This is a genomic window from Corynebacterium atrinae (assembly GCF_030408455.1).
Lineage (GTDB): Bacteria > Actinomycetota > Actinomycetes > Mycobacteriales > Mycobacteriaceae > Corynebacterium > Corynebacterium atrinae.
This window is the reverse complement of sequence record NZ_CP046977.1, coordinates 791,984-848,506: the sequence shown is the minus strand read 5'-3', so window position 1 is coordinate 848,506 and position 56,523 is coordinate 791,984. Positions and strand designations below refer to the sequence as shown.

Genomic DNA, 56,523 nt, shown 5'->3' with positions numbered 1-56,523 from the left:
TCTGGCCAGCCAGGTCCAAGCGATGACGCGCACTTCCGCCCGCCTGACGGACCGGACTGACAAGCTGGTCACCGCGTTGCGGGCCCCGCAGGTGCGCGGTCGATGGGGCGAAATCCAGCTTGAGCGCGTCGTGGAGTTGGGCGGGATGACCCGCCACTGCGACTTTGATACCCAGGTCTCCGCCCGCCTCGGCGGGCGACTCGTCCGGCCCGACCTCGTGGTCAATCTCGCCGGCGGCCGCCACATTGTCGTCGATGCCAAAGTCCCCTTCACGGCCTACCTCGATGCTTTGGAGACCGAGGACCCGGAGGAGCACGCCGCTTACCTGCGCCGCCATGCTCACCTCCTACGGACCCATGTCAACCAGTTGTCGGCCAAGGACTACATAGCTGCCTTCGATCCCACCCCCGAGTTCGTCGTGCTCTTCGTCCCCGCCGACCCTTTCCTCGACGCTGCCCTCTCCGTCGATTCGGAGCTGCTCGAGTACGCCTTTTCTCGCAATATCGTCCTCGCCACCCCAACATCCTTGTTCGCCCTGCTGCGCACCGTCGCTTTGGGCTGGCGCCAGGAGGACGTCTCTGAGAAGGCTCGCGTCATCCATCAGCTCGGACGCGACTTGTACAACCGCCTGAACACCATGGGTGAACACGTCAACCGCATAGGCCGCCAGCTGGAAAAGACCGTCGAGGCCTATAACTCCACCCTGGGTTCGTTGGATTCCCGCGTGATGGTCACCGCACGCCGCTTGTCCGACATGGACGTCCCCTCCCGCACCGACCGACATCCTGTCGAACTAGAGCAAGTTACCCTCCGCCCCCGGGCCCCGTCTGTTCCATCCGAGGATGAGCCCCGGCTAGGATAGTTCCTTGTGTCGACTTCGTCCCCCAGGAGAATAAGAACGCAGGCCCCGGAACCCGCCGGTCTGCCTACCTGGTCGGGCATCGCCATAGTCCTCGCCGCCCTGATCACCGGCTTGCTGCTCAGCCTCAACGCCCAAGCGATGGGGTGGCCCTACCTGGCGTGCTTCGCCGTCGCCGGCCTCGTCGTCGCGGCCTTTACCGAGGTCCGAGGGCTCTTCCTCACCGTCGCTTCCCTGCCGCTGTTGTTTGGCATCATGACGATTGTCACCGCGTGGGTCGTCGGCCGTTCCCTCGCCCCCGATGGAACCGCAGCATTCTCCACCACGACCATCGTCACGGCGATTTACCCGCTGACCCAGTTCTTTCCCGTGCTTTTTGGCACCACTCTCGCCGCCACGGTCATCGCGGTCGCACGAATCTGGTGGTCCAAGCGCAACGAGAAGGTCAACGACACTCGCGCCATCGACCGGCGACGCCGCACCGCTGAGGCCGATCGCCGCAACCGGGCGACTGCCTCCCGCGCGCGCACCCAGACGAACAAGGTCACGGTGGAAGAGCTCGTCGCCCGTAACCGCCAGCGCAGCCAGCGGACCGCGGAGGGCCGGTACGCCCGACCCGAGCGGACAGCCAGGCCACCACGCCAGGAGCCGCCGCGCGAGGTCCGCCGCCCCCAGCCGGAGGAACCGCCGCGCCGGCGTCATCGCCGCTTCGACGATGACCTCTATTCCTAACTAGGTGCGAGCCGGGCGCAGCGCGCGCGGCAAGGAGAACACGATCTTCTCCGACGCCGTGGTCACTTCCTCAACATTGTGGAAGCCGTGGGCAGCGAGGAAGTCGAGCACCTCCCGCACGAGGATTTCCGGCACCGAGGCCCCTGATGTCACGCCGACGGTGCTCACCCCTTCCAGCCAGCTCTCATCGATCTGGTTGGCGTAATCAACGAGGTGAGAGTCATTCGCCCCCGCCTCCAGGGCCACCTCGACGAGGCGCTTAGAATTCGAGGAGTTCTGGGAGCCGACGACGATCATGAGATCGCAACGCTCCGAGATGGCCTTCACTGCCACTTGGCGGTTCTGGGTGGCATAACAGATATCGTCTGACGGCGGGTTCTCCAAATGCGGGAAACGCTCCTTGAGCAAGGCGACGATCTGCATCGTCTCATCCACCGACAGCGTTGTCTGGGACAGCCACACCAGCGGCTCGTTCTCCAGGAAGTCGGGCAGCTTTGCCACCCCTTCAACGCCGTCAACGAGGTGGGTAACCTCGGGGGCCTCACCGGCGGTTCCCTCTACTTCTTCGTGGCCCTCGTGGCCGACCAAGAGAATCTGGAATCCGTCGCGGGCGAAGCGCTTGACCTCGTTGTGCACTTTGGTCACCAACGGGCAGGTGGCGTCAAGGGTTTGCAGGTTGAGCGAGCGAGCCTCCGAATGCACGGCCGGGGAGACTCCGTGAGCAGAAAACACGAGGTGCGAGCCCTCGGGGACCTCATCTGTTTCGTCGACGAAGATCGCTCCCCGATCCGCCAGGGTGTCCACCACGTAACGGTTGTGGACGATTTCCTTCCGAACATACACCGGCGCCCCATACTTATCGAGGGCCTTTTCCACCGTCTCCACCGCCCGATCCACTCCAGCGCAATAGCCACGCGGGGCCGCCAGGAGGACCAACTTTTCATCATCGCTCATGGCCCCCACCCTAACGAAGAGTGCTGACAATGCCTAGAATTGGTGCGGCACACAGCCCTTGGTGGAACACGACAGCAGCGATAGCGGAGGCATTCATGGCGACGACCCCTTCCACCGCGGAAGCACCGTGGCCGGTCCGCACCCTCAATGCCCAGGTGAAAGCTTGGATCCAGCGCCTCGGGACGGTCTGGGTCGAGGGGCAACTCACCCAGGTAAACATGAAACCGACGTGGAAGTTGTCCTACCTGACGCTGCGGGATACGGAGTCGGAAACTTCCGTCCAACTGACGGCCTCCACGAGCCTGCTGCGAGGTCTAGCAGCTCCACTCAAAGACGGAGACCGAGTCATCGTCTCTGGTCGCCCCGCTTTCTACGAGGGCCGCGGCACCTTCTCCCTGTGGGTCACGGAGATCCGCCCGGTGGGCATCGGCGAACTTCTCGCCCGCATTGAGGCCCTGCGTTCCCAGCTGGCTAGTGAAGGGCTTTTCGACGCCGCCCGCAAGCGGCGCTTGCCCTATCTTCCGCACTGCGTCGGCCTCATCACCGGCCGCGGCTCGGCCGCCGAGCGCGACGTCCTCTCCGTGGCTAAGGACCGCTGGCCAGCAGTGAACTTCCGGGTCATCAACACGCCCGTACAGGGCGCGACCGCCGTCCCCGAGATCATCAAGGCTCTCAAGCTTCTCGACGCCGACGAGGCCGTCGATGTCATCATCATCGCCCGCGGCGGCGGCAGCGTCGAAGACCTCCTGCCTTTTTCGGAGGAGGCGTTGCAACGCGCCGTCGCCGCCGCCCACACCCCGGTCGTGTCCGCGATCGGTCACGAGCCCGACAACCCGGTCTTGGACAATGTCGCCGATTTGCGGGCAGCCACCCCCACTGACGCCGCCAAGCGCGTCGTGCCTGATGTCGCCGAGGAACGTGCCCTCATCGGCGAGGCCCGCTCCCGCATGGCCGCGGCCCTGCGTGGGTGGGTGCATCGGGAACGGCAGGGCCTGGGGGCCCTGCGTAGCCGGCCCGCCTTGGCGGACCCGATGACGCCGATCCGGCGGCGTCGAGAGGAAATGGAACGCGCTGTGGCGCTGATCCGCAAGGACGTGCAGTACCTAGTGGAGCGCGAAACCTCGCGGGTGCAGTCACTGCGCGCACAGGTCTCGGCCCTCGGACCGGCGAATACCCTGGCCCGCGGCTACGCGGTCGTGCAGGTCGTGCCACGGGACGGCTCCGAGCCTGAGGTCGTTATGTCGATCGCGCAGGCCCCACCGGGCAGCCAATTACGCATCCGAGTCGCCGACGGCTCAATCACCGCCGCCGGCATGTCCACCACCCCAGCCAATTAACAATTCCCAGGAGCAACCCGATGAACGACAACACTGTAGGAACTGGTCAGGCCGGGGACGATGCCTTCCCGGGCGTCGAAACGCTGTCTTATGAGCAGGCCCGAGATGAGCTCATCGAAACCGTAAAAATCCTCGAACTGGGCCAAATGGGCCTGGATGAATCCCTCAAATACTGGGAACGCGGCGAGGCATTAGCCAAACGCTGCGAGGAGCACCTCGACGGTGCCTCCCGGCGAGTCGAGGATGCACTGGCCAAATCGGCCGAGTAACTAGGCGGCCGGCAGCGGCGCGGAATTGATCGTCGCCGCGATGATGGTGCGGAATTCTTCCTCGGAACCTGCACCCGTGAACAGAAGGCGGACATCGCCCAAGTCGACGGCCCACAGATCGCGCACGCCGGACTCATCGGAATGATAAACCTGCACCTCTTGCCCAGCGATCTCTTCGGTGCGAGCTAGCTCGCGGACATCGCTATCAATGTTTTTTACTGCGCTATCCAGGGGCAAGATCGTCTGCGTGAGAGAGATGTATCCGCGATCGGCGGTGACCCAGCCCACAACCGGGGCCTGCGTGCCATCGATCATTGATCGGCGCGCCGAATTAGTCATCCATCCTTCGGGACTGTCCGGCAGGCGCAGGGGAAAATTCGTCGCGCGGGCCTCCATGCTCATGAACGACTCTGCATCAACCTCGCGGACAGGCCCACTTTCCGGGGCACCGGGCTCATATGAACACAAGCCGGTGGTACCGACCACGACAATCATCGCGATGATGATGATGCCGAGGGACAACATCATGTCCCATCCGCCTTGATAGATCCGAGGTTTTTCCGCTGCAGCCACGGCACCAAGTATGTCAGACCTGAGATCGTTCCCGGAAAATGGCCCAAAATTGACGGAGATGCCACGTTATTGCCCTCTTTCGGGTGGAGAAACGGCGCCTGAGACAGGCGGAAGATGCAAGAATGTATGGGTGGCGGGTGAACGCCCGTGATCTCATCCCCAAACGCCTGCAGGAGGCCGATGATATGAATGCACGACACCCAGAGACCCCGGATCGTAACCTCGCTATGGAGCTGGTCCGAGTCACCGAGGCAGCCGCGCTCGCCTCCGGTCGCTGGGTCGGCCGTGGCATGAAGGAAGAGGGCGACGGCGCCGCCGTGGACGCCATGCGCCAGCTGATCAATTCGGTGAACATGAACGGTGTCGTCGTCATCGGTGAAGGCGAAAAGGACGAAGCCCCGATGCTGTTTAACGGCGAGCGGGTAGGCAATGGTGAAGGCGCCGAGGTGGACATCGCTGTCGACCCGGTTGATGGCACGACCCTCATGGCTGAGGGACGCCCGAACGCTATCTCCATCATCGCCGCCGCCGAGCGCGGCTCCATGTACGACCCCTCCGCCGTGTTCTACATGGACAAAATCGCCGTGGGCCCGGAAGCCGCCGGCACCATCGACATTGAGGCCCCCGTCGCCCACAACATCAACGCCGTAGCTAAGGCCAAGGGCATCCTGCCTGCCGACGTCACCATCGTCGTCCTCGATCGCCCCCGCCACATCGATCTGATCACCGATATCCGCCGCGCCGGCGCCAAGGTTCGTCTCATCTCCGACGGTGACGTCGCCGGTGCCATCGCCGCTGCCCAAGACTCGAACTCCATCGATATGGCCATGGGCATCGGTGGCACCCCCGAGGGCATCATCACCGCGTGCGCGCTCAAGTGCATGGGCGGAGAAATCCAGGGCAAGCTCTGGCCGACCGACGATGCCGAAGCAGGCCGCGCCCGCGACGCGGGCCTTGACGTCAACCAGGCCCTCGGCATCAATGACCTCGTCTCCTCCGACAACTGCTACTTCGCCGCCACCGGTGTGACCAACGGCGATATGCTCCGCGGAGTGTCCTACCGAGCAGGAGGCGCCACCACTCGTTCCTTGGTCATGCGCTCCAAGTCGGGCACCGTGCGCTTCGTCGAGTCCCGCCACCAGCTGGCAAAGCTGCAGGAATACTCTGTGGTGGACTACTCGAAAGAGCCCCGCCTCTAAAGAGTGACAGGTAGAGGCGATTTCCCGGCGTCACCTCTACCGCTTGAGCGTCTTTTGTCTATGCCGGGCCCCTGTCATTAAAAACACTCACAAACATAAGGTGGTTATTCATGACCGAGCAGGAATTCCGCATCGAACACGACACGATGGGTGAAGTCAAGGTCCCCGTCAACGCTCTGTGGCAGGCACAGACCCAGCGCGCCGTTGAGAACTTCCCGATCTCCGGCCGCGGCCTAGAGTCCGCTCAGATTCGCGCCATGGGTCTGCTCAAGGCAGCGTGTGCCATTGTGAATAAGGACCGCGGTCTCCTCCCCGCTGAGCAGGCCGACGCCATCGTCGCCGCCGCCCAGGAAATCGCCGACGGCAAGCACGACGCCGAATTCCCCATCGACGTGTTCCAGACCGGCTCCGGCACCTCGTCCAACATGAACACCAACGAGGTCATCGCCTCCATCGCCAAGCGCAACGGCGTCGAGGTTCACCCCAACGACCACGTCAATATGGGCCAGTCCTCCAATGACACCTTCCCCACCGCCACTCACGTCGCCGCCACCGAGGCCGCCGTCAATGACCTCGTCCCCGCGTTGAAGGTCCTGCACGCCTCCCTGGCGAAGAAGGCCGCGGAGTGGAAGGACGTGGTGAAGTCCGGCCGCACCCACCTCATGGACGCCGTTCCGGTCACCCTCGGCCAGGAGTTCAGCGGTTACGCCCGCCAGATCGAGCTCGGCATTGAGCGCATTGAGGCCACCGTCGTGCGCCTCGGCGAGCTGCCCATCGGCGGCACCGCCGTCGGCACCGGCCTCAACACCCCGGCTGACTTCGGCGGGAAGGTCACCGACGAGCTGATCAAGCTCACCGGCGTTTCCGAGCTGTCGGAGGCCAAGAACCACTTCGAGGCACAGGCCAACCGCGACGCCCTCGTCGAGTTCTCCGGCGCCATGCGCGTAGTCGCCGTCTCCCTGTACAAGATCGCCAATGACATCCGCCTCATGGGCTCCGGCCCCCTGACCGGCTTTGCTGAGATCCACCTGCCCGATCTGCAGCCGGGCTCCTCCATCATGCCGGGCAAGGTCAACCCGGTCCTGTGTGAAACCGCCACCCAGGTTGCCGCCCAGGTCATCGGCAACGACGCCGCCGTGGCATTCGCCGGCACCCAGGGTCAGTTCGAGCTCAACGTGTTCATCCCGGTCATGGCCCGCAACGTGCTCGAGTCCTCGCGCCTGCTGGCCAACACTGCCCGCGTCTTCGCCGAGCGCCTCGTCGACGGCATCGAGCCGAACGTCGAGCGTATGAAGACTCTGGCTGAGTCCTCCCCGTCCATCGTCACCCCGCTGAACTCGGCGATTGGCTACGAGAACGCCGCCAAGGTGGCCAAGACTGCCCTCAAGGAGGGTAAGACCATTCGCCAGACTGTCATCGACATGGGCTTCGTCGACGGCGAGAAGCTCACCGAGGAAGAGTTGGACAAGCGCCTCGACGTGCTGGCCATGGCCAACACCGATCGCGACTAACCTTTCCGCGTTTGAAAGACGCCCCCGCTAGCTTCGGCTGGCGGGGGCGTTTTCGGCGACTTCCCTACATAAATTCTCTAGAATGCAAAAGCCGATCGCCCGCGACCTGCAAAAACGATTGATCATATGATTCATTTTAGAGAATTTTTGTAGGCCGGCCACCAATTTGGCACCCGGTGCAACTTTGCACTTGATAGCAAAGTTGCACCGGGTGTAGGCTTCTCGCTCGTGAACAATGACAGATCCCTGCGGGAGCGGAAACGCGCACGCACCCGGCGCAGGATTGAAGACGCGGCAACCGCGCTCGTCGTCAAGCATGGGTTTGAGAACATCACCATCGACGATATTTGCCGCGAAGCTGACATCAGCCGCCGCAGTTTCTTTAATTACATGGAATCCAAAGATGAAGCCGTGCTCGGTCTCCCCCGGCTCGTGATGTCCGATGACCGTCGCCGGGACTTCGTCAGCGAGCCTTCAGCCAACGTCGTCGCCACAGCCCTGGACTACGTCGCGGCAACCATCGATGACCTCGAGGCGGCCGATCTGGAGGATGGGGCGGACGAGGAGTTCCTCGCCACGCTCAAGGAGCGCCGACACCAGATCATGACCTCTGAACCTTCCGTGGCTTTGCTGTCGCTCAATCGCTTCCGGGAGCAGTCCGCCAAAATGCACCAGCTCGTGGTGGAACACCTCGAAGCCCACCCCGGCGACCGGATTCTGGGCGATGAACCCATCGAGGTTGAAGCCTCCATCATCAACGGGCTCATCCGGGAGGCCGTCTGGCTCCAGGTCTGCCGCCCATGCCAAACCACCGATCGCGCCCAACGCCTGCGGGCGGCCGGAGCCACCATCACCGCATTTACTCAGGAGTTGACATGGTAGCCAGCACAACAACCCGTGCTCCGCGCATTGGCCTCGTCCTCGGCGCCCTCGTGACCACAATGCTCATGAGCTCCCTGGGCCAAGTGATTTTCTCGACCGCCCTACCCACCATCGTCGGCGAGCTCGGCGGCGTTGACCACATGAGCTGGGTCATCTCCGCCTTCCTGGTCACCATGACCATCGCGATGCCGATCTTCGGCAAGATCGGCGATCGCGTCGGCCGGAAGTGGCTCTACTTGTTCGGTATCACCGTGTTCGTTATCGGCTCGGTCATGGGCGGCTCCGCGCAGTCGATGGAATTACTCATCGTGGCCCGCGCCATCCAGGGCTTTGGTGCCGGCGGAATGATGGTGACGTCGCAGGCAATCATCGCGGAGGTGGTTTCCGCCCGCGAGCGCGGCAAATACATGGGCATCATGGGTGCGGTCTTCGGGCTGAGCTCGGTGCTCGGGCCAGTCCTTGGCGGATGGTTTACCGATGGCCCCGGCTGGCGCTGGGGGCTGTGGATGAACTTGCCGCTGGGTATTCTGGCGCTCTTGGTTTCACTGATCGTGCTGGACCTGCGAAGCGCGAAGCCCAACCCACGTACCTTTGACTGGCTGGGCACCGTGCTCATCGCGGTGGCGACGTTCTCGCTCATCCTCTTGACTACCTGGGGTGGAACTCAGTATGCGTGGACCTCTCCCACGATCCTCGGCCTCGGCGCCCTTACCGTCGGCGCAGCCATCGCTTTTGTCATCACTGAGCTCAAGGTGGGCGATCCGCTCATCCCCATGTCGCTTTTTGCCAACCGAAACATGGCGCTGACTACCGCCGCCGGCACCGTTTTGGGGCTGTCCATGGTGGGCGCGCTGGGCTACCTGCCCACGTACCTGCAGATGGTGCACACGTTGTCCCCGACCGACGCGGGTCTCATGATGATCCCGATGATGCTCGGCATGGTGGGCACGTCGACGGTGGTCGGCTTCATCATCACGAAGACGGGTCACTACAAGTACTACCCGCTGGTTGGCATGTCCATCGTGGCATTTGCCCTCTACCTGATGTCGCGCCTGACGGTGGACACAACCCTGGTTCAGCTCGGGTGGCTGTTCTTCCTCTTTGGGTTCGGACTGGGCTTGGTCATGCAGGTGTTGGTGCTTATCGTGCAGAACTCTTTTCCCGTCACGCTGGTGGGCACGGCGACGGCGACGAATAACTTCTTCCGCCAGATCGGCTCCTCGTTGGGTGCTTCGCTGGTGGGCTCGATGTTCATCCACAACTTGCACGCCAACCTGGCTGAGAATTTGCCCGGCGCATTCGCGGAGATGGGTCCGGCTGGGGCGCAGATGGCGGAGAAGTTCAGCGCCGACGGCGGGGCGGCGAACTCGCTGACCCCCGCCTCGGTCAATGAACTGCCCTCGGCCGTCCGCGAGGCCGTGCTCGTCTCCTACAATGACGGCCTCGCGCCGGTGTTCTTGCTCATGGTGCCGCTGGCGATCTTCGCGTTCTTGCTGCTCCTACCGGTGCGGGAGGAAAAGCTCAAGGACACCATCGACTAACGGACGGCCTTATTCGCCCGGCTTGGGCAATAGGAGCTCGTAGACGTCGGTGTCGCGCCACTGACCTGCGAGCTCGCCGTAGGTCATCTTCGCCATGTGGTGGAAGGTGCCCACTTTTTGGAATCCGCGAGACTTGTGCAGTCCCGCGGATCCTTCGTTTTCCGGGAAGACCCAAGCATGAATACCCCACTTGTGCAGTTGCTGGCAGGTCTCGATGAGCTTGTCCAGCAGTGCGCCGGCCACGCCCCGGCCAGCGGCATCGGGGTGGATGTAAATGGAGTTTTCCACCACGCCGTGGAAGACCGAGCGGGAAGAGACCGGGGCCGCGGCGACCCAGCCGAGGAGTTTGTCCGGGTCATCGATGTCCACGGCCACGAAGACGGTTTCCATCATCTTGATGCGGCTGAATTCCTCCCAGGTGGGAGCCTTAGTTTCGTAAGTTGCGTGCCCTGATTCAAGGCCCATTTCATAGATCGCACGGACTTGGAGGTAATCCTCCGGACGAATAGGACGCAGAGTGAAGGTCGCTTCAGCCATGCCCGCGATTGTCTCCTAGGGTCCACGTGGCCCGCAAACGGGGCCGTGATTAGTGGTTGTCTTCGAGGAGGTCGGTGACCAACTCGGCGATGGCTGAGCGTTCGGATCGCTGCAGCGTGATGTGGGCGAAGAGTTCGTGATCCTTGAGCTTCTCGATGACCGCCTGTACCCCATCATGACGTCCGACACGCAGGTTGTCGCGCTGCGCCACGTCGTGGGTGAGCACGACGCGCGAGCCACGGCCCAGGCGCGACAGTACTGTCAGCAGCACGTTGCGTTCCAGCGATTGGGCCTCGTCCACGATGACGAAGGAGTCGTGCAGGCTGCGGCCGCGAATGTGGGTAAGCGGGAGGACTTCGATGAGATCGCGGGCCTGGATTTCTTCCATCACGTTGTCCGAGACCAGCCCGTCGAGGGTGTCGAACACCGCCTGCGCCCAGGGGTTCATCTTCTCTGTTTCCGAACCTGGCAGGTAGCCGAGGTTCTGCCCGCCGACGGCGTAGAGCGGGCGGAAGACGACGATCCGGCGATGCTCGTTGCGCTCGAGGACAGCTTCCAACCCGGCGCACAGGGCGAGCGCCGACTTGCCGGTTCCAGCCCGGCCGCCGATGGACACAATGCCCACTGAATTGTCCAGCACAAGGTCAAGGGCGACGCGTTGCTCAGCCGAACGCCCCTGGAGGCCGAAGGCCTGAATGTCACCCCGCACGAGCCGCACGGAGCCATCGGCGCAGACCCGTCCAAGGGCGGACTGGGTGTTGCTAATCAGCGTCACGCCGCAGTGCACCGGCAGTTCTTCCGCCCCGTCGACGTAGACAGAGCCATCCCGGTAGAGCGCGTCAATGGTCTCGGCGGTGGTGTGAATGGTCTCCATGCCGGTGTAGCCGGTGAACACGACGTCCTGCGCGTGGTATTCATCCGCCGCCAGCCCCACCGCACCGGCCTTGACGCGCAGCGGCACATCCTTGGTCACCAGCGTCGTGTCATGCCCCTCGAGCTGCAGGTTAAGGGCGCAAGCGAGGATGCGATGATCGCCTTCGGTACCGCGGAAGGCGGCCGGAAGGCCGGATTGATCTTGGTGGTTGAGCTCGACGCGCAGCGTGCCGCCATCGACGTTGATGGGAACGGGCTGGTCCAGGCGCTCGTAGGTAGAACGCAGGTCCTCCAACATGCGCAGCGCCTGACGGGCGAACCATCCGAGTTCGGGGTGGTGGCGCTTGGCTTCCAGCTCGGTGATGACAACGACGGGGAGCACGACCTGGTGCTCCGCGAACTTGCGCAGCGCCCACGGGTCAGACAACAACACGGAGGTGTCGATGACGTAGGTGCGGGTGGCCGTTGACGTGTGGCGGTCGAGCTGATCGTCGTTCAGGTAGTCGGTTGTGGTGGTCGAATCAAACATCGTTGTCGTTCTCCCCATCGCCTGGCTAATGGCACTTTCCGCCGAGCTCTCAGCTGCCCGGTTGACCCCAGATTAGCCGCCCCAAGTGGAAATTACATGGGTGGAAGATGAAGTTTTGGTGACGTTACTTATCACCGCTTATCGACGCCCGCGTCGCCCACCGCGGGTGGGCGCCTTCTTCTTGGCGGGCTGCTGCCCACGCCGTTGTTGCTTGGCTAAGGTCTTCTCCCGAGCACTGCGCTTCGGTGTGGCCTGACGGGAGGAATTGGCGGTGCGACCTTTGGCGATGCCGACAAAATCCTGGATCGCCTCGTTGTCGTCGTCTTTGCGCCATACCAGGGCAATCGAGGTCGGGGACACGCCCGGGCCACGGTAGTCGCGGTGTTCGATCTGCTTGCGCGAGAGGACTTTGATCAGTGGGCGCGGGGCGATGAGCACGCCGACGTTGGCGGCCACCACTTGCAGACCTTCGCGCACCTTCGCTACCTCCGCACCGGAGTAGTTGAGGATCTCCCCGGAGATATCCTCCTGGGTCAGAGAATCCAGCAAAGTCAGTTCGCTGTCCTTGGGCAGGGCGATGCCGGGGGCCTCGTCGTAGAGCGTGACCATGTGGAAGGCTTCGCCTTCCGCCTCCAGGCGGACGTCCGGGAGGCGGACGAGGGCGAGGGAGACGCGGGCGTCGATAAGCTCGGTGAGGGGATCATCCGAATCGAGGGTGCGAAGTTCGCCGTGGCTGGTGCGCTCGCGGAAGCGCGCAAACCACTTTCCGGGCTCGGTGCCGGTGACGAAGCTTAAGGTCAGCATGGGGGTAATGCTACCGTGGGGCGTGTGAATGAAGATTCTGCACGTCAGCCGTCCGGTATTGCGATGAAGCCGCAGACCGCTGCCAAGAAGCTGGGCATCTATCTGCCCGCCACTCCAGAGGAATTCCAGAACAACGCGGTCACCCACGTCGAACTGAAGCAGCTCCTGGAAAACCCGCCGGAGTGGCTCGCCGACCTGCGCCGCACCGGCCCGCACCCGCGCCCGATGGTGGCTCAGAAGCTCGGCATCACCATCGCCGCGCTCAAGCGCAATGACCTGGACAAGCCGTTGACTACCGCCGAGATTAAGGCCCTGCTTGCAGACCAGCCTGAGTGGTTGCGGGTTGCGCGCACCCAGCTCGCCGAAGGGCGCGCGGAAGGCGCTGAGTCCGCCGAGGACTGACGCACCTGACCCCCTGAACGTTCTATAGGGATTCCCCTAGTTTCATGTGACGGATAACACTCTTGAATGTGATTATCCGTTAAATCACTTGAAGCTGTGAAGGGCTAATCACTATGAACACCACCACTTGGGCGTCACCCGCCCACCGCCGCACGGTGTACCTCGTGCTCGCGGTCGTCGGAATCTCGATTCTCTTCGACGGCTACGACCTCGTCATCTACGGCGCCGTCCTCTCCACCCTCCTCGAAGACCCGAGCCACATCGGCGCGCTCAGCCCGGCCGTGGCCGGAACCCTCGGCTCTTACGCCATGGTCGGCGTCATGATCGGTGCCCTCTCAGCCGGCGCCGTCGGCGACCGCTTGGGACGCCGCAAAGTGATGCTCACGGCCATCGTGTGGTTCTCCGTGGGCATGGGCCTGACCGCCTTGGCCAACTCCATCGCGATGTTCGGCTTCCTGCGCTTTATCACCGGCCTCGGCGTCGGCATGATCGTCGCCACCGGCGGAGCCATCATCGCCGAGTTCGCTCCCGCCAACCGCAAAAACCTTTTCAACGCGATCGTCTACTCCGGCGTCCCCGCGGGCGGTGTGATGGCCTCGATCCTGGCCCTGCTCCTCGAAGACACCATCGGCTGGCGTGGACTATTCATGATCGGCGCCACCCCCATCCTCTTCCTCCTGCCCCTGGCCTACGTCGCCCTTCCGGAATCCCCGCGCTGGCTCGTCTCCCGTGGCCGCCGCGCCGACGCTCACGCCGTCTGCGCCCGCCACGGCCTCCCCGAGGAGCAGTTCATCGTCGCCGACACCGCAGCTGCCGACGCCTCCGTCGAGCGCACCACCGCCGAGCGTGATCTGGAAAAGACCGGCTTTGCTGGCATCTTCTCCCGCTCCTACCTGCCGGGCACCATCCTCATCGGCGCGATGTCCTTCATCGGCTTGCTCTCCACCTACGGGCTGAACACGTGGCTGCCGAAGATCATGCAGGCGAATGGCGCCTCCCAGCACGACTCGCTCTATTCGCTGCTCGCCCTCAACGGCGGCGCCGTCGTCGGTGGACTCATTGCCGCCCGCTTCGCCGATCGCATCGGGGCCAAGACGGTCATTACCTCCACCTTTGCCTTGGCCGCGATTTCCCTAGCGATCCTGCCGGTGTTTGATACCGTCGCCCCGATGTACCCGCTCATCGCCCTCGCCGGCGTCGGCGTGCTGGGCACGCAGGTACTTACCTACGGCCTGACCTCGAACTACTTCGGCACCGCTGCCCGTGCAGCGGGCGTGGCCTGGTGTGCTGGTTTCGGACGCCTCGGCGGCATCTTCGGCCCCGCCATCGGCGGCCTCATCATCGGGGCTGGCTTCGGCGCCACGACGTCGTTCTGGCTCTTTGCCGGCGCCGCCCTCGTCGGCGCGGTGTGCACGGCACTCATCCCCCGCTCCCCGGCTGACGTCAAGATCGTCGCCGAGCCGACCCCGCTGGAGCCTGCTTCTACCCGCTAAAGCTCGAGGTTTACCAGCTCAGATCAGCCGACTCCCCATCGTCAAAGCGTACTGTCGCTGTGGCGGTGGGTTCGAGCGTGAGGGAGACCTCGCAGCTGTGTCCGCCCTTGCTCACCCGGTAGGACAACGCCTCGTTGCTCTTGTCCACCACCTCCACTGTGGCGGTGGTCAGCCACGGGTGGCGGCGGCGCATCCCGATGAGCTGGCGGTAGAGATCGAACATCCAGCGGCCTTGCGGCGCCAGGTCATCTGGGGAAGCGGGCAGCGGGGGTCGCAGGGCGTCGTCGGTGGAAAACCCGGTGCCCTTTTCGCCACGGAAGGCTTGTTCGTCGCCGTAGTAGATGCTCGGCACGCCGGGCAGGGTAAACAGGAGGGTGGCGGCCACGGCTGCTCCAGCATCGCCGACGACGCTGGCGATGCGATCGACGTCATGGTTGCCCACGAAGGTCTGCATGAATCCGCCGCGGACGAACTCGGCGTGGCGGCCTAAGGCATGATTCAACTCCCAGAAGTTCACCTCCTTGATGGAGGACCAGGTGGCCTTCCACAGTTCGTATTGGGTGACGGTGTCCAAGTGGCCGTTGTGGATGAGGTCGAGGTAGTCGCCGTGGATGATCTCACCAAGGAAGACGGCATCCGGGTAGTTCTTCCGCACGCGGTCGGTCACCTCAGCCCAGAATGACGTCGGCACGGCATAGGCGACGTCGAGGCGCCAACCGGCGATTCCGCGCCCGAGCCAATACTCCATGACGTCGACGACGAGGTCCACCGCCCGGGGATCGGAATGGTCGAGTTCGACGAGGTCGCCGTGCCCCTCCCAGCCGACCGGCTGGCCGTGTTCATCACGCTTGACGGGACCGCCACCACTGACCAGCGGATGGGTGGCGGCGACGTGGTTGAACACGCCGTCGAGAAGCAGGCTGACGCCGCGTTCGCGGCAGGCAGCCATGAAGTGGTCAAAGTCGGCGTCATCGCCCAGGCGAGGATCGATCTGGAAGTGGTCGAGGGTGTCATACCCATGCGAGACGGATTTAAAGATGGGCGCAAACAACAAAGTGTCGCATCCCAGTTCAACGGCGTAATCCAGCCAGCCGGTCAGCTGCGGGAGCCGGTGGGTGGTCTCGTTTGGGTCGAAGTCCCGGAAGGGTGCCCCGGTGGCGCCGAGGGGGTAAAGATGCCAGATGACGGCGTGGTCGAGCAGGGACATGAACGGACTCCTATTGAGTGTGGATCAATAACTAGTTACTGACTCTAACTCAATAGCGTATATGCTGACAAGCGTGAGCACCCGAAAACGCCTGAGCACGTCCGAGCGACGCCTCGTCATCCTCGACGCCGCCCGCAAGGCGTTCCGCGACCACGACTACCCCGACGCCTCCGTGCCCGACATCGCGGCGGCATCGGGAAGCTCCCAGGCCCTGGTCTTTCACTACTTCTCCTCCAAGGCCGGGTTGCACGCCGCCCTGGTCCAGGACGCGACCACGCGCCTGGCCGCAGCACACCGCCAGGCCATCGAATCTCTCCCCGACGGATCGAGCACCCGCGACCGGATTCAGGCACTCCTGCTCGCACACCTTGACGCCATCGCCGCCAATCCCTCCCTCGTCGCCGGACCCGGCGAACCGCCCATCACCCGCGAAGTACGCGACGAGGCCCGCGCGGAGTTCGTGGCGCTGTTACGGGCCATGCTCGGTATCGGGGACTTCGCCCGCCACGAATGGGCACTATGGGGGTGGGTCGGATTCCTTGATCGGGTCGCCCGACGCTGGCAGGAATCCGGCTGCCCGGAGGACCAGCGCTGGCCGCTCATCGACGCCACCCTCGGGGCACTGGAAGGCGCCTTGGGCGACTGGCAGGTCAACGGCCAATAAGTCGATTCAGCCGCCGGGTCGTGGCCTGCGCGGGAGTGGCCGTCGCTTCCCGTTGCTCTCCCCCGGCCGTCACCCAACCCATCACCGGCGTCCACCCATGCAGAGCATTCCCGGCCCAGACTGGGAGGTCCACTAACTCCCCCACTGTCACCTCTCGCGCACCCCAGCCGGGCACCAGCGCGCGAGTGGCCGCGGCCGTCACCGAGGGCAGTTGCCGTGGGTGCCGGGCAAACATCATTCGGCCGTTTTCCTCCCAGGCCAGGGCACTGTGCGCAGCTTCGGCGACCAGTCCGTCATCGGTCCACAGCAGAGCGTCATCGGCACCCAGCGCATGCGCCTGCGCGCGCAGCTGCGCACACCATTCCAAGTCGGGGCCCTTGACCAGGGGGCGTTCCCGCTGCTCAGGGCCGGGCGGGACCCACAGCACCGTGTCCTCCCGCAGAGTCTGGGCCGGGCGCACCCGCAGGTATAGCTCCGCGCCGTGGGCCTCGATGCGCGGAAACCACCTCCCCACCCCGGGGACGCAACCGGGCACGTGAGCGAGGAACGACTCGGCCCCCGGGATGTTGCCCAGGAACCGGTTGCGGTGCCGCTCCCACTGGGCCACGCGCCCATCATCGACCAGCCAGGAATCCGCCACATCCACGGCGGAGGGTGGCTCCGCCGATTCCACCAAGCACGACCCTGACCAGCGGAAGATCATTGGGGGAACTCGCAATCGAACAAGCGCAACAGCGGCGCCGCCTTGGTTTGGGTCTCTTCGTATTCCGCCACCGGATCAGACAACGCAATGATCGCCCCGCCGACCCCATACGACACCCCAACCGCATCCGCGACGATCGTGCGGATGACCATGGACAGATCCATCGACCCGTTGAGGGAGAAATAGCCGATCGCGCCTGAATAAATTCCCCGCGGTCCCTGTTCGAGGCGGTCGATGATCTCCATCGTCCGCACCTTCGGCGCCCCCGTCATCGAGCCACCAGGGAAGCTCGCCCGCACCACATCGACGGCGGTCTTCCCCGAGGCCAGGCGGCACGACACGGTGCTCACGAGTTGGTGGACCGTGGCATAAGACTCGACCTCGAAGAGCGGCTCTGCGCGCACGCTGCCTGGCTCCGCCACCCGCGTGAGGTCATTGCGCACGAGGTCGACGATCATGAGGTTTTCGGCCCGATCCTTGTCGTTGACCGCCAGATCGGAACGCAGGCGCGCGTCTTCCCGCGGATCAGTACTGCGCGGCCGCGTGCCCTTGATCGGCCGCGACTCCACCGTCCCATCGTCGCTGACCTGCACGAACCGCTCCGGCGTCGACGACAGCACCGACACTCCCCCGATCCGCAGCAGAGAGCCGAAGGGCGTCGGGTTGGCCGCCCGCAACGCCGAGTAGGCCGGCATGACGTCCACGGCGCCATCAGCGACCAGCTGGTTGGTCAGGCACACCTCATAGGTTTCGCCCTGCCGAATGAGCTCCAAACACTCCCCGACCAGACCCAGGTAGTCCGCGCGGGAGTGCCGCGCCTGCAACTGCCCAGTCCACTGATGCTTATCGACGCCCGCCCGTCCCCCCAGTCCCGCCACCTCGCGCGCCGTCTGCGCGCACCAGGCGCGCTGCTCGGCGTCGTGCTCCGAGCCGATGAGGGCGATGACGTGGGTACGCCGCAGGGCGTGGTCGATGACGATCGCTCGGTCGGCGAAGATCATCCCGAGGTCGGGGTGAGGGGAAGTGTGCGCGGCCTGCCCGCCGCATTCGGCCTTGAGTTCATAGCCCAGCCAGCCGACCCAGCCGCAGGTGAAACCCCCGAAGGCCTCCGCGTCCGCCACGTCGATGGTGTTGGCGGCGAGGTCGTCGGCTAGCTCCGCCAACAAGGAGGTCGAAGGGGCGACCCGTTTGTTCCACACCCTCGCCAAGGGGCCGGAGCTGTCACCTAAGTAGGAAAAGCGCCCGCTACCCCGGTCGGGGGCCGTCGAATCCAACCAAAAGGCATCGGTGGAGTCGGCGAATAGTGCCGCGTAGACGCTCTCGCCGTCGGCTTCCTCATCCACCGTGACGGAGTGCAGGCGCCAGCGGGACCGGGAGCGTTGGTTCCGCTCGGCGGCCAGAGACAAGAAGTTGGCGATGATCGCGTGACCATCGAAGCCGCCGATCGACTCGGGGTGAAACTGCACGCCCCACTGCGGGAGATGGCGGTGAGCCAAACCCATGACGAGGCCGTCGTCGGTGCGCGCCGTTACCGCCAGGGTCTCGGGCACCTCGGTCACCACCAGCGAGTGGTAACGCACCACGTCGATGGCGGGTGGGAGGCCGGCGAAGAGCCCGGCGGCGTCGTGACGCACGGGGAACACGCGACCGTGGACGGGCTCCGGGGCCAGGTCCACGGTGCCACCCCAGGCGTGGGCGAGTGCCTGATGGCCGAGGCAGACGCCGAGGACGGGGACGCGGCCGTCGATAAGCACGTCGAGGCAGATACCGATATCCCCCGGCCGGTCGGGGCGACCGGGACCGGGGGAAATGATGACGGCATCGAAGCCAGCCACCCGCTCGACGTTCCAGCCGGGCTCATCATTGCGGATGACTACCGGCGTGGTGCCGGTGAGATCTTCGACATAGGCGACGAGATTCCAGGTAAAGGAGTCGACGTTGTCGATGATGAGGATGCGCAAGATCTAGTTGATCTTCCACTCCTCCAGGCCCTCATACAGCGGGTACTGATCGGTCAGCTTGGCCACGCGGGCCCGCAGGGACTCGACATCAGCGTTCTTGCCATCGACCAGGGCGGTGCCGATGATGTCCGCGACCTCAGTGAACGCAGCATTATCGAAACCGCGGGTGGCCAGCGCCGGAGTGCCGATGCGCAGACCGGAGGTGACCATCGGCGGGCGCGGATCGTTCGGGACGGCGTTGCGGTTAACGGTGATACCGACCTCGTGGAGGAGGTCCTCGGCCTGCTGGCCATCCATCTCGGAGTTGCGCAGATCGGCCAGGACCAGGTGAACATCAGTGCCACCGGTGAGAACATCGATGCCAGCAGCCTTCGCATCGGCGGCGGTGAGGCGCTCGGCGAGCAACTTCGCACCCTCGATCGTCCGGGCCTGGCGCTCCTTGAACTCCTCGGTACCGGCGACCTTGAGGGCCACGGCCTTCGCGGCGATGACGTGCATGAGCGGGCCGCCCTGCTGGCCGGGGAACACCGCCGAGTTGAGCTTCTTCGCCCACTCCTGCTTGGCCACGATGAGGCCCGAGCGCGGCCCGCCCAAGGTCTTGTGCACCGTGGTGGAGACGACATCGGAGTAGGGCACCGGCGAAGGGTGCAGGTCAGCGGCCACGAGCCCGGCGAAGTGGGCCATGTCGGTCCACAGGTACGCGCCCACCTCGTCGGCGATGGAGCGGAATGCCTCGAAGTCGAGGGTGCGCGGGTAAGCCGACCAACCAGCGATGAGAACCTTCGGGCGCTCGGCCAGGGCCTGCTCTCGGACGCGATCCATGTCGATGCGGTGGGTCTCCGGGTCGACCTCGTAGGCTACAACCTCGTAGAGCTTGCCGGAGAAGTTGAGCTTCATGCCGTGGGTGAGGTGGCCGCCATGCGCCAACGACAGGCCCATGATCTTGTCGCCTGCGTCCGCCAGCGCATGAAGGACAGCGGCGTTAGCCTGGGCGCCGGAATGCGGCTGAACGTTAGCGAACTCGGCGCCGAACAGTGCCTTCGCGCGGTCGCGAGCCAGATCCTCGACGATGTCCGCGTTTTCACAGCCACCGTAGTAGCGGCGGCCCGGGTAGCCCTCGGCGTACTTGTTGGTGAACACGGAGCCCTGCGCCTGCAGGACTGCGCGAGGAACAAAGTTCTCGGAAGCGATCATCTCAAGGAAGTCACGCTGACGAGTGATTTCGCCACCAATCGCGGCGTGGACTTCCGGGTCAAGAACCGACAGTTCCTGGTAGCGCAGGTCATCAGGTGCGTAGGTCATGGGCAGTTCGGCCAGCCTTTCTGAGTTTTCACGGCGGTTTTCACAGCGTTCGCTGTTGAAGCATACCGCCCCAACATTGTCTGGCACCCCCAAACCCAGGGTTCTATTCAGGCTCCTGACACAATGGGGGCTATGTCGCGCCCCAAGGACAGCACCCCTTACGTGGACTTTGACCGCGCCTCCTGGCGGGCGCTGCGAAACTCCATGCCCCAGGTCCTCACCGAGGACGAGGTTCAAGAACTACGCGGCATCGGCGAGAACATTGACCTGGAAGAAGTCGCCGAGGTTTATCTCCCGCTCTCCCGCCTCATTCACCTGCAGGTATCCGCCCGCCAGAAACTCATCGCGGCCACTGAGACCTTCCTGGGGAGTTCCTCCGGGCACGTGCCCTTCATCATCGGCGTCGCCGGCTCGGTCGCGGTAGGTAAATCAACAACCGCCCGCCTGCTCCAGGTGCTGCTGCAGCGCTGGGAATCCCACCCGCGCGTCGACCTGGTCACCACCGACGGATTCCTCCTGCCCGCCGTGGAGCTCAACGCCCGGGGACTCATGCGCCGCAAGGGCTTCCCCGAGTCCTACGATCAGCGCGCCCTCCTGCGGTTTGTCACCGACGTGAAATCCGGCGCCGCGGATGTCGACGCCCCCGTCTACTCCCACCGCCTCTACGACCGGGTCCCCGACGAGGTGCAAACCATTTCCCAGCCCGACATCCTCATCGTCGAGGGGCTCAACGTCCTCCAAACCGGACCCACCCTCATGGTCTCCGACCTATTCGATTTCTCCGTATACGTCGACGCCCACACCAGGGACATCGAACGCTGGTATATCGACCGCTTCCTCCAACTGCGCACCACCGCCTTCCGCGAGCCCGGCGCGCACTTCTCCCACTACGCCGAGCTCGGCGACGCGAAGGCCCAGGCTGAAGCCCGTGAGATCTGGCAGTCCATCAACCTACCCAATTTGGTGGAAAACATTTTGCCCACCCGCGTGCGCGCCTCGCTCGTGTTACGCAAAGGCGCCGACCACTTGGTTGAACGAGTGCGTATGCGCAAGATCTAGGCGCCGTTGGCTCGCGCCCACTCCACGACGGAGTCCAGCTCAGCAAGGTCGAAGCGGTCGACGTCCTTGCCGTAGGCATCGATCATTGCGCGGTCGTTGTCGGACTTGCGCGGCTTGAGCTTTAACGCGGCGACGATCGCGCGCATCACCGCATGGTGCTTGGGGCTGAGCTCGGAGTAGTTGAGGCGCCCCGGCAGATAAAAGCGGGTGACGTGCTCCGCTTTGTCGCCGAGGAGCGCGGCACTGCGGTCTTTCCGACGGGCCTCCTCCAGCAACGTCATGCCGACGGTGCACAGGGCAGCGGGCCGCACCCCCGCGCTGACCTGGTCGAAAACCTCTAAGCCCGGGACGCTGGGACCATGCGGAAAGGAAAGCAGGATGAGGGGGCCGACGGCCCCCAGCGGGACGTCGATAAGCAAAGAGGAATCCTCGGGGAGCTCCTGCGCCTCAACGCCCAGGCGCTCGGCAAGGGCATTCGCGTAGTCCCGGGTGGAGCCGTAGGCGGAACGATAAACGATGGTGGCGGTCACGGGGCCCCAGTATAGGCCCCTATTTTCCAAAGCGACGGGAGCGCTTGGAGTATTCGCGCAGCGCACGGAGGAAATCGACCTTGCGGAACGCCGGCCAATAGGTATCGGTGAACCAGATCTCCGAATAGGCCGCCTGCCACAGCAAAAACCCCGAGAGTCGCTGCTCACCCGAAGTACGGATGACCAAGTCCGGGTCCGGCTGCCCAGAGGTATACAGGTGCGTGGCCAGGGATTCCGCGGTGATCTTGTCTACCAGCTGCGCCGGATCCGTCCCAGCTTCCACCTCTTCCTGGATGAGGTCTCGCACCGCGTCGACGATCTCCTGCCGCCCGCCGTATCCCACGGCAATGTTGACGGTGATACCTTCCCGCGCCAGCGTCGGCGCGGCGGACTGGCGCAGCCGATCCGCCACCTCCACCGGCAGCAGGTCCAGGTGCCCGACGAGGCGGACCCGGCAGGTGTAATCCTCGCTGGACAGCTCATCCACCACATCGCCAATGATGCCGAACAGCAACTCCAACTCCGCCAGCTCGCGGCTGAGGTTCTCCGTCGACAGCAGATAGACGGTGATGACCTCCACCTCCGTGTCGGCCGACCATTGCACCAGTTCGCCGATCTTTTTCGCCCCGGCCCGGTGCCCGTGGCTGACGTCCGCGTGCCCTGCTTCGCGCGCCCACCGCCGATTGCCATCAGCCATTATCGCGATGTGCTTAGGTTGGCGCGCGCCGGAGAGCTCGCGCCGCAAACGGGCTTCATACAGCGGGTACAGCAGGCGGGACAGTTTCACGCGTCTCAGTCTAGCTAGGCACGTCGGCGCTCGCGTACGGCAGCGGCAAGCTCGGCGAGCAAATCAACCGTGGTATCAAAATCCATGCACGCATCCGTCACCGACTGCCCGTACACCAGGCCCTCGCCGCCGTTGCTGCGCAACTTCACCGGATCGAGCGCCTGCGCGCCCGCCACCAGGAACGACTCCATCATGACCCCGGCGATCGCCTCGTTGCCCGCCGCGACCTGAGCCGCCACAACCCGCACGACATTCGCCTGCTGGACGTGGTCTTTGCCGGAGTTGGCGTGCGAAGCATCCACCATGAGCCGGGCCTGCGGCCCCAGCTTATCGACGACCGCCCCCACCGACTCCGCGTCGAAGTTCGGCGCGGACGTGCCCCCACGCAAAATCACGTGGCAATTTCCATTGCCCGCGGTCTCCACCACGGCGGGGTGTCCATCGTCGGACGTGCCAAAGAAGAAGTGCGGCTGAGAGGCGGCGGCGACGGCGTCGATAGCCACCTGAATGTTGCCGTCCGTGCCGTTCTTGAAACCGATCGGCATGGACATCCCCGACGCGAGCTGGCGGTGCACCTGCGACTCGGTCGTCCGGGCACCGATCGCCCCCCAGGCCACGGCATCGGCGTAGTACTGCGGGGAGTTCGGCTCCAGGAACTCACACGCCGTCGGCAGATCCAGGTTGACCACGTCCGTTAAGACTTCCCGCGCAATGTTAAGACCCTCGGCGACGTCGTAGGAGCCATCTAGGTGAGGATCATTAATCAGCCCCTTCCACCCGACGGTCGTGCGCGGCTTCTCAAAGTAGACCCGCATGACCACCTTGAGATCTTCATCCAGCCGCTTGGCCAGCGGGGCCAGGCGGTTAGCGTAATCAAGCGCGGCGACCGGATCATGGATCGAACACGGCCCCACCACCACAACGAGGCGGTCATCATCGCCGGCAAAAACATCCGCAATATCCTGCCGATCCTGTTCAACCTTTTCCTGCTGCGCCTCCGTCAACGGATGCTGGGCCTGAACCTGCGCCGGACTGGGTAAATCGTGGAAGGCCCGCACCCGCTTATTTGACGTCGACGGGGAATCGTGGAGGGAAACTGGAGAACTCATGGTCGTGTGGTGTCCTTTGCTGGTGTGGTGGGTGGGAAGCAAGCAAAAAAGCAGCCCCTCGACCCGGTGTCCGGGGAGGTGCTGCTTGGCTTCGGCTAGTGTTCGCTGCTGAGTGCGCTAGGCGTGCAGGCGATATGGCGAGGCGGCCACTGCCGAAGCCCCACCAAAATAAAATCGCTGTACGAACATGGCGCTGATTATAGCACAGCGGATTAGAACCAGCGCTTTTTGCGGCGATCCAACAGTCCGGCCTCATCCATCGCCTGATCGACGGCCTCGACGTCAAAGACATCCAGCCCATTCTGCTCGGCGAAAATCCGGCGACGGTTGTAACGGCTGTAGCGGCGATGGAAAGCCCAACCGATACCGATAACCACGACGCCCAGGACCGCGAGGAGCGGCAAACCAATCGGCGAGGCCTTACCGAACTCCGGCCCCAGGGGTCCCCCCTGTTGCTGCTGAGCGAGAATCATCGCGGACTGCGCCTGCCAGGCCACGACGTTCACGTGATCAATAAGGCTGCCAATAGAGCTAACGGACACGGCTGACTCTTCCTACTCGCCGGTATTTTCTTTAAGGATAGCCCGCGGCATCCAGACCTGCGAAAAGATCATCCTCCGGCAGCGATGTAGGCACCCGCACCTTCGCCAGCTCAAACTCCTCCGTCGGCCACAGCTGCTGCTGAGTCTCCACCGACGTGGCCAAGAAGGCACCCGCTGGATCGATCTGGGTGGCATGGGCGATGAGCGCCTTTTCCCGGTTGGGGAAGTACTCCGCGCTGTCCACCTGAGTGGTCACCCGCGCCATGATGTCCGCCGGGTTACTCTCCCAGCGTTCCAGCATCGGGCCGTAGGGGCTCGTCTTCCCTTCCGCGATGAGGCGATCGTGGAACATCTGCATGCGCTGGCGCACAAAGCCGTGGGTGTAATACAGCTTTAGCGGCGTCCACGCCTTGCCCAACTCCGGGGCGAAGTTTTCATCGCCAGCCTGCTCCCACGCGATCATCGACGCCTCATGCACTTTGAGGTGATCCGGGTGCGGGTACCCTCCGTTTTCGTCATAGGTAATGATGACGTGCGGGCGGAAATCGCGAATAACCTGCACCATTTCCTTCGCTATCTCCCGGCCATCCTCGAGAGCGAAGCTCCCCTCCGGCAGCGGCGGCAACGGATCCCCCTGCGGCAACCCAGAATCCACGTGGCCAAGCCAGACGTGCTCGACGCCGAGGGCAGCCGCGGCCGCAGCCATCTCCTCGCGGCGGATACCAACGATGTTTTCCATCACGCCCGGGCGATCCATCGCCGGGTTGAGGATGTCACCGCGTTCGCCACCGGTGCAGGTGAGAACCATGACCCGATTGCCTTCGGCGGCGTATTTGGCCATGGTGGCCGCACCCTTGGATGACTCATCATCGGGGTGGGCATGAATTGCCAGAAGGCGGAAACCACTCACAGAATGTCGCTTCCTTCCCAGAAGTCTTCGGATCTGTAGTCAACCTCCCCCATAGTAGTGGTTGCTTCCCTCCCCTTGGCCATTCGATAGGATGAGCTGGACAAGCACCGCAGAGGTTCCACCCGAGTTCAGAGGTTGAAGATGAGCACTCCCGCCGCCCGCCGGCCCGAAGCCCGCTACGGCTCGGCTAGAAGCCCGAAGACTCCCAGTGGGCTCTCGGGAAAGATCATCGCCATCGTCAGCGTCATCGTTCTCATCGCTTTCATCGCGGTGTTCGCCCGCTTCATCATGAACCGCGATGACCGTTCCGTCACCATCGAGATGGTCTCCCACGAGCGCATCGACGACCAGACCATGCGCCTGTGGGTCGACGTCACCCGTGACAACGTCGATGACCCGTCCTACTGCATCGTCACCTCCCTCAACTACGGCATGGCCGAGGTCGGGCGACGCGAACTCCTTATCGAGCCCGGCGGAGATCGAGTACAACGCTTCGAAGTCGACATCCCCTCCCGCGACCTCCCCGTCTCCGGCGGCGTCTACGGCTGTTCCACCGAGATTCCCTCCTACCTGTCTGTTGGCGCTTAATCTGGGGCCGCAGCGCCTGTGTTAAAATCCCTGGGAATTGATCACTCCGGTGGGTGATGCTCGGGGGGCAACAGGCTCCCCGCCTGGACTGATCCTCTGCCCACCGGATACGCAGGGAAGGCAGGCACGGCATGTCAGATAAGCAGTACATCACCCCGGAGACCAAGGCGAAGCTGGAGCTCGAGCTTCAAGGGCTCATCGATCACCGCCCGGTGGTCGCCGCCGAAATCAACGAGCGCCGCGAAGAGGGCGACCTCAAGGAAAACGCCGGCTACGATGCCGCCCGCGAGATGCAGGACCAGGAAGAGGCCCGCATCAAGCAGATCTCCGAGATCCTGGCTAACTCCACCACCGACCGCGGCAACGTCGTCGAAGGCGTCGCCCTCGTCGGCTCCGTAGTCCACGTCTTCTACAACGGCAACGAGGACGATAAGGAAACCTTCCTCATCGGTACCCGCGCCGCCGCCTCGGACAACAAGGACCTGGAGACTTACTCCGAGCAGTCCCCGCTCGGCGCTGCCCTGCTGGGTGCGAAGGAAGGCGAGACCCGCGAGTACACCTCCCCCAACGGCACCGTCATCACTGTGACCTTGGAGTCCGCCGCACCTTATGATTCTCAACTTGCTGCCACGCCGCGCGTGACCAAGTAGTCTCAGATAAAAATCGTGAACACTCGGAGGATTTCCACCATGACCCGCCCCTTTGGCCGCAAGGCAATCGCTATCGTTGGCGCCGCTGCCGCCGCGCTCGCCCTGGCAGCTTGCACCCCACCGAACGAGAACCCGTCCGACCTCAAGGTTGACACGGCGACCGAGTTCCAGGCTCCTTCCTCCGAGTCTTCCACCGTCGTGACGACTGACAACTTCGGCAACGTAATCGAGGAACCTGCCACCGACCCTCAGGTCAGTGCAGTCGACGAGCCGGCCTCGGAAATCACCGCTACTACGACTCCGGCGAGCTAACAGATGAACAAGCGCACCTTCGCCACCGCCGCCGCTGCCCTCAGCCTCGTCCTGGCGGCCTGCACCCCGCCCAACGAGAACCCCTCCGACCTCAAGGTCGACACCGCCACGCAGTTCCAGGCCCCGACCTCATCTGCTCGGCCCACCCTGGATACCGCCAACCTACCGGGCGTCATCGACTGCGTCGGAACCCCCGACTACGAGCCGACAACCCTGTCCCTAGCGTGTGCGGGCAACAACGACCGCCTCTTCAACATCGACTGGGAAACCTGGACCGAAGAGTCTGCGACGGGCATCGCCTCCCGCGAGACCAACACCTGCGACCCCACCTGCGCCGACGGCACATTTGAGACGACCAGGAACGTCGAAGTGGAACTCTCCGCCCCGATCCAGGGCCCCAACGGCCTCGTCTTCACCGCACTCACCGTCGACGGCGAACCGATCGTCATCTAACTCAGCTTCGCCCCAGCCTGACCGCACTGCGGTCAGGCTTTTTGCTTATCGACGCCGCGCTTCCATCAGGTTGCAGGGCAAGACGTGTCGGATCGTGCCCCAACTTCGACCTTGCACCGGGGCGTCGCACTCGGTCAACGCTGCGACTGAGTAATGCAGCTACCTGAGAATGCTCCCTAGCCCTTCAGTCCCACGGAGGCGGCGAAACCAGCACTTCCTAACAACTCGGCGGGTTTGGAAGGGCGAATGACCCCGGAGTTGTTAGGAAGTGCTGGTTTCGGGTTCCGAACTCGGTCCCGGCGCGGTGGTAGCGCGAAATCCTGGGCGCATTCCGTCGTCGGGCAGTCCACTGCCTCGCGTCGTAGATCGCGCGGAGAACCAGGTGCCCACCGCTGAGCATGACGAAACCCCCTGTCGTTCGGCAGGGGTTCGGAGAGAAACTGGCTAGTTGCTTCGGAAGTACGAGAGCAGGCGCAGGATCTCGGTGTAGAGCCAGACCAAGGTGACGGCCAGGCCGAGAGCGACACCCCAGGCCATCTTGGAGGGAGCGCCAGCGCGGATCATCTTGTCAGCGGAGTCGAAGTCGGAGAGGAAGCTCATGGCTGCCAGGCCGATGCAGACGATAGAGAAGATGATGGCCAGCATGCCGCCGTCGCGGAGGGGGTTGGCGCCAGTGAAGACGGCCAACAGCAGGTTGCCCAGCATGAGGACGAGGACGCCGACGAGGGCTCCGGTGAGGACGCGGTTGAACTTCGGGGTGACCTTGACGGCGCCGGTCTTGTAGACGAAGAGCATTCCGAGGAAGACGCCGACGGTGCCGAGGACGGCCTGGCCAATCATGACGCCGGCGTCTGCGCCAGCGACCATGGTGTTGGTGAACAGCATGGAGATGCCACCGACGAATAGGCCTTCAAAGGCGGCATAGATCAAGGTAACGGCGGCAGAGCCGTACTTCTTACCGAAGGTAGCGACCAACACCGTGACCAAACCACCGATGGCGCCGACGATGGTCAGGAGCACGGTGAGGCCGGGGTTGATGAAGTGGATACCGTAGTTGACCACGGCCAGTGCGACGATGACGGCGAGGGTGATACCGGTCTTGGACACCACGTCATCAACAGTCATCGGGCGCTCGCCCGAGGTGATCTGGCCTGCCGGGGACTGACCATAGCCGGAGTACGGGCTTTGGTAGTCCTGGGTCTGGAAGGCGCCGGTTTGGGCGCCGCCCTTGGCGGTGGTCAGGGAGTTCATGACAGGGTTGCTGCTTCGCACTAAACCCAGTCCTTTCATTCTCTTAGAGTTGGTTGTTACTGAGTACAACGTACCAACCTTTTCTTTAGTTCCCACGATGAAATCCGAGCAGGTATGCTGTGCGCTAACCTCGAACCGGCTATAGAGAAAGCGCAGGTGACCTCCCTCCAGTGGAGCCTCCCCGACAATCATCCCGTCCCTCCGATTTCGTGGGGGTGGCGCCATGATGACGGCTTTACTCACGCTGGCGCTGGGCCTCGTGCTCATCGGATTGATCATCGTTGCCAACGGTTACTTCGTGGCGCAGGAGTTCGCCTTCATGTCCGTTGATCGGACGCAGTTGCGCGCACTGGCGCAGCAAGGCGATGAGAAGGCGCAGGCTGCTCTCACAGTCACCAACCGGACGTCGTTCATGCTGTCCGGTGCGCAGCTGGGCATTACTGTTACTGGCCTCATGGTGGGTTTCATCGCTGAGCCGCTGGTGGGCGAGTCCTTGGGCACGCTGTTTGGTGGGGTGGGGGTGCCGATGGCGGTGTCCGTCACCGTCGGGACTGTCCTGGCGCTGGCGGTATCCACGGTCGTGCAGATGATTTTCGGCGAGCTTTTCCCGAAGAATTACACCATCGCCGCTCCCGTGAAGTCCTCGCGGGCCCTGGCCGGTTCCACCAACATTTACCTGCTGTTGTTCGGCTGGCTCATTAAGTTTTTCGATGTCGCCTCCAACGCGCTGCTTCGCCTGCTGCGCATCGAGCCGGTCGAGGATGTTGATTCCACGGCTACAGCGGAGGACTTGGAACACATTGTTTCTACCTCCCGCGAGACGGGTGATCTCCCCGATGACACGTTCCTCGTGTTGGATCGGCTCCTCGATTTCCCCGGTCATGATGTTGAGCACGCCATGGTCCCCCGCTCGCGCACCGATGTCGTGAGCCCGTCGACGACGATCGGCGAGGTCCGCGCCCTCATGGCCGCCGCCCACACCCGCTACCCCGTCATCGATGATGAGCACAATCCGGTCGGCATCGTCGAGCTTCTCGATGTCCTGGCCACCGATCTCCCCGCCGCCACCCCCGTCACGCAGCTCATGCGCGAGCCGATCGTCGTGCCCGAGCTGATGTCCCTGCCCGATGCGGTGGTTGAGTTGGCGAATAGCCGCCAGAAGCTGGCCTGCGTTATCGATGAGTATGGCGGTTTCGTCGGCATCATCACCGTCGAGGACCTGGCAGAGGAGATTCTCGGCGGGGTCACCGATGAGCATGACCTCAACGGCTCTGAGGACATCACCGCCACGGATGAGGCCGAGTGGCTCGTCGATGGCGATACTCCGCTCGATGAGATCGAACGCGCCATTGGCCACGACCTGCCGCAGGGCGATTTCGAGACTATCTCTGGGCTGCTGATTTCCCACACGGGCGGCCTCGTCGAGGAGGGCGAGGTGCATGAGATCCAGCTCGACGCCGAGCCCGCCGATTTCCTGGAGGGCGATGATGCCCCCGTCCGCATCCTCCGGCTAACAGTCGAAGAGGTTGATCGCCACGTGCCTTCCGAAGTCCGCCTGGAACTGATCGCGGAGGACCCGACCTCATGAGTTGGTATGTTGCCCTTCCCGTCACCCTCGCCGTGCTGCTGGCGTCGATCTTTTTCGTTGTCATTGAGTTTTCCCTGCTTGCCGCCCGCCGCAACCGTCTCGAAGAGACGGCGGCCACCTCGGCGTCGTCACGCGCTGCCTTGCGTAGTCTCAACGAATTGACCCTCATGCTCGCCGGAGCACAGCTCGGCATTACTGCGGCGACGTTTGCCCTCGGCGCGATCACCAAAACCGTGGGTGCATCACCTGCTCTCGCCCACGCTTGGTGGCACCCTCGCCTTCATCCTCGCGCTATTCATCGTCACCTTCCTTCACCTCGTCGTCGGCGAGATGGCGCCGAAATCCTGGGCCATCGCCCACCCGGAATCGGCACTGCGCCTCATCGCCCTCCCGGCGCGCGTGTTCATCACGATCTTTCGGCCCCTCCTCAGCTGGATAAACCTGGTGGCCAATCGCCTCGTCGCTCGGGCCGGTGAAGTCCCCGTCGAGCGCGCCGCCGCGAAGGGCTACGATGCGGATACCCTCCGACACCTAGTCGAGCATTCCCGCAGCACTGGCACCCTCGATGCGGAGTCCGCCAGCCAGATCGATGGTGTCATCGCCCTCGAGTTCGCCACGGTCGGCGACACCGTCACCCATCGCGAGCTCCTGCCGGCCACCGCGACGGTCGCCGATGTGCAGGCCCGCGCCCGCCAGCTGGGCAATCTGCGAGTGCTTATCGACGCCCCCGTACCCGACCATCCCCCACACCTCATCCATGTGCGCGACACCCTCCTCGCCGGTGCTAACGCACCGGCGAGCGACTATTCCCGTCCGGCACTTACCCTGCCGCAGTCCACCACCATGTCGGAGGCACTGAACCGGATGCGGGCGAGCAACGAGCAGGTTGCCATCGTCGAACCTGTGGACGGGCCAGTCGTCGGGGTGGTCACCTGGGATGACATCCTCGATCGACTCTGGGGCGAACTGAAGTTACCCCCGATGCCGTGATCTGACGCATCACCGCCTATCTTAACTGGTAATCGCTTTCATTTAGATAGGAGTCCCGTGCGTCGCTTCTTCCTCGCCACCCTCGCCTTCATCCTCACGGCCCTCATGACCATCCCCGCCCACGCCGCCGATCCCATCATCGACCCAGTCACCGGCAAGCAGCTCGTCTTCCACGACCACGTCGACACCGCCCACATCATGTGGGACGACCAGGCCAACACCTTCGACATCGGCGTCGGCATCGGATCCACCGTCCACCCCGCCGAGCCCTACGCCATGCGGCTCGGCCCCGACGCCGACCGCACTGGCCGCGAAGTATCCCGCATCCGACTCCCGGAAAACGGCATGCTCAACTTCCTCGGCTCCCCCGGCGACGTCCTATGGAACGCCCCCGCCCGCTACAGCGCAGGCTGGCCGCCCCTGTGGGCCGGGCTGGGCACCAGCTCCGACATCCCCCAGCACATCAATCCCCGCTCCATCGAACTCAACCTTGTCGACGTCGAAGGCCCCGACCGCGTTGTCATCTGGATCGGCGATGCCAACGGTGCCTCCCCCGTCATGGATTCCGCCTCCGCGACCGAGCGCTCCATCCGCATGCCACCCGGCGCCCACACCCACATCAACTGGACCTTCTTTCAGCCCGGGCGCTACAACCTGACCTGGCAGGCCACCGCCGTCACCAACGACGGCCAGCCCATCACCGGCCGCAAGGTATCAGTCCCCTGGCTCGTCGGCCACGACACCGACCTCGGCCTCCCCGCCGGCACCACCCCCGCCAACGAGATCAAGATACCAGCCGAAACCGTTCCCGCCACCGCCACCGCTGCGCCCGCCCCTACCGCAACCGCCTCCCCTGACACCGGTTCCGCCACCCCACCATCCGCCGAACACGCCATCTGCCTAGCCCCAGGCCACATCGACTTCGCCACCACTCTCGACGACGGCCACATCCGCTCCCACCTCCACGACACCACCGACCCCCGCAATCCTCGCGACATCCGCAACTACCGCGCCATCATCCCCGTCCCCGACTCCACCAAGTTCACCCTCCCCGATTCCCCCAACTTCAACGCCCTCCGCGTCGCCGGCCCTCCCGGCACCACCCTGTGGACCCTCCCCCAAATTCAACAAGAAGACCTCGTTTGGCCCGGCTTCAGCACCGAAAGCTTCGACTACAGCAAAGCTAAAGACGGGGTCACTACCTCGATCGATTCCGTCGACGGCCCCGGTCGCTTCCTCGCCTGGCAATCCGATCCCATCGACGGCGCCCGCGTGCTCCTCGACTCAGGCGACCCCGTCCCCGTCATCACCACCGTCGAACGCACCCACATGCACACCGCCATGAGCTTCACCGCCCCCGGCTTGTACTACGTCGACTTCAACAACCGGACCACCTTCACCAACGGCGACTCCGACTACGCCTACACCGGCGCCTACTTCGCCGTGGGTGACACGACGATCAGCTCCGTGTGCCCCCAGCTGGCCCCGCCAACCACCACGCCTGAAACTACGACGCCCGTGACCACGTCGCCCGAACCCACCCCGGAAAAGCCTGCGGGATCATCCACAGGAGTCAACCTGCTCCAGTACCTGCCGCAGTTTGTCTTCGGCATCGTCGGGCTGGCTACCTTGATCTACGCCCTGTTCGGCTGATGGTGTGGCGGGCAACGGGCCAGCGACCGCGCCTCAAACCGCCACCAAGGGCGAAGCTAGATCGTCGCACGCTTCTTATGCAATGACACCATGAGCGCTTGGCACAACACTACCGTTTTCGGTATAGTTGTGCCATGGCTACCGAGGTGAAGTACCGGGATGTGGTGCGCGAGATTGCGTTCGACCACTATGGCTACGTCACCACCCGGCAGGCAGCTGAGGTTGGAGTGCCTGCAGTTGAACTGCCCAAGCTCGCCGCACGTGGCGGCCTGGAAAATGTGGCTTACGGACTCTATCGCGTGCCAGACATCCCGCCCACACCATTCGATCAATTCGCAGAGGCACTATTGCGGGCTGGCGAGGGCGCGTACCTGCACGGAGAGTCGGTACTGGCTTTGTTCGGTCTTGCCGATGTAAACCCCAGGCGGGTCAAGGTCGCCGTCGGTCGTCGTACTCGTGCCGCGCTGCCAGCGTTCATGGAACTGACGCAAAAGAAGGAACAAGAGCGCACGACCTTCTATGAGGGGCTGAGAGCACAGCCGGTCGCTGACGCCATCCTCGATTGCCGTGGCCGCATCGAGGCTGAACGGCTGCTGGACGCTGCCAAACAGGCACGTGGCGAAGGATTGCTGACTACCGCCGAGTGGCAGCGAGTAAGAAATGGGCTGCGATCATGAACTACGACAGCGCGCCCACGAACGTGCGCTCCCTGGAGCAACGTATCCGGAATCTAGAAGGCGACGATGGACTGGCTTTGCGGCGCCGAACCGCGATGGCGTTAGTAGTGGCCAGTCAGATGCTGCCTGAAGGCGCGATTAAGGGAGGTAGTTCGATGGCGCTGCGCTATGGGCTCCTCACACGGTTCACCCGTGACCTCGATGCCGCACGAATCCAGCCTCTGGATCGATTCCGCAGTGACTTCGAGGAATCCCTGGCCGCAGGCTGGGCAGGCTTTACCGGAAGGCTGGTTGAGAAAGCTGCGCCTAACCCACGGGCGGTACCCACTGCGTACGTCATGAAACCATTCGAAGTTAAGCTTGACTATCGAGGCAAGTCGTGGTGCACGGTAGTTTTCGAACTGGGACACAACGAGCTCGGCGACGCCGACGAACCCGAGTACCGACTCGCCGTTGACCTTGTTCAGCTTTTCACGGAGGTCGGACTCGAAGCACCCCAGCCCGTGCCGGTCATGCGAGCGGACCATCAGGTCGCTCAGAAGCTGCACGCCGTCTCCAGCGTTGGGAGCGAACGGGCGCGTGATCTGGTCGACCTCCAACTCCTTGACAGCGGTGAAGACCTCGACTTCGGACAGATGGCCGCCACATGCATCCAGCTCTTCAAATACCGCCGCCAACAGACGTGGCCACCCGTAATCGCTTCCGCTGACCAATGGGACACGCTTTACGTTGAAGCCGCCGAAGGACTCGACGTCCTACCCACCGTGAAAGAAGCAGTGACCTGGACCAACGAGTTCGTTCGACGTATCGCCGCAGCGACGATCTAGTCCAGGACGTTCTTAGGTCGCCGTCAGGTTGTGCGAGTGGCGATGACGGAAGAAGGTGAACCCGAGTGAGCAGAAGGCACCTTCGTCGATCCGCTGACTGGTTAGAGAGGACCGCATGAGTGCTCCCATCGATCTGACCTATCCCTTCAATGGCCACTGGCTCGTGCAGAATAGCCCCGCGAATCGGGTCCCCAGCCACGGCACGCACGCCTATGCCACGGCTTACGCCATCGACTTCGTGCCCGTCACCGATTCCGGCCGCACAGCGCCGATCACGCCGAGTTCCTTCGTCCGTCCGGAGCCCGCCGACAGATTTCCCGGCTTCGGCCGCCCGGTCGTGGCCCCAGTCGATGGCGTCGTTTTGTCAATTCACGACAGCGAGCCCGACCATCCGACCTATCGCGGATTGCCCTCTATCTGGTACGCCCTGACGCAGCGCCGCCGAGCGATGGAGGGATGGGTTGCGCTCGCCGGGAATCATCTACTGATCGACAGTGGCGGCATTATCGTCGCTCTTTGCCACTTGCAGCAGGACAGTATCGAAGTTGAACCCGGCCGCCAAGTGCAGGCCGGAGACGCGATTGCTCGCTGTGGCAACTCCGGAAACAGCACCGAGCCCCACCTCCACATCCAAGCGATCGACGATCCCGACATCACACGCGCTAACGCCGTTCGTATGACCTTCAACGGTTCCCTGCCCACCAACGGTGAGGTCGTCTCCGCGTAGGGGTCTGACCGAAAAATTGGTGCCCCCAGTCGGACTCGAACCGACACTGTGCCGATTTTAAGTCGGCTGCCTCTGCCAATTGGGCTATGGGGGCTTCGCTGCAAGCAAGAAATTAGTTTAGTCGACGCCACCTAGGGGCCCCGCCATGAGGCGGGGGTCTACCTATAGTTGGGCGGCGAGTCCGGCGACGATGCCGTCGAGAATGTCTTTTTCGCTGATGACAAAGCTGTCGGCGGACGTTTCGGCGAGGGCCATGTCAATGATGCCTTCGACGACAATGCTGCCGCCGCCGAGAACGTCGGCGCGCCCGGGGTGGATGACGGGGTTGAGAGCGCGGGTGTCGGCGGACTGTTCGACCATTTGCTGGATGAGGACGCGGAGGGCGTCGAAACGCAAGACCGAGGAGTGGATCTCGGTCGGATCGTATTTTTCCAGGCCCTGGGCCAGTGCGGACAACGTGGTGAAGGTGCCCGCGACGCCGACGAAGGTCTTCGTTTGGGCGATGGGGACGATTTTGACTACGTCGGCAAGCCTTTCGGCGACGTAATCGCGGGCGATCTCGACCTCGGTCTCGGTGGGCGGGTCGGCGCGCAGGATGCGCTCGGTGAGGCGCACGCAGCCCATTTGAGCGGAGTGTGTGCCCAGGATCTCCCCGTCTGCGGTGCCGACGATGAATTCGGTGGATCCGCCGCCTAAGTCGATGACGCAGAATGGTCCCTGGTCGGCGGGTAGGTCGGCGATTGCGCCGTTGAAGGAGAGCCGCGCCTCCTCCTCCCCGCTGATCACTTCGGCGCGGGCCCCGGGCGTGATCCGCCCGAGCAAGGAACCGGTCATCCGGAAAAAGTCCTCGCGGTTGGAGGCGTCCCGGGTGGCCGAGGTCGCCACCATGCGGACGGCTTTAACCTCCTCGAACTCCATGATGTCGACGTAGCGTTCCAACGCGACGCGGGTGCGTTCGATGGCAGCCGGGTCGAGCTCACCGGTGGCGTCGACACCCTGCCCGAGGCGGACGATCTCCATCGTGCGGGTGATCTCGGTGACTTCGCCGCCGTGGATGTCGCAAATGAGCAGGCGGATCGAGTTCGTGCCGCAGTCGACGGCCGCGACCCGCGTCACTGGGCAGCCTCGTCGAACTGGTCAGCAGCAAAACCCAGCTGCTCGCAGGTCGGCCAGTCAGCGGGGATCGCCGTCCCTCTCAGCCCACGGTCAGCGGCGAGGGCGACGGCCTCGGTGCCAAAGCGCACCCGTTCCGGCCCCTCCGCCAGCGCATAGGCAATGAGGACATGCAGGCACTTGACGCGCTCCGGCATCCCGCCGCCGGAGAACGCCGTCCCCAGGTCCTCCATCGCGTTGCGAGTCTCCAGGTAGTGCTCGTGGGCGGCCCGGTAGTCCGCCTGCAGGTCCGCATCCTCAGCCAACCGCGCCTCCATCCACTTCATTACCTGCGCCACCTCCAGGCGCGAAGCCTCCGCCGTCAGGCGCGGGTCAGTCAAGTAATACAGAGTAGGAAAAGGGGTGCCATCAGGCAGTTTCGGGGCAGTCTTCACCACACCCGGCGTCCCGTCCGGGCTCCGGTAGGCAATGTCCACCACACCGCGGGGTTCCCGTCCCAACTGCTTTGCGACGGCCGCGAGATCTGCTTCGTTCACACTCATGGCGATCATTCTTCCACGAGGACCCCTCCGGGGTCGTCTGCGGGCGGCGTAGCCACCGAGTCCCACAAGGTCACATACCAAGTACGGTCGGCTTCCAACTCCTCGTGGGAGGTGGTGACGGTGTGCTCCTGATCCATGCGGGGATCAATAATCCGGAAGGCGGTCTCCCCCGGCTCGATGAGACCAAGCCGGGTACGGGCCTGCTCCTTGATATACGCCTCGTCCTGGTACTTATCGATCTCCGCGAGCAACTCGTCCTTCTCCCGCTGCTTCGCTGCAATCGACTCATTGAGGCGAGCAATCTCCGAGCGCCCTTGATAATAATTACGCAGAGGCACGGCAATGGTGATGAGAATGAGGATCGTGACCACCACCAACACCGCGATCTCCGCCATATTGAGGCGCACCTTGGGCAGGCGGGGACGCCGCCGCGGGCGGTCCGCGGAATCGCGAGAAACCACCGGCACCGTGTGCCGACTGCGATTCCTGCTCTGCTCTGCCATAAGACCTCTGATTCTAGAGACACGACAGCGCCCCCGGGGTTTCCCCGGGGGCGCGTGTCGTTGTTAGTTACTTCTTGAAGCGGGGGAACGCGGAGGCGCCGGCGTAGACCGCGGCGTCGCCAAGCTGCTGCTCAATGCGCAGCAACTGGTTGTACTTGGCCACGCGCTCGGAGCGGGCCGGAGCACCGGTCTTGATCTGACCACAGTTAAGGGCCACAGCCAGGTCGGCGATCGTGGTGTCCTCAGTCTCACCGGAACGGTGGGACATCATGGTGCGGTAGCCATTGCGGTGAGCAAGCTCCACGGCGTCGAAAGTCTCGGTGAGGGTACCAATCTGGTTCACCTTGACCAGCAGAGCGTTGGCAGCATGCTTATCGATGCCTTCCTGCAGACGTGCCGGGTTGGTGACGAAGAAGTCATCGCCCACGATCTGCACCTTGTCGCCGATAGCGGCGGTCAGGGAAACGTAGCCCTCCCAGTCATCCTCATCCAGCGGATCCTCGATGGAAACGATCGGGTACTCCTCGATGAGATCGGCGTAAACCTTCGCCATCTCCTCGGAGGTGTGCTCGCCACCCTCGAAGTGGTACTTGCCATCCTTGAAGAACTCAGAGGAAGCAACGTCCAGAGCCAGGGCCACATCCTCGCCCGGGGTGAAGCCAGCCTTCTTGATGGCCTCCACGATGAGGTCCAGAGCAGCCTTCGTGGACTCGACGGAAGGAGCGAAGCCACCCTCATCGCCGAGGCCCGTGGACAGGCCCTTCTCCTTGATGACGGACTTCAGGGTGTGGTACACCTCAGCGCCGACGCGCAGAGCCTCAGCGAAGGTCTCCGCACCGATCGGGGCAATCATGAACTCCTGGACATCCACGCCGGAGTCAGCGTGAGCGCCACCATTGACAATGTTCATCATCGGCACCGGCAGCAGGTGAGCATTCGGGCCTCCAATGTAGCGGTAGAGGGGAAGTTCAGCGGAATCAGCAGCAGCCTTTGCAACAGCCATCGACACACCCAGGATCGCATTCGCACCCAGGCGAGACTTGTTCTCCGTGCCATCGAGGGTGATCATCGCCTGGTCGATGAGGCGCTGATCATCAGCCTCAAAGCCCGCGATCTCATCAGCGATCTCCTCGTTGACGAACTCCACGGCCTTGAGAACACCCTTGCCCTGGTAGCGGTCGCCGCCGTCACGCAGCTCGTGTGCCTCGTGCACACCGGTCGATGCGCCGGAAGGGACACCGGCGGTGCCTACTGAGCCATCGTCGAGAACGACGCCAGCCTCAACGGTCGGGTTACCACGGGAATCCATGATCTCTCGGGCGAAAACGTGAATGATGTCAGCCACTTGTGGCCTCCTGTATGCCATCTCGGGTATGAGTGTTGTTCAACGTTGCGCCGCCTCTGACGATCGGGGCACGCGCACGCACTCAATTGTTCCAGAAAATCACCCAAAAGGTCAGGAACGCGATTCACGCCACGATTTTTAGCGCGCAGGCTGCCCCAGCGCATAAGATGCCGCCGCATCCCGAACGTTGATCAGATACTCCTGAGACTGGTTATAGGCATAAATCGCATCGGTCCAACCCTGCGGCGTGCTGAGATCGCGACCACTCGAGCACAACAAGCTCGCCGCACCGAGAGCCGCATCATCAATCTGGTGCGGATCCGCCACCCCGTCACCATTGGCGTCACGCCCGTATCGCCTCCACGACTCCGGAATGAACTGCATCGGGCCAACCGCCCGATCAAACTCCGTGTCGCCGTCCAGCAGACCCCCATCAGTATCTGGGATTTCCGCAAACCCAGGACTACCGTCCAGCGGAACGCCAATGATCTGAGGTTCCGCAAAACCCTGATCATTAATATGACTGCGCTCGAAATAGTTGCCGTTATAGGTACCGTGCCGAGTCTCCACCCACCCGATACCAGCGATCGTGTTCCACTTCAGGTTGCACGTCGGCCACGCCTCACGCGCAATCAGCTCCGCGTTGCCATAAGCCCGCAACGCAGCCGAAGGAATACTCGTCTGCTCCGACAAAGGATCTGCCCAAAAGGCAAGCTTGTCACTCGTACGGCCAGCGGCATGAACATCGATCGCGGGAACCTCCGCCCCCGCCGCCGGCGGCACATTATCCGGCACAGGCTGCAAACGCCGAGTCGGGCTCGACACATCCAGGAAGGACAACGCCCAGCCGACCAAAGAAATGACGAGAATGAGCGCGAGGATCACCCCGAGCCCACACCCCATCAACCGTCTGGCACCTGTACTCATGGCGTTCGATCCTACATGCCGAGCCTGGCGGTGAATTTTACCCCCATAACTACCCCTTTTACATCCCACTAGCCCCACTAGTCACATCAGTATCATAGGTTTATTGGGGTAACCACTCCCCCTACTAGGAAGACGCACCCCACATGAACATCTCCGCGCGCAAGACCCTCGCTACGATCGCCGCCTCGTCTATAGCCCTAGTCGGACTAGCACCAGCCGCCTCCGCCTTCTCCCTAGGTGACATCCTCACCGGAACCGGCCAAGCCGTCAACGCCCTCAGCTGCAAAGATCTCGACAACGTCCTTAACGCGGCCAAACTCAAAGACAGCAACACCACCCGCAACGGACTTGTTAAAAATATTTCTGGTCTCACCAAAGAAGCCGCAGGCAATAACATCATGCTCGCCCTTCTAGGTGGAAATACCGCCAGCAAGGTCGCCGACCGCGCCCTCGAGTGCAAACTCGTTAAAGAAGACCCCAAAGAGATCATCCCAGGAAGCTCCCAGGTCAACGACATCGTTGCCCAACTCTCTAGCTAGACGCAGGAGGTGCACCCGGGACTACTAGACGTCCCGGGTTTTGCTTTGCGCCTTGCCCACTTCCCAGAGGCGCTCCTGCTCCTCGATGGGCACTTGGGACGTCGTCCCATCGAATAAGTAGGGGGACCGGACTCGCAGCTTATCGACGAAACTCCCCGCCACATCCCCAAAATCAAACGCTCCCCGCCGCGATGCAATCTCCGCATGAAACAACACCTGGAGCAAAAGGTCACCGAGCTCTGAGAGTAAAGCCTGATCGTCGCCATCCTGCTCCCAATCGCCGACGGCTTCGGCGAACTCCTCCGCCTCCTCGGCCAGGTACGGCAGTAGCGAGCGATGCGTTTGGGAAGCCTCCCACTCCCCTACGGAGTAGGCGCGCGCCATCACCTCGACAGCCTCACCTACTGGGTCGACGCGCGAAGCTGCGGAGATCACAACATGGCCGGCCTTGACGAGCTTTTGCACCTGCGGATCCTGCTCGTTAGTACTCACGAGCACCCCCTCCGTCCCATCGACGAGGAGTGTATCGAAGTCCCAGCGCACACTGATCGGCACCTCGTCGGTGAAGGACACCGGGCCTGACAACCGGCCTACCGCTTGGAGCGGGATGAGGGTGGGCCAGCGGGCGTCGAGAAGCAGGACGGTCATGGAGACATCCTATGGCGAATTCAGCGGTCGGGCGGAACTGGGCCTAAAGTAAGTGGGTGACATTGAACCGAACGCACACCGTCACGGTGTGGACACTCGTTGCGCTCATCGTCGGCTCGACCGTCGGCTCGGGCATCTTCTCCTTGCCCCAAAACGCCGCCTCGGCTGCCGGACCCGGAGCCATGCTCATCGGCTGGCTCATCTCGGGCGTGGGAATGCTGTCTATTGCCTTCGTCTTCCAAGTACTGGCCACGCGAAAGCCCCACCTCGACTCTGGCGTCTACTCTTACGTCCGCGCTGGGCTGGGAGACTACATCGGTTTCACTTCGGGATGGGGCTACTGGCTCGGCTCGGTCATCGCGCAGGTGGGCTATGCAACATTGTTCTTCGGTACGCTCGGCCACTACATTCCGTTCTTCAGCGCCGACAACCGCATTGTGACGGCCGTATCTGTGTCAGCAATGACGTGGATCATTTTCGCCATCCTTTCCCGTGGCATCAAGCAAGCCGCATTCATGAACGCCGTGACGACGGTAGCCAAACTTCTCCCCATCGCCGCCTTCATTATCCTCGTCGCATTCCTCGGCTTCAGTTGGGATCGCTTCACCTGGGACTTCTGGGGCTCCCAGGGATCGACTGGCACCGTCTTCGAGCAGGTTCAGGGCGTGATGTTGTTCACGGTGTGGGTGTTCATCGGCGTCGAGGGAGCTTCTGTCTATTCCAAACAAGCACGCTCGCGCAGCGACGTCGGACGGGCCACCATTCTCGGCTTCCTCACCGTCCTAGTTCTTTTGGTCACCGTCTCCACCCTTTCCTACGGCGTCCTCACCCAAGAAGAACTGGCGGCCTTGCCTGACAACTCGATGGCCGCTGTCCTCGAAGCGGTCGTTGGCCCCTGGGGTGGGGCACTCATCTCGCTCGGCCTGTGCCTGTCCGTGCTCGGGGCCTATGTGTCATGGCAGATGCTGTGCGCGGAGCCAATCGTCCTCATGGCTGTCGATGGGCTCCTCCCCCAACGTCTAGGGGCGACGAATATCGCGGGTGCGCCCTGGGCAGCGCAGCTCGTCTCCAGCGCGGTCATCCAGGTGACGATCATCATTTTCTTCCTCAACGAGACCGCATACATTTCCATGGTCCAGCTGGCCACGGTCCTCTACCTGGTCCCCTACCTGTTCTCCTCGCTGTACCTAGTGCTGTTGACAGTGCGCGGCCGCGGCATCACGCACCCGCATGCTGGCACGCGTTTCGACGACTCCGGTCCCGACGTCTCCCCCCTAGATAATCGACGGCACCGCGCCCTGGCAGTAGTCGCGCTCCTCTACTCGTGCTGGCTGATCTACGCCGCCGATCTGACGTTCCTATTGTTCGGCGCCCTCGCAGTCGTTCCAGGTTTGGTCCCCTACGTATGGACGCGGCGAAAGGCTGGCGAGCGCGCTTTCAACTCCTTTGAGTGGTGCGTCGTCGCCGTAATCCTTGCGGCCGCGGCCTATGCGGTGTGGGGCCTGATCCAGGGCACATTGAGCCTCTAGATCAGGGCCATCGCCGAGAGGTTGCGGATCGGGTGTCGGTTGTTTTCTGGCGCTCGCCCGTCTGGTGGGTGGAAGATCACGCCGCCGGCTTCTCGTTCTAGCCGTCCATTGCGGGGTGGGGCGTTGGGGTCGTCGTCGTTGCGGGCGTTATGGACTCGGCATGCCATGGTGAGGTTGTCTAGGTTTGTTTCTCCGCCTTGCTTCCAGGCTGTGAGGTGGTGGGCTTGGCATTCTTCGGCGGAGGTGGTGCAGCCGGGTTGTGGGCAGAGGATGGTTTCGGCGGCGAGAAGTAGGCGTTGTTTGTCGTTGGCGAGTCGGCGGGATCGGTAGAGGTTGACGGGTCCTTCGACGGGGTCGTAGATGCCAACGAGGTGGTGGTCGGCCATCTGTGTGCGCACGAGTTCGGCTCCGGTGATGGTGGTGCCGTCGGTAATGGCAAAGATGGTGTCGTCGGCTTCGTGGCGTTGGAGTGCGGCCCAGTCGGGCAGGCCGATGACGACGAGAGGCGTCAAACTACGCGACATGGGTTCTTCCCCTCGTGCCCCGTTGACGTGGGAGAGGAAAGCGTCAGCCATGGCTTGTTCGTAGCTGAGCATGGGTTGGTCGTTGCGGAGCCGACTGGCGGTGGTGCGCAGGTGCGACAGGGTTGTCGACATGAGGCGTTCGGGCAGGGTCACCGTGATGGTGCGGAGCCCTTGGGCGTCGGTGTTTTTGCCGCCTTTGAGCGAGCGTCTGCCGAAGGCTTTCTTCTCAGCGTCGGCGACGGCTCGGTTGATGTCACGCACGCGGGCGGCGGCTTGTCGGTCGATGTCTTCGACGGTGCCAGTGAGGCCGCACAGTTCGGCGCGGAGTTCCCATTCGCTTAAGGGGGCGTCTTTGAGCAGCTTGCGGGAGTGCTTATCGACGACCAGCAGGGCATCAATCGACAATCGTCCCGCCTGGGCGGCCCTCACTGCCTCCGACTGCAGTCGACGCTCGCGGACGGGCCCGAAGAAAGTCTGGGCGAGTCGGGCCCATTTCCCGGAAGTGGCGGCGGAGTGTCCGAGTTCGATGAGGCGCTGGCGGCTGAGGCGGCCGGTCGAGATGGTCTCTAGTATCTCGATGCCCCTGCCTTCCAGTGCTTCCAAAGCGCTCAGGATGTCCATGTCTTGGAGGCTAGGGGAAGGAGGTGGGGACGTCGATAAGCAGGGACGCCAGCCTGTGGATAGCCGCAACCTATCCACAGTTTCGCGGGTTCTGAGCGGTTAGGGCTTGCGCAACGTCAGGATGAGTGGTCCATGGGACGGGCAGCCGGTGGCGCAGGATACACAGGATCCGCCGGGACAGCTGGCCAGGATTTCGGTGTCAAGTTCGCCCGTGCGGGTGAGGTGTTCGAGGATGGCGTCGACGGTGGCGGGGTGCAGGCCCGTCTGCTTGGCGATGAGCACCCGGCCCAACACCCCCTCGGCGAGGGCCTGACGGACCGCGGCGAGCGGGCTCACAGTCCCACCAGCTTGAGCAGTTGGAAGGCACCGGTGGCGAGCAACCACGCGAAGACGAGTTGGACGCCGAAACCGAATAGCGTCCAGCGCCAGCCGATTTCTCGTTTTTGGGCGGCGATCGTCGCCACGCAGGGGGTGTAGCAGAGCATGAACAGCATGTACGCCCAGACGGCGGCGTGGGCATGTCCACCGGAGGCTTCCCCGAAGTCGCGTGCGACCTCGCGGGCAAGGGGGCTGGCGGCTTGCTCCTCGGCGGACTCGTCGGTGACGTCGTCTACGGCGTAGGTCTGGGCCCACGTCGAGATGACGGCCTCCTTGGCCACGAAGCCGGTGAGCAGCGGCCCGGTCAGGGACCAGGAGCCGAACCCGGCGGGTTCGAAGACGGGGGCGATGGCGTGGCTGACTACGCCGTAGGCGGATTCTGCGGGCGCGGGCGCCTCTCCCGGGGCCGGGGTTGAGCCACCTACGGGGATAGACAGCAGGAGCCAGACCACGATGACGGTAGCGACGATGATGGTGGCGGCGTCCTTGAGGAAGCCGCGCACACGAACCCAGACGACGGTGGCAGCGAGGCGCGGGGTGGGCCATTGGTAGGTGGGCAGGTCGATGAGCAGGGGCTCGGAGGGCATCGTGCGCCAGAGGGTGTGGCGGAGGAGTAGTCCAGTGAGGACGACGAGGGCGATGGAGATGACGTACATCGTGAAAACGACGGTGCCGGCGTTGTTCGGGAAGAACACTGTCCCGAGCATGAGAAAAACCACGAGGCGGGCGGAGCAGGAGGTGAAGGGGATGAGCAGGGAGGTGAGGATGCGTTGGCGTGGTGAGCTCAGCGTGCGGGTGGCGGAGATGGCGGGGACGTTGCAGCCGAAGCCGATGACGATGGGGATGAAGGCTTTGCCGGGCAGGCCGATGGATCGCATGACTCGATCCGTGACGACGGCCGCGCGGGCCATGTATCCGGAGTCCTCGAGGATGGCCATGCATAAAAACATCAGCGCCATGAGTGGCAGGAAGCTGGCGACCATACCGACGCCGGAGATCAGCCCGTCGACGATGAGGCCGGTGACTAGCCAGTGGTCGATGCGGAGAAAGGTGAGGCCGGCGCGGGCGGCGTCGGCAGTTGGCCCGGTGAGCAGCCATTCGGCCCACCCCTGCAGCGGCGCGGCGAGGTAGATGGTGATTTCGAAGACGGCCCACATGACGGCGAGGAAGGCGATCGGCCCCCACACGGGGTGGAGGGCGACGCGGTCGATGCGTTCGGTCCAATTGGTGTGGACACCCTCGATGGTCGAAGTGGCGGCGTTAGCGGCGGCGTCGATAAACGCGAAGCGCTCCTCCTCGTCGAAGTGGCGAGGGTGGTGGTGCTGGTGTGCTGAGAGGACGTCGTCGAGTTCCCTTAGCCCCTGGCGGGAGCGGCCATTGACCACGACGACGGGGACGCCGAGTTGATCGGCGAGGGCCTCGGCGTGGACCTCCTCACCTTGGGTGCGGGCGATGTCGGTCTTCGTCAAGGCAACGATGACGCGGTGGTCCTGCTCCAGGGCTTGAGTCACCAGGTAGAGGCTGCGGCCGAGGGCGGTCGCGTCGACGGCGACGATGATGGCAGCGGGACGCTCCGCTGGCGGGGCGTCGACAAGCATGGTGCGGGTCAGTGCCTCGTCGGGGCTGAGCGGGTTGAGTGAGTAGGTGCCGGGGAAGTCGATGAGTTCGCGGCCCCTACCCCAGGCGCCGCGGCTGACGGCGACGGAGGTGCCGGGCCAGTTTCCGGTGCGCACGCGCGAACCGGTGAGCGCATTGAAGAGGGTGGACTTGCCGGAGTTTTGGGCACCAATGAGCGCAACCACGGCTGCACCCTCCTCGGCGGGCCGAGGGGCAGGCCCGCAGTGGCTGCAGGTGTTGACTTCGGTCATGACAACAACCCGTCGAGGGTGCGCCGATCGAAGGCGTAGCGGACGCTACCTACGGAGACCACCCGGCCACCGCCCGCGGTGGCCTGCCCGAGGCGAATCGTCGTACCGGGGCGCAGGCCGAGCTCCTGGAAACGTTGGCGGAGTTCGGTGGGTGTGGCGGCGGCGTCGCCAAGCACGATTTCGGTGTCCATGTCGATCCTCTGGTCAGGGTAGCTTCACCTAATGTTTTACTCCCCACCTAAGGCCATCGACGAACAGTATGATCTATGTCACCTATTGGAAGCTCAAAACGGTGGATTTCATGGGCTCCCCACTGACGGACACCTCAGGTAGGTCGAACATCTTGGAGAGGAAGTCGGCGACCCATTGCAGCAGGTCAACGTCGCGGAGGTTGGGTTGGCCTGCGCCGTTGCCGGTCTTGGGGAAGGACACCTGGATGGCTTTGGCGGCGGCCCGATAGGTGGAGCCGGAAAAGAGGCGTTTGAGGCGGACTTGTTTGGAATCGGGCAGGTCGACGGGGTGGATTTTGATGCGGGTGCCCTGGACGATGATGTCGCCGACCCCGGCGCGCCGAGCCTGGTGGCGCAGGCGTGCGACGGCCAGCAGGCGAGAGACGGGTTCGGGGACGGGGCCGTAGCGGTCTTCCATCTCTTCGACGACGAGCTGGAGGTCGGCGTCGCCGGTGGAGGCGGCGAGCTTGCGGTAGACCTCGAGGCGGAGGCGTTCGGAGTTGATGTAGGACTCGGGGATGTGGGCGTCGACGGGGAGGTCGATGCGGATTTCCTTCGGACCTTGGTCGGTGGCGTCGGGCATTTCGCCGCGGGCTAAGGCCTTGTAGACCTCGACGGCCTCGCCGACGAGGCGGACGTAGAGGTCGAAGCCGACGCCGGCGATGTGGCCGGATTGTTGGGCGCCGAGGACGTTACCGGCGCCGCGCATCTCAAGGTCTTTCATCGCGACGGCCACGCCGGCCCCGAGGTCGTTGTTCTGGGCGATGGTGGCCAGGCGGTCGTAGGAAGTTTCGGTGAGTGAGGCGCCCTTGGGGTAGAGGAAGTAGGCGTAGCCGCGCTCGCGGGATCGTCCGACGCGACCGCGCAGCTGATGGAGCTGGGAAAGGCCCATGTGGTGGGCATTTTCCACGATGAGGGTGTTGGCGTTGGCGATGTCGAGGCCGGTTTCGACGATGGTGGTGCAAACGAGGACGTCGTATTCGCGGTCCCAGAACCCTTGGACGGTGGATTCGAGCTGCTCCTCCCCCATCTGGCCGTGGGCGACGACGATGCGGGCTTCGGGGACGAGGTCGCGGAGCTCGCGGGCTTTCTTTTCGATGTCGGCGACTTTGTTGTGGATGAAGAATACTTGGCCGTCGCGAAGCAATTCGCGGCGGATGGAGGCGGCGATCTGCTTGTCCTCTTGGGCGCCGACGTAGGTGAGGACGGGGTGGCGGTCCTCGGGGGGTGTGAGGATGGTGGTCATCTCGCGGATGCCGGCCATCGACATTTCCAGGGTGCGCGGGATCGGGGTGGCGGACATGGTGAGCACATCAACGTTGGTGCGCAGGGCCTTGATGTGCTCTTTGTGTTCGACGCCGAAGCGCTGCTCCTCATCGACGACGATGAGGCCGAGGTTCTTCCAGTGCACGCCCGTCTGCAGGAGGCGGTGGGTGCCAATAACGATGTCGACGGACCCGTCGCCCAGACCAGCGAGGATCTCCTTCGATTCCTGCCGGGAGGTAAAGCGCGAGAGCCCGCGGATAGTGATGGGGAAACCCTGCATCCGTTCGACGAAGGTGGCCAGGTGCTGCTGGGCGAGCAGGGTCGTGGGCACGAGGACGGCGACCTGCTTGCCGTCTTGCACGGCCTTGAAGGCGGCGCGGACGGCAACCTCGGTTTTGCCGTAGCCGACGTCGCCGACGATGACCCGGTCCATGGGGACAGTCGCCTCCATGTCGGTTTTCACGGCGTCGATGGCCAGCATCTGGTCCTCGGTCTCGACGAAGGGGAAGTTATCCTCCATCTCCTTCTGCCAGGGCGAATCGGGGGCGAAGGGGTGGCCGGGGGCGGCCTGGCGCTTAGCGTAAAGCTCGACGAGTTCGCCGGCGATTTCACGGACGGCGGCGCGGGCCTTCTTCTTGGTGTTCTTCCAATCGGAGCCGCCCATCTTCGACAGAGTCGGGGATTCGCCGCCGGAGTATTTCGACAATAGGTCGAGGGAATCCATGGGGACCCACAGCTGGTCGGCGGGTTGGCCGCGTTTGGCGGGGGCGTATTCGAGGACAATGTATTCGCGGCGGCTTTTCTCATCGCCGGCGTTGATGCTGCGTTCGGCCATCTTGAGGAAGCGGCCGATGCCGTGGGTTTCGTGCACGACGAAATCGCCGGTCTTCAGGGCGAGGGGGTCGACGCGGTGGCGTCGCCTGGCGGGCCGTCGCTTGGCCCCGGCGATGTCGCCGACGCGGTTGCCGGTGAGGTCGGTCTCGGTGATGACAACTAACGGGAGGGCTTCGGCGTCGCGGTGTTTGCGCACCTTGGGGAATACGACTCCGGCGTGGCTGAACGCCTGGTAGAGGGTGACTTCGCCGGGGGACGGTTCCCATCCGGGTGTGGCCACGCGGGCGGGGATGCCCTGCTCGGCGAAGCGATCCACCATGCGTTTGATCGCGCCCTGGGCGGGGGCGATGAAGGCCGCGCGTCCGCCGGAGGAGGTGTGGGCGAGCAGGAGGGACATCATGGCGGCGATCCCGTCGGCATCGCCACGCGGGGTGGGGCCGGGCTCGAAGTCGAGCGGCAGGGTGTCCCCCTCCGCGCCTTCGAACATGCCGGGCGGGGAGAAGGTCCACCAGCTCAAGCCCGCCTGACGCACGCTGACCTCGAGCGATTCATAGGAACGGTAGGACGACGCGGACAGGTCGAGGCCCTCCGCGGCGATCGGGCCGGTCGCGCCCATCGCGGCGGCCTCCCAGCCCGCCGCGAGAAACTCGGCGTCGGTGGCTTCCAGGTCGGCGATGCGCCGCCGGATCTTCTCCGGCGCCACGAGCACCACGTGCGTCCCCTCCGGCATCAACTCCGGCAAGGTCCGCATCTGCTTATCGACGAGCGCGGGAATCAACGCCTCCATGCCATCGGCAGGAATGCGGTCGGAGACCTTCGTCAACAACTCCACCAAGGTGGCGTTGCCGGGGTGCTCAAGGGCGAGCTCCCCGGCGCGCTTGGCAATCGCTTGAGTGATGGGCAGCTCGCGGGCCGGGTAGACCTCCACCTGGGAGACTTCGGCATCGGGGATGGTGCGCTGATCGGCGACGGCGAACTGGCGAATATCAGTGACCTCATCACCCCAGAACTCGACGCGGACGGGGTGATCGGCGGTCGTCGGAAAGATGTCGAGGATGCCGCCGCGGGTAGCGAACTCACCGCGCCGAGCCACCATGTCCACGTGGTGGTAAGCGCGGAACACCAACTGCTCCGTGAGGGCGGAGAAGTCATACTCCTGGCCCTGGGCGAGCCGAATCGGCTCGCGGCCCTCCGCGGATTCGAGGAGGGGCTGGCAGAACCCGCGGGCGGCGGTGACGACGACGGACACGCGGGCGTCGATAAGCTGGTCTAAGACCTGCGCCCGACGGCCAATCGTGTCGGCGCCCGGGCTGAGCCGCTCATGCGGGAGCGTCTCCCACGACGGGAACCACGCCACCTTGTCGCCGAGCAGCGCCCGCAACTCCGCCGTGAGATCCTCCGCCTCCCGGCCCGTCGCCGTGACGACGAGGACCGGCGAGTGCTGCGCCAACGCCCCCACCGCCCACGGCCGCGTCTGATCAATCCCCTGCAGGTGCAACTGCGGCTCGCCACGGTGGGTGAGCATGCCCTTCAGCTTCGGATCGGTCGCCGCCACCTTGAGCAGCCCCGCCAGCATTGCCGTCACTACTTCTCCCCTGAGAGTTCCTGCATAACAGCCTCGGAGAGTACGGGATGCGGCTCCATTCCCGCCAAACCATTCCAACTCAAATTGACGATATGCGCCGCCACCACCTCCTTCGCCGGCTCCCGCTCATCCAGCCACCACTGCGCAGTCATCGACACCATGCCCACCAACGCCTGCCCATACAGAATCGCCGCGTCCGGATCAAGGCCCTGACGCTCGAAGGAATTGCCCAAAATATGCGAGACCTGGCCGACCGCCGTATTCAACAATGTGGAATAGGACTTATCCTGACCCGGCACCGAATCGCGCACGAGGATGCGGAAACCATCGGTTTCCTCCTCGACATAGGTGAGCAACGCAATCACCGCCTGCTCAATCCGATGCCGCGAACGCCCCTGAGACAGCGCCTGCATAATCAGCCGCTCCAGGCTGAGCATCTCCCGATCCACGACAACTGCATAGAGCCCCTCCTTACCCCCAAAGTGCTCATAGACAACCGGCTTCGACACCCCCGCCCGCTGCGCGATCTCCTCCACACTCGTGCCCTCGAAACCACGCTCCGCGAAGACAGAACGGCCGATTGAAATGAGTTGCTCACGGCGTTCTTTGCCGGTCATGCGCTGTCGAACCATAGCTAACACCCTATCTTGCCGGGCGTTTCGGTTCACAGAACGGTGTCAGGTATCCTAGTCCTGCGAAACAATCGCAATTCCCCATGGTGTAATTGGCAACACTCTGGTTTTTGGTACCAGCATTCAAGGTTCGAGTCCTTGTGGGGAAGCTTTTCGCTGTGTGTGCGGCTAGCGGGGTTTGAGGTCGCGAGGAGGGCGTCGCGATCACGTCCTCGCGACGGGCTGATCGCGACCTGAGCGCAATTTTCAGAGTTCGCGGGGATAAAAAGCCCAGGACGCGAACTGCCAGTGGGGCTAAAAGTCGCGAGGAGGGCATCGCGATCACCTAGCACCGCTTGCAGAATTCGACCCGGAGGAATCTCATGAAGATCACCGTCATGAGCACCCGAAGCAATGGGTGGTGGTCATCTACTAGCGATGGCATCCCCGGCTTCGTTACGCAGACTCGCAGCCTGGCGGAGATTCGCGAGTATGCCCAGGATATTGCCGCTTTGTCCGGGTTTTCGGCTCGCGAGGTCGAGGAGGTGGAAGTTGACGTCCACGTCGTTGGGGAGCTCGGCAAACAAGCACGCGCTGCATGAGAAAAGCTCACCCTAATCCGCCAGGTGGAGTAAATCCCTAGAGCCACCTAGTGGGCGTGGCCCTCCATGGCTTGGACATCCGCTTCCCCACCAGGTTCGACGATGACGAACTGGCCCATCATGCCTTGATCCTCGTGGAGGAGCATGTGGCAGTGATACATGTACGGCATGGTGGGGTCAGGGTGCCAGCCGAATTCGACGGCGAGCTCGGCGGTGGCCCCCGGGGGAATGGCGACGGTGTCTTTCCATCCGCTGGTCATGACGGCGTCGGTGTCGGCGCCGTTGAGGGAGAGGACCTTGAATCGGGCGTTGTGAATGTGGAAGTTGTGGGGCCAGTCGGAGTTGCCGTTGGTAACAGTCCAGACTTCGGGGCCTTGGTGGTCGATGGTGAGGTCGACGCGGTTCATGTCCATGAGCTGGTCATTGATGGTGAAGGTGTTGAGGAGGAAGTCGCGGCGCTTGGAACCAGCGATGTTGGGCGTATCGGCGGCGGCGGGGTCGAGGGTGGCGGGCAGGGCGCCGACGGATGGGGCGTCGTCGGCTGGACCGGTGAGGCGGAGGAGGGTGAAGCCGTCTTGGAAGCCGAAGTTGGTGTAGTTCTCGCCCTCGGGGATGCCGAAGTTGCCGTCGAGGGGGATGGATTCAAGGTCGAGCTCCTCCCCTGGGGAAAGGTCAACGAGGATGTCGATGCGTTCGGCGGGGCTAAGCAACACCGATTCAACCTCCGATGGTGCGGGGAGGAGACCGGAATCGGAGGAGATGATGTGGAAGGGGCGGGCGTCGGAAAGCTGGAGGTGGTAGAAGCGCATGCTGGCACCGTTGATGATGCGGAGGCGGACGCGGCGGGTGGTGGCCGCGAAGGCGGCGTTGGTGATGCCGTTGACCAGCGGGGTGTCTCCAGTGAGGCCCAAGGTGGGGTCGATGGTTTCGTCGAGGCGGCCGTCGTCGTGGAATTTTGCGTCGGTGATGACGACGGGGATGTCGTCTACTCCATAGGTGCGGGGCAGGTCGAGGGAATCGCTGACGTCATCGTCGAGGATGAACATGGCGGCGAGCCCGCGGTAGCAGTGCAGGGCGGTGCGTTCGTGGGGGTGCGGGTGGTACCAGAGGGTGGCGGCGGGTTGGTTGACTGTCCACTCCGGTGACCAGGTGTGTCCGGGTTCGATCGGGGAATGCGGGCCACCGTCGGAGGCCGCGGGGAGTTTCATGCCGTGCCAGTGGATGGTGGTCATCTCGTCGAGGTCGTTGGTGATGTCGACGCGGATGTCATCGCCCCGGCGGGCGCGGAGGGTCGGGCCGAGGTGGGGGCCGTTGAAGCCCCACGTGGGGGTCAGTGGTCCGTCGGGGAGGATGGCAGATTCGCCGGCCTGCGTGGACAGGGTAAAGGTTCTCAGGCGACCGTCGAGACTGCCTTCGTCGATAGGCGGGATCGGCAGGGGGCGGGGTGCGCCGTCGTAGCCGCGGGGCGTGGGTTGGGTCGGCCCCGAGCAGGCCGCCAGAGCCGCTGTTCCCAGCAGCACCACCGTTCCGCGGAAGAAGACTCGACGGGACATGCGCAGGCGAGGGGTCATATCGACCAGACTAACCCCAGACGTGGGCGATCTCAGCGTGATATTTAGCCGTAGTTTCCGGGTGGGCACGCAGGCGCGACTTGAGGGTGTTCAGGCCGGAGATGTCGAAAATCTCTTGGTCATTCATGTCCTTGCCTAACCCACGTGCCGCGGCGGCGAACTCGGCGGGGAGGTCTACCCGCGGGAAGCGGGCGTCCAGGTTGGGGGTGAGGAAGAAAGGGATGGAGTAGCGGGAGGTGCCCGGCGCGGAGGGGACGACCCGGTGCGGGGTGGCGACGAGGTAGCCGTCGGTGGCGGCTTCGAGGAGCTCGCCGATGTTGACCACGAAGAGGTTGGGGACCGCCTCCACGTCAATCCACGAACCACCCTTGAGCACCTGCAATCCGGCCGAGCCCGGTTCCGGCAGCAGCAGGGTGAGCACCCCGGCGTCGTGGTGGGCGCCGACTCCCTGGGCCGCCTCCCCTTCCGAGGGGGCCGGGTAGTGGGCGAGCTTCATCATGGGGTGTGGGTGGTCGAAGATGTCATCGAAGTAGGTGGGTTCTTGGCCCAGCGACTCGGCCCAGGCCCGCAGGAGCTCTAATCCGACGTCTGCCAATAGGTCCTGCCACTCGTTGATGAGCGGCCTCATGCGTGGCAGGGCGCTCGGCCACGGGTTCGGGCCTTCAAGGATGCGCCAGGGGTGCTCCGTCAACCCGTCCACCAGGGCGGGCCGGTCGGCCCCGTAGTCGATTTGCTCGCGCCAATCCGTCTTGCCTTGGGTGAGTTCCTCGCCGAGGCGGGAATATCCGCGGTAGTGCGGGTTGTCGGTGAAGGCGATCTCCTCTTTCGCCGTCAGGGGGAGGGCGAAGAAATCCTTAGCCACCGCGAACAGCTCATCTTGCAATTCCGTGGGCACCCCGTGGTCAGCGAGGTAGAAGAAGCCGATGTCGTGGGTGACCTCCCGCAGGCGGGCTATTTCTCTATCTCGATTGGCGGGACCAAGGTCACCTAGAAGAGTAGACAGCGAAATAACGGGTAGGGAGGATTTCGGATGCGTCATGGGCTGTGTTTTCCTAGGTAGAGACGAAATGGTTCCGTGGAAACACAGGCTAGACTAAGCGGTCCATTTCGGAGTCTTTTTTATTCACCGCCGCAAGGGATGAACCAGCACCGTGGACCACCTCGAAGAACGCAACGCCCGCCGATTTATCTGGTCGAATGGCCTGCAGAACGTGGGCGATCAGATCGTCGCGGCGAAGACGGTTCTGCCGTGGCTGCTGCAGGCGGCTGGCACCCCGGGGTTTTTCATCGCGTTGCTCGTGCCAATCCGCGAGTCGGGTTCCATGCTCCCCCAGGCTGCCTTCACGCCGTGGGTGCTCACGCAGCGCTCACGCAAAAGAATCTGGGTAGTGGGTTCGCTCGGCCAGGCAGGGGCGGCGGCAGGAATCGGCGTCGCCGCTCTCGCGCTCTCGGGCACGGCCCTGGGCGTGGCGGTGACCCTCCTTTTCGCTGTCCTCGCCGTCTTCCGGGCCATGTGTTCCATCGCTTCCAAGGATGTCCAAGGGCGCACGATTTCCAAGGGGCGGCGCGGGCTCATTACTGGTCGGGCGGCGGCAGTGGGCGGGGCGGTGGCCCTAGCCGTTGGCCTGTTCCTGGAGTACTTGGGCACTGATATCCCGACGTGGGTGCTCGCCGCGCTCATCTTCGCCTCGGCGGGCGCGTGGGCGGTGGCGGGGGCTGTTTTCCACACCATCGAGGAGCCGGAGAACACCACCGAGCCGCAGAGCCTGGCCGACTCGTGGTGGACCGATACCTGGCTGCTGTTTGCCCAGGATCGCGATTTCCGCCGCTTCGTCATCGCCCGCTCGCTGTTGCTGGTGACGGCGTTGTCGACGGCGTTCATCGTCACGCTGAGTCAGGAAATCGGGCATGGCCTCACCGGCCTGGGCGCCTTCCTTATCGCCTCTGGTCTGGCCTCGGTAATCGGTGGCCGAGTGTCGGGCATCTGGTCGGATGCTTCTTCCCGCAACGTCATGGCGTTTGGGGCTCTCATCGGCTCGCTGCTGGTCCTCGGTTTGGTCGCGGCCGCCCAGTGGCTTCCCACCAGCGCCAGCGCCTGGGTGTTCCCCGCCGGGTTCTTCCTGGTCAACCTCGCCCACACGGCGATTAGGGTGGCTCGCAAGACCTACATCGTGGACATGGCGGAGGGCGATCAACGCACCCGCTACGTCGGGGCGGCCAACACCCTAATGGGGATAATCCTCCTGCTTGTTGGCGCGCTCTCTGGCCTCGTGGCGCTGGCGGGGTCGTCGGCGGCGCTCATCTTCCTCGCCGCCATTGGCCTCGTAGGGGTGGCCGCGTCCCTTCGACTCAGGGAAGTCTCCGCTTAAAGTCTGGGTGCAGTTATATGCTGGTTTCGAACGAGCGCCCATTAATTAAGAGGAGACTCCCCCACGTGACTACCTTCACCGACTGCGCCGTCGTCGTCTTGGCTGCCGGAGCGGGCACCCGCATGAAGTCCACGAAGCAGAAGACATTGCATGAGATCGGGGGGAGGTCGTTGCTCTCCCATGCGCTCTACGCCGCCGCGGGAGTGAACCCGGAGCACATCGTTGCGGTCGTTGGGCATCAGCGCGAGCAGGTCGCCCCGGCGGTCAGTGCCGTCTCTGAAGAGCTGGGCCGCGATATTCTGCAGGCCGTCCAGGTTGAGCAGAACGGCACGGGCCACGCTGTCCAGTGCGGGCTCGAACCGATCCCGGGCTTTGACGGCACGGTCATCGTCACCAATGGTGATGTCCCGCTGTTGACGTCGGACACGATCCAATCGCTGATCGACGCCCACTCGTCAGCCGCCTCCGCCGTCACCGTCCTCACCATGCGGTTGGCAGATCCCACCGGCTATGGCCGTATCGTCCGCAACGATGACGGTGAGGTCACCGCCATCGTCGAGCAAAAGGATGCCACCGACGCGGAGCTGGAGATCGATGAGGTGAACTCCGGAGTGTTCGCCTTCGACGGGGCGATCCTGCGAGACGCCTTGACCAAGCTGGACTCCAATAATGCGCAGGGCGAGCTGTACCTCACCGACGTCCTCGGCATCGCCCGCAGCCTCGGGCACCCGGTCCGCGCCCACATCGCCCGCGATCCCCGCGAGCTGGCTGGTGTCAACGATCGGGTCCAGCTGGCCGACGCCGGGCGGGAACTCAACCGCCGCACCGTCGAGGCAGCCATGCGTGGCGGCGCCACCATCATCGATCCGGATAGCACTTTCATCGGAGTCGAGGTGCAGATCGGGCAAGATGTGGTCATCCACCCCGGCACCCAGCTGTGGGGCACGACGACTATCGGCAATAGCGCCATCATCGGCCCCGACACCACGCTCAGCAACATGGTCGTCGGCGAGGGTGCCTCCGTGATCCGCACCCACGGCAGTGATTCCACCATCGGGGCCAACGCCACCGTCGGGCCGTTCACCTACATCCGCCCGAAGACCGTCCTAGGAGAGGGCGGCAAGCTCGGCGGCTTCGTCGAGGCGAAGAACGCCCAGATCGGGCGCAACTCCAAGGTCCCGCACCTGTCCTACATCGGTGATGCCACCGTCGGAGAGGAGTCGAACATTGGGGCTTCGTCGGTGTTCGTCAACTACGACGGCGTCAACAAGCATCACACCACCATCGGTTCGCATGTGCGGACCGGTTCGGACACGATGTTTATTGCTCCGGTGACCGTGGGTGATGGCGCGTATTCCGGGGCAGGTACAGTAATCCGGGAGGACGTTCCCCCGGGAGCATTGGCCGTTTCGGGCGGGCCGCAGCGCAATATTGAAGGCTGGGTCGAGAAGAAGCGTCCAGGCACTCCGGCAGCCGAGGCGGCTGCTCACGCGCGTGCTCAAGACGCGACCACTGACGCAACCAACCAGGAAGGTTAAGCGGCAACCATGACTGCCCACTGGACTGAGAGCCACAAGAATATGATGCTGTTCTCCGGGCGTGCGCACCCGGAGCTCGGCGAAGCTGTGGCTCGTGAACTCAACTACGAGCTCACCCCCACCACCGCCCGCGACTTTGCTAACGGTGAAATCTTCATCCGCTTCGAGGAATCGGTGCGAGGCGCGGACTGCTTCGTCATCCAGTCCCACACCCAGCCGTTGAACAAGTGGCTGATGGAACAGCTCATCATGATCGACGCCCTGAAGCGCGGCTCCGCCAAGCGCATCACCGCGATCCTGCCGTTCTACCCCTACGCCCGCCAGGATAAGAAGCACCGCGGCCGCGAGCCGATTTCCGCTCGCCTGGTCGCCGACCTGCTGGCCACCGCCGGTGC

56 protein-coding genes, 1 tRNA gene and 1 pseudogene (2 of these 58 only partly in view) are annotated in these 56,523 nt (G+C 63.8%); 28 read left to right on the top strand and 30 right to left on the bottom strand.

The genetic code is table 11. The annotated features are described in order from the left end of the window. Positions 1-862: the 3' portion of a DNA recombination protein RmuC gene (locus CATRI_RS04285; protein ID WP_290220074.1), read on the top strand. The gene continues 218 nt to the left of window position 1, outside the view; 862 of the gene's 1,080 nt are visible here — the last part of the coding sequence; its start codon lies off the left edge, out of view; its stop codon occupies positions 860-862. A gap of 6 nt (positions 863-868) precedes the next feature. After that, positions 869-1,591, top strand: a complete 723-nt coding sequence (locus CATRI_RS04280) for a DUF6542 domain-containing protein (protein WP_290220073.1) — start codon at positions 869-871, stop codon at positions 1,589-1,591. Here CATRI_RS04280 and CATRI_RS04275 read toward each other — a convergent pair whose 3' ends face one another. Beyond that, positions 1,592-2,545 carry a 4-hydroxy-3-methylbut-2-enyl diphosphate reductase gene (locus CATRI_RS04275; protein WP_290220071.1) on the bottom strand — a complete coding sequence of 318 codons (954 nt, stop codon included), beginning with the start codon at positions 2,543-2,545 and terminating at the stop codon, positions 1,592-1,594. 95 nt (positions 2,546-2,640) lie between these two features. Between CATRI_RS04275 and xseA the strand changes: the two genes are divergently transcribed. Continuing rightward, the gene (gene xseA, locus CATRI_RS04270) at positions 2,641-3,882 is read left to right on the top strand and encodes an exodeoxyribonuclease VII large subunit (protein WP_290220069.1); all 1,242 of its coding nucleotides are present in this window, start codon (positions 2,641-2,643) and stop codon (positions 3,880-3,882) included. A gap of 20 nt (positions 3,883-3,902) precedes the next feature. Next, positions 3,903-4,151 (top strand): exodeoxyribonuclease VII small subunit, encoded by a 249-nt coding sequence (locus tag CATRI_RS04265; RefSeq protein WP_290220068.1) that lies wholly within the window; start codon positions 3,903-3,905, stop codon positions 4,149-4,151. Here the strand turns inward: CATRI_RS04265 and CATRI_RS04260 are convergent, their stop codons facing one another. After that, positions 4,152-4,724 carry a DUF4245 domain-containing protein gene (locus tag CATRI_RS04260; protein WP_290220066.1) on the bottom strand — a complete coding sequence of 191 codons (573 nt, stop codon included), beginning with the start codon at positions 4,722-4,724 and terminating at the stop codon, positions 4,152-4,154. Positions 4,725-4,909: 185 nt separating this feature from the next. Here CATRI_RS04260 and glpX point away from each other — a divergent pair, with 185 nt between their 5' ends. The 4 genes from glpX (at position 4,910) to CATRI_RS04240 (ending at position 9,857) form a co-directional block, all read left to right on the top strand. Further along, positions 4,910-5,923 carry a class II fructose-bisphosphatase gene (gene glpX, locus CATRI_RS04255; RefSeq protein WP_290220065.1) on the top strand — a complete coding sequence of 338 codons (1,014 nt, stop codon included), beginning with the start codon at positions 4,910-4,912 and terminating at the stop codon, positions 5,921-5,923. Between the two features lie 110 nt (positions 5,924-6,033). Next, positions 6,034-7,434 carry a class II fumarate hydratase gene (locus tag CATRI_RS04250; RefSeq protein WP_290220063.1) on the top strand — a complete coding sequence of 467 codons (1,401 nt, stop codon included), beginning with the start codon at positions 6,034-6,036 and terminating at the stop codon, positions 7,432-7,434. A gap of 228 nt (positions 7,435-7,662) precedes the next feature. Then, on the top strand, positions 7,663-8,316 hold the full coding sequence (locus CATRI_RS04245) for a TetR/AcrR family transcriptional regulator (RefSeq protein WP_290220061.1): 654 nt from the start codon (positions 7,663-7,665) through the stop codon (positions 8,314-8,316). Further along, positions 8,310-9,857, top strand: a complete 1,548-nt coding sequence (locus tag CATRI_RS04240; RefSeq protein WP_290220058.1) for an MDR family MFS transporter — start codon at positions 8,310-8,312, stop codon at positions 9,855-9,857. The genes CATRI_RS04245 and CATRI_RS04240 overlap by 7 nt, the downstream gene beginning before the upstream one ends. Positions 9,858-9,866: 9 nt before the next feature. Here CATRI_RS04240 and CATRI_RS04235 read toward each other — a convergent pair whose 3' ends face one another. From CATRI_RS04235 to CATRI_RS04225, 3 genes are all read right to left on the bottom strand, one after another. Further along, complete coding sequence (locus CATRI_RS04235; protein WP_290220056.1) at positions 9,867-10,394, bottom strand: GNAT family N-acetyltransferase; 528 nt, start codon at positions 10,392-10,394, stop codon at positions 9,867-9,869. A 49-nt stretch (positions 10,395-10,443) separates the two neighbouring features. Then, entirely contained in the window at positions 10,444-11,796 is a 1,353-nt protein-coding gene (phoH2, locus tag CATRI_RS04230) for an RNA 5'-3' helicase PhoH2 (protein ID WP_290220055.1), read from the bottom strand. Positions 11,797-11,934: 138 nt separating this feature from the next. After that, positions 11,935-12,600 carry a type 2 periplasmic-binding domain-containing protein gene (locus CATRI_RS04225; RefSeq protein WP_290220053.1) on the bottom strand — a complete coding sequence of 222 codons (666 nt, stop codon included), beginning with the start codon at positions 12,598-12,600 and terminating at the stop codon, positions 11,935-11,937. A gap of 63 nt (positions 12,601-12,663) precedes the next feature. Here CATRI_RS04225 and CATRI_RS04220 point away from each other — a divergent pair, with 63 nt between their 5' ends. After that, on the top strand, positions 12,664-13,002 hold the full coding sequence (locus tag CATRI_RS04220) for a DUF5997 family protein (protein WP_435384191.1): 339 nt from the start codon (positions 12,664-12,666) through the stop codon (positions 13,000-13,002). A 113-nt stretch (positions 13,003-13,115) separates the two neighbouring features. Beyond that, the gene (locus CATRI_RS04215; protein ID WP_290220049.1) at positions 13,116-14,495 is read left to right on the top strand and encodes an MFS transporter; all 1,380 of its coding nucleotides are present in this window, start codon (positions 13,116-13,118) and stop codon (positions 14,493-14,495) included. A 10-nt stretch (positions 14,496-14,505) separates the two neighbouring features. Here the strand turns inward: CATRI_RS04215 and CATRI_RS04210 are convergent, their stop codons facing one another. Further along, positions 14,506-15,702: an alpha-amylase family protein gene (locus CATRI_RS04210; protein WP_290220048.1), complete on the bottom strand. Its 1,197-nt coding sequence runs from the start codon at positions 15,700-15,702 to the stop codon at positions 14,506-14,508. A 73-nt stretch (positions 15,703-15,775) separates the two neighbouring features. On the opposite strand from CATRI_RS04210, the gene CATRI_RS04205 reads away from it, so the two are divergent. Next, positions 15,776-16,366: a TetR/AcrR family transcriptional regulator gene (locus tag CATRI_RS04205; protein WP_290220045.1), complete on the top strand. Its 591-nt coding sequence runs from the start codon at positions 15,776-15,778 to the stop codon at positions 16,364-16,366. Here the strand turns inward: CATRI_RS04205 and CATRI_RS04200 are convergent. The 3 genes from CATRI_RS04200 to glyA are packed head-to-tail and all read right to left on the bottom strand — an operon-like array spanning position 16,353 to position 20,332. Beyond that, positions 16,353-17,069, bottom strand: coding sequence for an aminotransferase class IV (locus CATRI_RS04200; RefSeq protein ID WP_290220043.1), 717 nt, complete (start codon positions 17,067-17,069; stop codon positions 16,353-16,355). The genes CATRI_RS04205 and CATRI_RS04200 overlap by 14 nt on opposite strands. Continuing rightward, positions 17,066-19,030, bottom strand: a complete 1,965-nt coding sequence (pabB, locus tag CATRI_RS04195; protein WP_290220041.1) for an aminodeoxychorismate synthase component I — start codon at positions 19,028-19,030, stop codon at positions 17,066-17,068. The genes CATRI_RS04200 and pabB overlap by 4 nt, the downstream gene beginning before the upstream one ends. Positions 19,031-19,033: 3 nt before the next feature. Beyond that, positions 19,034-20,332 (bottom strand): serine hydroxymethyltransferase, encoded by a 1,299-nt coding sequence (gene glyA / locus CATRI_RS04190; protein ID WP_290220039.1) that lies wholly within the window; start codon positions 20,330-20,332, stop codon positions 19,034-19,036. A 132-nt stretch (positions 20,333-20,464) separates the two neighbouring features. Here glyA and coaA point away from each other — a divergent pair, with 132 nt between their 5' ends. Continuing rightward, positions 20,465-21,391: a type I pantothenate kinase gene (coaA, locus tag CATRI_RS04185; RefSeq protein WP_290220037.1), complete on the top strand. Its 927-nt coding sequence runs from the start codon at positions 20,465-20,467 to the stop codon at positions 21,389-21,391. On the opposite strand, the gene CATRI_RS04180 is transcribed toward coaA, so the two are convergent. The 5 genes from CATRI_RS04180 to mca all read right to left on the bottom strand — a co-directional run bounded on the left by CATRI_RS04180 (position 21,388) and on the right by mca (position 25,269). Beyond that, positions 21,388-21,921 (bottom strand): flavodoxin domain-containing protein, encoded by a 534-nt coding sequence (locus CATRI_RS04180; protein ID WP_290220035.1) that lies wholly within the window; start codon positions 21,919-21,921, stop codon positions 21,388-21,390. The genes coaA and CATRI_RS04180 overlap by 4 nt on opposite strands. Positions 21,922-21,940: 19 nt before the next feature. Next, positions 21,941-22,708 carry an isoprenyl transferase gene (locus CATRI_RS04175; protein WP_290220033.1) on the bottom strand — a complete coding sequence of 256 codons (768 nt, stop codon included), beginning with the start codon at positions 22,706-22,708 and terminating at the stop codon, positions 21,941-21,943. A gap of 14 nt (positions 22,709-22,722) precedes the next feature. Continuing rightward, the gene (locus tag CATRI_RS04170; protein ID WP_290220031.1) at positions 22,723-23,817 is read right to left on the bottom strand and encodes a 3-deoxy-7-phosphoheptulonate synthase; all 1,095 of its coding nucleotides are present in this window, start codon (positions 23,815-23,817) and stop codon (positions 22,723-22,725) included. A gap of 212 nt (positions 23,818-24,029) precedes the next feature. After that, complete coding sequence (locus CATRI_RS04165; RefSeq protein WP_290220947.1) at positions 24,030-24,290, bottom strand: hypothetical protein; 261 nt, start codon at positions 24,288-24,290, stop codon at positions 24,030-24,032. 100 nt (positions 24,291-24,390) lie between these two features. After that, positions 24,391-25,269 (bottom strand): mycothiol conjugate amidase Mca, encoded by an 879-nt coding sequence (mca, locus tag CATRI_RS04160; protein WP_290220028.1) that lies wholly within the window; start codon positions 25,267-25,269, stop codon positions 24,391-24,393. Between the two features lie 141 nt (positions 25,270-25,410). Between mca and CATRI_RS04155 the strand changes: the two genes are divergently transcribed. From CATRI_RS04155 to CATRI_RS04140, 4 genes are all read left to right on the top strand, one after another. Beyond that, entirely contained in the window at positions 25,411-25,857 is a 447-nt protein-coding gene (locus tag CATRI_RS04155; protein ID WP_290220026.1) for a DUF4307 domain-containing protein, read from the top strand. A gap of 131 nt (positions 25,858-25,988) precedes the next feature. Continuing rightward, positions 25,989-26,507 carry a transcription elongation factor GreA gene (gene greA / locus CATRI_RS04150; RefSeq protein WP_290220025.1) on the top strand — a complete coding sequence of 173 codons (519 nt, stop codon included), beginning with the start codon at positions 25,989-25,991 and terminating at the stop codon, positions 26,505-26,507. 39 nt (positions 26,508-26,546) lie between these two features. After that, the gene (locus tag CATRI_RS04145; protein WP_290220023.1) at positions 26,547-26,819 is read left to right on the top strand and encodes a hypothetical protein; all 273 of its coding nucleotides are present in this window, start codon (positions 26,547-26,549) and stop codon (positions 26,817-26,819) included. 3 nt (positions 26,820-26,822) lie between these two features. Further along, positions 26,823-27,272 (top strand): hypothetical protein, encoded by a 450-nt coding sequence (locus CATRI_RS04140; protein WP_290220021.1) that lies wholly within the window; start codon positions 26,823-26,825, stop codon positions 27,270-27,272. A gap of 444 nt (positions 27,273-27,716) precedes the next feature. On the opposite strand, the gene CATRI_RS04135 is transcribed toward CATRI_RS04140, so the two are convergent. Further along, on the bottom strand, positions 27,717-28,544 hold the full coding sequence (locus tag CATRI_RS04135) for a Bax inhibitor-1/YccA family protein (RefSeq protein ID WP_290220019.1): 828 nt from the start codon (positions 28,542-28,544) through the stop codon (positions 27,717-27,719). Between the two features lie 202 nt (positions 28,545-28,746). Between CATRI_RS04135 and CATRI_RS04130 the strand changes: the two genes are divergently transcribed. The 6 genes and pseudogenes from CATRI_RS04130 to CATRI_RS04105 all read left to right on the top strand — a co-directional run bounded on the left by CATRI_RS04130 (position 28,747) and on the right by CATRI_RS04105 (position 34,985). Continuing rightward, complete coding sequence (locus tag CATRI_RS04130) at positions 28,747-30,111, top strand: hemolysin family protein (RefSeq protein ID WP_290220017.1); 1,365 nt, start codon at positions 28,747-28,749, stop codon at positions 30,109-30,111. Further along, positions 30,108-31,101: pseudogene (locus tag CATRI_RS04125) on the top strand (CNNM domain-containing protein). The gene CATRI_RS04130 and the pseudogene CATRI_RS04125 overlap by 4 nt, the downstream one beginning before the upstream one ends. Positions 31,102-31,158: 57 nt before the next feature. After that, positions 31,159-32,754: a choice-of-anchor M domain-containing protein gene (locus tag CATRI_RS04120; protein ID WP_290220016.1), complete on the top strand. Its 1,596-nt coding sequence runs from the start codon at positions 31,159-31,161 to the stop codon at positions 32,752-32,754. A gap of 134 nt (positions 32,755-32,888) precedes the next feature. Then, entirely contained in the window at positions 32,889-33,431 is a 543-nt protein-coding gene (locus CATRI_RS04115; protein WP_290220014.1) for a hypothetical protein, read from the top strand. Further along, positions 33,428-34,258, top strand: coding sequence for a nucleotidyl transferase AbiEii/AbiGii toxin family protein (locus tag CATRI_RS04110; protein ID WP_290220012.1), 831 nt, complete (start codon positions 33,428-33,430; stop codon positions 34,256-34,258). Before CATRI_RS04115 ends, CATRI_RS04110 begins: the two co-directional genes overlap by 4 nt. A 115-nt stretch (positions 34,259-34,373) precedes the next feature. Beyond that, positions 34,374-34,985, top strand: coding sequence for a M23 family metallopeptidase (locus tag CATRI_RS04105; protein WP_290220010.1), 612 nt, complete (start codon positions 34,374-34,376; stop codon positions 34,983-34,985). Positions 34,986-35,002: 17 nt separating this feature from the next. Here CATRI_RS04105 and CATRI_RS04100 read toward each other — a convergent pair. From CATRI_RS04100 to CATRI_RS04075, 6 genes are all read right to left on the bottom strand, one after another. After that, positions 35,003-35,079: transfer RNA gene (locus tag CATRI_RS04100), tRNA-Leu, on the bottom strand. Between the two features lie 68 nt (positions 35,080-35,147). After that, on the bottom strand, positions 35,148-36,101 hold the full coding sequence (locus CATRI_RS04095) for a Ppx/GppA phosphatase family protein (protein ID WP_290220008.1): 954 nt from the start codon (positions 36,099-36,101) through the stop codon (positions 35,148-35,150). Beyond that, positions 36,098-36,640 carry a DUF501 domain-containing protein gene (locus CATRI_RS04090; RefSeq protein WP_290220007.1) on the bottom strand — a complete coding sequence of 181 codons (543 nt, stop codon included), beginning with the start codon at positions 36,638-36,640 and terminating at the stop codon, positions 36,098-36,100. The genes CATRI_RS04095 and CATRI_RS04090 overlap by 4 nt, the downstream gene beginning before the upstream one ends. Before the next feature lie 5 nt (positions 36,641-36,645). After that, on the bottom strand, positions 36,646-37,143 hold the full coding sequence (locus CATRI_RS04085) for a septum formation initiator family protein (RefSeq protein WP_290220004.1): 498 nt from the start codon (positions 37,141-37,143) through the stop codon (positions 36,646-36,648). Between the two features lie 67 nt (positions 37,144-37,210). Continuing rightward, positions 37,211-38,488 carry a phosphopyruvate hydratase gene (eno, locus tag CATRI_RS04080; RefSeq protein WP_290220002.1) on the bottom strand — a complete coding sequence of 426 codons (1,278 nt, stop codon included), beginning with the start codon at positions 38,486-38,488 and terminating at the stop codon, positions 37,211-37,213. Positions 38,489-38,626: 138 nt separating this feature from the next. Beyond that, positions 38,627-39,415: a lytic transglycosylase domain-containing protein gene (locus tag CATRI_RS04075; RefSeq protein WP_290220000.1), complete on the bottom strand. Its 789-nt coding sequence runs from the start codon at positions 39,413-39,415 to the stop codon at positions 38,627-38,629. A gap of 143 nt (positions 39,416-39,558) precedes the next feature. On the opposite strand from CATRI_RS04075, the gene CATRI_RS04070 reads away from it, so the two are divergent. Beyond that, on the top strand, positions 39,559-39,954 hold the full coding sequence (locus CATRI_RS04070; RefSeq protein ID WP_290219998.1) for a hypothetical protein: 396 nt from the start codon (positions 39,559-39,561) through the stop codon (positions 39,952-39,954). A gap of 24 nt (positions 39,955-39,978) precedes the next feature. Here CATRI_RS04070 and CATRI_RS04065 read toward each other — a convergent pair whose 3' ends face one another. Further along, positions 39,979-40,602 (bottom strand): MazG nucleotide pyrophosphohydrolase domain-containing protein, encoded by a 624-nt coding sequence (locus CATRI_RS04065; protein WP_290219996.1) that lies wholly within the window; start codon positions 40,600-40,602, stop codon positions 39,979-39,981. A gap of 56 nt (positions 40,603-40,658) precedes the next feature. On the opposite strand from CATRI_RS04065, the gene CATRI_RS04060 reads away from it, so the two are divergent. Then, positions 40,659-42,131 carry an amino acid permease gene (locus tag CATRI_RS04060; protein ID WP_290219994.1) on the top strand — a complete coding sequence of 491 codons (1,473 nt, stop codon included), beginning with the start codon at positions 40,659-40,661 and terminating at the stop codon, positions 42,129-42,131. Here CATRI_RS04060 and CATRI_RS04055 read toward each other — a convergent pair. The 6 genes from CATRI_RS04055 to CATRI_RS04030 all read right to left on the bottom strand — a co-directional run bounded on the left by CATRI_RS04055 (position 42,128) and on the right by CATRI_RS04030 (position 50,069). Next, the gene (locus tag CATRI_RS04055) at positions 42,128-43,276 is read right to left on the bottom strand and encodes an HNH endonuclease signature motif containing protein (RefSeq protein ID WP_290219991.1); all 1,149 of its coding nucleotides are present in this window, start codon (positions 43,274-43,276) and stop codon (positions 42,128-42,130) included. The genes CATRI_RS04060 and CATRI_RS04055 overlap by 4 nt on opposite strands. Before the next feature lie 99 nt (positions 43,277-43,375). After that, positions 43,376-43,612: a FeoC-like transcriptional regulator gene (locus CATRI_RS04050; RefSeq protein ID WP_290219988.1), complete on the bottom strand. Its 237-nt coding sequence runs from the start codon at positions 43,610-43,612 to the stop codon at positions 43,376-43,378. Continuing rightward, positions 43,609-45,522, bottom strand: a complete 1,914-nt coding sequence (gene feoB, locus CATRI_RS04045; protein ID WP_290219986.1) for a ferrous iron transport protein B — start codon at positions 45,520-45,522, stop codon at positions 43,609-43,611. Before feoB ends, CATRI_RS04050 begins: the two co-directional genes overlap by 4 nt. Further along, on the bottom strand, positions 45,519-45,713 hold the full coding sequence (locus CATRI_RS04040; protein WP_290219983.1) for a ferrous iron transport protein A: 195 nt from the start codon (positions 45,711-45,713) through the stop codon (positions 45,519-45,521). The genes feoB and CATRI_RS04040 overlap by 4 nt, the downstream gene beginning before the upstream one ends. A gap of 82 nt (positions 45,714-45,795) precedes the next feature. Continuing rightward, positions 45,796-49,428 (bottom strand): transcription-repair coupling factor, encoded by a 3,633-nt coding sequence (gene mfd / locus CATRI_RS04035; RefSeq protein WP_290220945.1) that lies wholly within the window; start codon positions 49,426-49,428, stop codon positions 45,796-45,798. Positions 49,429-49,436: 8 nt separating this feature from the next. After that, positions 49,437-50,069 carry a TetR/AcrR family transcriptional regulator gene (locus CATRI_RS04030; protein ID WP_047252669.1) on the bottom strand — a complete coding sequence of 211 codons (633 nt, stop codon included), beginning with the start codon at positions 50,067-50,069 and terminating at the stop codon, positions 49,437-49,439. A gap of 362 nt (positions 50,070-50,431) precedes the next feature. Between CATRI_RS04030 and CATRI_RS04025 the strand changes: the two genes are divergently transcribed. Then, positions 50,432-50,650: a hypothetical protein gene (locus CATRI_RS04025; protein ID WP_290219980.1), complete on the top strand. Its 219-nt coding sequence runs from the start codon at positions 50,432-50,434 to the stop codon at positions 50,648-50,650. 47 nt (positions 50,651-50,697) lie between these two features. Here the strand turns inward: CATRI_RS04025 and CATRI_RS04020 are convergent, their stop codons facing one another. Together CATRI_RS04020 and CATRI_RS04015 are read right to left on the bottom strand one after the other, a co-directional pair. Beyond that, positions 50,698-52,221 carry a multicopper oxidase family protein gene (locus tag CATRI_RS04020; RefSeq protein WP_290219978.1) on the bottom strand — a complete coding sequence of 508 codons (1,524 nt, stop codon included), beginning with the start codon at positions 52,219-52,221 and terminating at the stop codon, positions 50,698-50,700. 10 nt (positions 52,222-52,231) lie between these two features. Continuing rightward, positions 52,232-53,260, bottom strand: a complete 1,029-nt coding sequence (locus tag CATRI_RS04015) for an isopenicillin N synthase family dioxygenase (RefSeq protein ID WP_290219976.1) — start codon at positions 53,258-53,260, stop codon at positions 52,232-52,234. 112 nt (positions 53,261-53,372) lie between these two features. On the opposite strand from CATRI_RS04015, the gene CATRI_RS04010 reads away from it, so the two are divergent. From CATRI_RS04010 to CATRI_RS04000, 3 genes are all read left to right on the top strand, one after another. Then, positions 53,373-54,590, top strand: coding sequence for an MFS transporter (locus CATRI_RS04010; RefSeq protein ID WP_290219974.1), 1,218 nt, complete (start codon positions 53,373-53,375; stop codon positions 54,588-54,590). A 65-nt stretch (positions 54,591-54,655) separates the two neighbouring features. Then, the gene (gene glmU, locus CATRI_RS04005) at positions 54,656-56,128 is read left to right on the top strand and encodes a bifunctional UDP-N-acetylglucosamine diphosphorylase/glucosamine-1-phosphate N-acetyltransferase GlmU (RefSeq protein ID WP_290219972.1); all 1,473 of its coding nucleotides are present in this window, start codon (positions 54,656-54,658) and stop codon (positions 56,126-56,128) included. Between the two features lie 9 nt (positions 56,129-56,137). Beyond that, positions 56,138-56,523: the beginning of a ribose-phosphate diphosphokinase gene (locus CATRI_RS04000; RefSeq protein ID WP_290219970.1), read on the top strand. Its footprint extends 592 nt past the window's final position; the window shows 386 of its 978 coding nt (coding positions 1-386); the start codon lies at positions 56,138-56,140; its stop codon lies beyond the right edge, outside the window.

Coding starts and splice junctions, on each gene's coding strand:
- CATRI_RS04275 (WP_290220071.1), bottom strand. CDS start 2,545: ATGAGCGATGATGAAAAGTTGGTCCTCCTGGCGGCCCCGCGTGGCTAT.
- xseA (WP_290220069.1), top strand. CDS start 2,641: ATGGCGACGACCCCTTCCACCGCGGAAGCACCGTGGCCGGTCCGCACC.
- CATRI_RS04265 (WP_290220068.1), top strand. CDS start 3,903: ATGAACGACAACACTGTAGGAACTGGTCAGGCCGGGGACGATGCCTTC.
- glpX (WP_290220065.1), top strand. CDS start 4,910: ATGAATGCACGACACCCAGAGACCCCGGATCGTAACCTCGCTATGGAG.
- CATRI_RS04250 (WP_290220063.1), top strand. CDS start 6,034: ATGACCGAGCAGGAATTCCGCATCGAACACGACACGATGGGTGAAGTC.
- CATRI_RS04240 (WP_290220058.1), top strand. CDS start 8,310: ATGGTAGCCAGCACAACAACCCGTGCTCCGCGCATTGGCCTCGTCCTC.
- CATRI_RS04235 (WP_290220056.1), bottom strand. CDS start 10,394: ATGGCTGAAGCGACCTTCACTCTGCGTCCTATTCGTCCGGAGGATTAC.
- phoH2 (WP_290220055.1), bottom strand. CDS start 11,796: ATGTTTGATTCGACCACCACAACCGACTACCTGAACGACGATCAGCTC.
- CATRI_RS04225 (WP_290220053.1), bottom strand. CDS start 12,600: ATGCTGACCTTAAGCTTCGTCACCGGCACCGAGCCCGGAAAGTGGTTT.
- CATRI_RS04220 (WP_435384191.1), top strand. CDS start 12,664: ATGAAGCCGCAGACCGCTGCCAAGAAGCTGGGCATCTATCTGCCCGCC.
- CATRI_RS04215 (WP_290220049.1), top strand. CDS start 13,116: ATGAACACCACCACTTGGGCGTCACCCGCCCACCGCCGCACGGTGTAC.
- CATRI_RS04210 (WP_290220048.1), bottom strand. CDS start 15,702: ATGTCCCTGCTCGACCACGCCGTCATCTGGCATCTTTACCCCCTCGGC.
- CATRI_RS04200 (WP_290220043.1), bottom strand. CDS start 17,069: ATGATCTTCCGCTGGTCAGGGTCGTGCTTGGTGGAATCGGCGGAGCCA.
- glyA (WP_290220039.1), bottom strand. CDS start 20,332: ATGACCTACGCACCTGATGACCTGCGCTACCAGGAACTGTCGGTTCTT.
- coaA (WP_290220037.1), top strand. CDS start 20,465: ATGTCGCGCCCCAAGGACAGCACCCCTTACGTGGACTTTGACCGCGCC.
- CATRI_RS04170 (WP_290220031.1), bottom strand. CDS start 23,817: ATGAGTTCTCCAGTTTCCCTCCACGATTCCCCGTCGACGTCAAATAAG.
- CATRI_RS04165 (WP_290220947.1), bottom strand. CDS start 24,290: ATGATTCTCGCTCAGCAGCAACAGGGGGGACCCCTGGGGCCGGAGTTC.
- CATRI_RS04155 (WP_290220026.1), top strand. CDS start 25,411: ATGAGCACTCCCGCCGCCCGCCGGCCCGAAGCCCGCTACGGCTCGGCT.
- greA (WP_290220025.1), top strand. CDS start 25,989: ATGTCAGATAAGCAGTACATCACCCCGGAGACCAAGGCGAAGCTGGAG.
- CATRI_RS04145 (WP_290220023.1), top strand. CDS start 26,547: ATGACCCGCCCCTTTGGCCGCAAGGCAATCGCTATCGTTGGCGCCGCT.
- CATRI_RS04140 (WP_290220021.1), top strand. CDS start 26,823: ATGAACAAGCGCACCTTCGCCACCGCCGCCGCTGCCCTCAGCCTCGTC.
- CATRI_RS04130 (WP_290220017.1), top strand. CDS start 28,747: ATGATGACGGCTTTACTCACGCTGGCGCTGGGCCTCGTGCTCATCGGA.
- CATRI_RS04115 (WP_290220014.1), top strand. CDS start 32,889: ATGGCTACCGAGGTGAAGTACCGGGATGTGGTGCGCGAGATTGCGTTC.
- CATRI_RS04110 (WP_290220012.1), top strand. CDS start 33,428: ATGAACTACGACAGCGCGCCCACGAACGTGCGCTCCCTGGAGCAACGT.
- CATRI_RS04105 (WP_290220010.1), top strand. CDS start 34,374: ATGAGTGCTCCCATCGATCTGACCTATCCCTTCAATGGCCACTGGCTC.
- CATRI_RS04090 (WP_290220007.1), bottom strand. CDS start 36,640: ATGAGTGTGAACGAAGCAGATCTCGCGGCCGTCGCAAAGCAGTTGGGA.
- CATRI_RS04085 (WP_290220004.1), bottom strand. CDS start 37,143: ATGGCAGAGCAGAGCAGGAATCGCAGTCGGCACACGGTGCCGGTGGTT.
- CATRI_RS04075 (WP_290220000.1), bottom strand. CDS start 39,415: ATGAGTACAGGTGCCAGACGGTTGATGGGGTGTGGGCTCGGGGTGATC.
- CATRI_RS04070 (WP_290219998.1), top strand. CDS start 39,559: ATGAACATCTCCGCGCGCAAGACCCTCGCTACGATCGCCGCCTCGTCT.
- CATRI_RS04065 (WP_290219996.1), bottom strand. CDS start 40,602: ATGACCGTCCTGCTTCTCGACGCCCGCTGGCCCACCCTCATCCCGCTC.
- CATRI_RS04055 (WP_290219991.1), bottom strand. CDS start 43,276: ATGGACATCCTGAGCGCTTTGGAAGCACTGGAAGGCAGGGGCATCGAG.
- feoB (WP_290219986.1), bottom strand. CDS start 45,522: ATGACCGAAGTCAACACCTGCAGCCACTGCGGGCCTGCCCCTCGGCCC.
- CATRI_RS04040 (WP_290219983.1), bottom strand. CDS start 45,713: ATGGACACCGAAATCGTGCTTGGCGACGCCGCCGCCACACCCACCGAA.
- mfd (WP_290220945.1), bottom strand. CDS start 49,428: ATGCTGGCGGGGCTGCTCAAGGTGGCGGCGACCGATCCGAAGCTGAAG.
- CATRI_RS04030 (WP_047252669.1), bottom strand. CDS start 50,069: ATGGTTCGACAGCGCATGACCGGCAAAGAACGCCGTGAGCAACTCATT.
- CATRI_RS04025 (WP_290219980.1), top strand. CDS start 50,432: ATGAAGATCACCGTCATGAGCACCCGAAGCAATGGGTGGTGGTCATCT.
- CATRI_RS04020 (WP_290219978.1), bottom strand. CDS start 52,221: ATGACCCCTCGCCTGCGCATGTCCCGTCGAGTCTTCTTCCGCGGAACG.
- CATRI_RS04015 (WP_290219976.1), bottom strand. CDS start 53,260: ATGACGCATCCGAAATCCTCCCTACCCGTTATTTCGCTGTCTACTCTT.